This is a genomic window from Pedobacter heparinus DSM 2366, from assembly GCF_000023825.1.
Classification (GTDB): Bacteria; Bacteroidota; Bacteroidia; order Sphingobacteriales; family Sphingobacteriaceae; genus Pedobacter; species Pedobacter heparinus.
Map to the genome: position 1 here is coordinate 1,153,432 of NC_013061.1, position 57,671 is coordinate 1,211,102.

Consider the following 57,671-nt stretch of genomic DNA (forward strand, 5'->3'; position numbering starts at 1 on the left):
GGAAGAAGACTGAACTTCCCGGATAACTATTTTCAGTTAACACATGCGATCAATGTACAGCAATATATCCTGAACAATTATCCAGGGTTCCTGTTTAGTACAGGTACTTCATACAACCTTAACCTTACACAGGAACTGAGCAGGGACTCAAGGGATTCCCCGATTTTCCCGACAGGTGGTTCTTATTTTAAATTTACGGTACAGGCTACACCGCCTTATTCTTTACTGAATAACGTAAATTATGCAACAGCATCTGATAAACAACGTTATAAATTTACGGAGTACCACAAATGGAAATTTGAATCGCAGTGGTTCCAGCGGTTAGCTGGTAAGTTTGTTGTGAAAGCACAAGCCCAGTTTGGGTTCCTGGGTTCGTATAACAGTGCGGTTGGACAATCGGCTTTTGAAAGGTTTAAACTTGGTGGAGATGGTATGCAGGGATTTGATTTCCTTCAGGGATCGGAGCTGATCGCTATGCGCGGATATGCCAATAACTCCGTAATACCGGTAGGTGCCAATCCTAATATTGCACAACAATCGGGTAGCCCTATATTTACCAAATATGTAATGGAGTTAAGATACCCGGTAATTGCAAGTCAGCAGGCTACGGCATTTTTAACGGCATTTGCCGAAGGTGGAAATACCTGGAATAAGTTTGCCGACTTTAATCCGTTTAACGTAAGACGCTCTGCAGGTTTTGGTGCAAAAATATTTTTACCGATATTTGGATTGCTGGGAATAGATTGGGGATATGGATTTGATAAGATTCCGGGTTCACCAGATGCCAACAAAGGACAGTTCCACTTTAGTATAGCACAGCAGCTTGGCGGATTTAATTAATAAAACACACAATAAACCCGATACAAAATAAAATCATCGTACTAATGAAAAAGTATATTTTAATTTGCATCTTGCTGTTTACAGGGATGGGTGCATTTGCACAAAAGTTTGCTTATGTTGATACAGAATATATTCTGAAACATTTACCTGATTATAAATCGTCATTAAATCAGTTAAATGTTTTGTCGCAACAATGGCAAAGACAAGTGGACAACAACTTTACTGAGATAGATAAAATGTATAAAGCCTATCAGGCAGATCAGGTGTTGCTGACTGATGATATGCGCAAAAGGAGAGAGAATGACATTATAGAAAAAGAAAAGCAGGCAAAAGAATTTCAACGCAAAATATTTGGTCCGGAAGGTGAATTGTTTCAGGCCCGTGCCAAATTGTTACGCCCTATCCAGGATGGCGTAACAAAGGCGGTAGCAGAAGTAGCAAAGGCCAAGCTCCTTGACTTTATTTTTGACAAGAGCAGCGAGGCTACGATGATGATCTATGCCAGCAGTGGTTATGATGTAAGTAACGATGTGATTAAAAGATTAGGCTATAAGCCAGATTCGACGATTAAATAAATATATTAAACATAAATTAGAAACAATTATTAAGAAAAATAGGATGAGAAAGTTAATTAACGCATTTTTTTTAGCGGCAGGATTATTGTTTACTGCTAATATTGCAAATGCACAACAAAAATTGGCACATTTAAACTCTGCAACGATTATAGAGGCTATGCCAGAGGTTAAAACTGCACGTACTGCATTGGAAGCTTTTCAAAAAACAAAACAAGCCGATATCGAGAAAATGATCTCGGAATATCAGACTAAACTGAAAGCAGCACAGGACAAAGAGAAAACGATGAGTGAGGCTAACAAAGAAGCCATTACTAAAGAATTGCAGACGATGGGTGCTGAACTTCAGGATCTTGAAAAACGTATTGGCGATGCCAGACAAAAAGCACAGCAGGAACTGGAAACTAAAAATGCTGAGTTGTTTAACCCTATCCAGGTTAAGGCTGATGCAGCCATTAAAGCTGTTTCTAAAGAAAAAGGTTTTGCTTATGTATTTGATACAGCCAACCAGGCTTTAATTTACTGGGACGGCGGTGATGACATTACTGATCTTGTAAAAACTAAGTTAGGTATTGCTAAAACAACAGCACCTGCACCTAAAAAATAAAATAAACTTATTTGAAATATTTAAATTGCGGGATGGTTGATAAAAACCATCCCGTTTTTTTATAATGAACGATAATCAATCCATCGGTGTTTTTGATTCTGGCTATGGCGGCCTGACCGTGTTTAAGTCGATCGCCAGTAAGCTGCCCCAGTATAATTACATTTATTTTGGCGACAATGCGCGTACACCTTATGGAGACCACTCTTTCGAAACCATTTATCAGTATACCCTGGAATGTGTAGAATGGTTGTTTGCGCAGGGGTGCCCGCTGGTTATCCTGGCCTGTAATACCGCTTCGGCAAAGGCGTTGCGCAACATACAGCAAAATGTATTGCCTTTTAAATATCCGGACAGGAGGGTGCTGGGTGTAATCAGGCCAACAGCCGAGATTGTGGGTGATTTTACCCTGTCGAAGCATGTTGGGGTAATGGGTACAAGGGGTACAGTCAATTCCGAGTCTTACCTGATGGAGATCAATAAATTCTTTCCCGAGATATCAGTTTCCCAGCAAAGCTGTCCGATGTGGGTACCCCTGATAGAAAACAATGAACACATAGCCGCAGGTGCCGATTATTTTGTTAAAAAGTACATTGATGAATTATTGGCAAAGGACAATCAAATCGATTGTATTGTTTTGGCATGTACCCATTATCCGCTGCTGGTACCTAAAATAAAGACGATCCTTCCGGATCATATTAACTTGCTGGGACAGGATGATATTGTTGCCGATAGTTTGGCATTGTACCTGGAAAATCATCCCGAAATGACGGATAGAATTGCCAGGGAAAACAAAACCATTTTCTTTACATCTGGTGATGCTCAGGTTTTTGATACCCAGGCCTCTGTCTTTTTTGGTGAAAGGGTAGTTTCCAGGCATGTAGCGCTTAAGGCAAGCGCCCGGTAAATGCAGGTTTTTTGATAGGATTGATGTTTAAACAGCAATTATAATCTAAAAATAAACTTTCTATTTCTTTCTAGGTTCTCATTATTATTAACGGTAAATTTGCCGCTTAAAACAACACACACGAATGAGTGACTCGATAAAACATGAATGCGGAATTGCCTTTATCCGCCTTTTAAAACCGCTCTCATACTATCAGGAAAAATACGGTACTGCACTTTACGGATTGAACAAGCTTTATCTTTTGATGGAAAAGCAACACAACCGTGGACAGGATGGGGCCGGAATAGCAACCATCAAGCTGGATGTTAAACCAGGTCACCGTTACATCAGCAGGTACCGTTCCATGGCCCAGAATGCAGTTGCAGATATATTCGGCTATGTACAGCATAAATTTGTAGATATCCAGAATGAAACGCCTGAATTGATGCAGGATGCGGAGTGGTTAAAACAAAATGTGAGTTTTATTGGTGAGGTTTTACTGGGGCATTTAAGGTATGGCACGCATGGCAAGAACAGCATAGAAAACTGTCACCCATTTCTACGTCAGAATAACTGGATGACAAGGAACCTGGTTATTGCAGGTAATTTTAACATGACCAATGTAGATGAATTGCTGGAGCAGTTGTATGAACTTGGTCAGCATCCAAAAGAAAAGGCAGATACAGTTACAGTACTGGAAAAGATCGGACATTTTTTAGATGATGAAAACCAGGAACTGTTTGATGAATATAAAAAAGAAGGGCTAGACAATGTAGCCATCACACATAAAATCTCTGAAAACCTTGATATCGCTAAGATATTAAAACGCTCTGCAAAAAACTGGGATGGTGGTTATACCATTTCAGGTATTGTTGGTAATGGGGATGCTTTCATTCTGCGCGACCCTTCCGGCATCCGTCCGGCTTATTATTATGCCGATGATGAAATTGTAGTAGCAGCTTCAGAACGTCCAGCCATTCAGACGGCATTTAACATACAGTTTAAAAATGTAAAGGAAATAGAACCGGGCCATGCATTGATCGTTAAAAAAGACGGTACCGTAACACAGGAGATCTTCCGGGAACCTGAAGAAAAAAGGGCCTGTTCATTTGAACGCATCTATTTTTCAAGAGGAAGCGATGCTGAAATCTATAAAGAAAGAAAACATCTGGGTGCGTTGTTGTGCAAACAAATTCTGGATGCGGTAAGTGCCGACCTGAAAAATACAGTTTTTTCTTTTATCCCCAATACTGCCGAGGTTTCTTTCTACGGTATGGTTGATGGGCTGCACGCTTACATCAGGGAAGTACAGAAAGAAGCATTGTTGCGCCGTAAAGATACGCTGAGTGATGCAGAACTGGATGAGCTGCTGTCTATGCGCCCAAGAGTAGAGAAGCTGGCCATTAAAGATGTTAAGCTCCGGACTTTTATTACCCAGGATGCTGACAGGGGAGATATGGTAGCGCATGTATATGATACTACTTATGGGGTAATCAAAAATCATACAGATACACTTGTAGCTGTAGATGATTCTATTGTAAGGGGTACAACTTTAAAGCAGAGCATCATCAAAATAATTGACAGGCTGCATCCTAAAAAAATCATTATTGTTTCTTCTGCACCTCAGATACGTTATCCTGATTGTTATGGTATTGATATGTCTAAAATGGGGCAATTTGTTGCATTTGAAGCTGCCATACAATTGCTGAAAGCGCGCGGTATGGAAAATGTAATAGAAGAAGTATACCAAAAATGTAAGGCTTCGCTGCTGTTGCCTAAAGAAGAGATAGTAATCATGTGAAAGATATTTACAGACCTTTTAAACAGGAAGAAATTTCTGCACAGATTGCCAGGATCATTACACCAGCAAATACGGTAGCCGAAGTTGAAGTGATTTATCAGACATTGGATAATTTACACATCGCCTGTCCTAATCATAGTGGCGACTGGTATTTCTCTGGCAATTATCCAACGCCAGGTGGTAATAAGGTAGTAAATAAAGCATTTGTAAACTGGAAAGAAGGAAATAACCAAAGGGCCTATTAAAGGCGCAAAAAAGCTGTACTACTCGAAGGCTGGAACAAGTGATGCTGAAGGGCATCAATTATTCCTATGCCTTCTCCCAGCAAGCATTTTTGCTGTCAGGCGATTGTCTTAGGCAGCTGTATTAGCACTTTCATCTGCACAATGTTATTGATCTGCATTATGCTATTGAAAAAATATGCCTTCTGTGAACAGGCCTAGGCGCTGTTTGCTCCCCTTTAGGAGCCTAACAGATGCCAGACTGTGAACATAATGGCTTATTTACTTTTATTTGTAATGCTTTAAAACAACCTCAATAAACAACCTGATTGCAAATATCAGGATTACCGCACCGGCAATTCTGTTCAGGTTCTGTATAGTCTTTTCTTTGATCCTGTACCTTAACTTTGCTGCATAATAGGTTTTAAAGCCATCAACGGTCAGCTGGGTAGCCATGGCAATGATGAAAAAGATTATTTTTTCTGAAAGGTTATAATGGAGCTGTACGGAAATGATGCCTCCAACCATTATCCAAAACATCAATGTTGTTGGAGATAATAGGCACATTAAAAAGCCTTTCAATACATAACCCCGTTTTTTTACCTTGGCAATCTCAGCAATATCATAATTCACTTTAACGGTATTAAACAGATAATATAAACCTACTCCCAGTAAAAACAGGCCACCAACTATTCCTATGTATTCGAAATATTCAGATTTATAATCCACAAACTGCGAACTGAATATGGTTAAGCTGATAAAAATGATATCGCTTAGAATGACGCCGATTGCCAGCGCAAAGCCTGCCTTAAATCCCTTTTCAATGCTGGTCTTGATCATTGAAAAGAACACTGGTCCTGTTAAAAAAGAAAATAAAATACCCGCACCTATCCCTTGTAATATTGCTTCAAACATTCACCTAAAGTATATAATTGTGCTAATATGCAATTTTAAACATAAATTAGCCCAAAAAAAATCCATTAACAATAATTATAAATAAACGCCACTGAGCTATTTAAAGTATCAGGGCTATAAGCTTAGAATGACAGTAAAACCAAGTTTTAACCATATTTTTATGAATTTAGCATCCGACCTGGCAGGCCGTTCACATTGTGTGCGTGCGCAGGTAGGGGCTGTTTTAACAAAAGATACACGTATCATCTCGATCGGTTACAATGGCCCTCCGGCAGGGACACACAATTGTGATGAAGAATGGCCGGAAGCAGGTTGTGCCAGGGATTCCCGGGGAAGCTGCTCTCTGGCCCTGCATGCAGAAGAGAATGCCATATTGTATGGTATAAAGAACGGGTCTAAAATTGAAGGTTCAACATTATACACCACTTTATCGCCTTGCATTGCCTGTGCCCGCCTCATTTTATCTTCGGGCATAAGGGTGGTTCATTACCGGGATTCGTATGCAGCCTATAAAGGATTGCCCAGCGATGAAGGCGTTGATTTTTTGAAGAGATTTGGCGTGGAAGTGATTAAGTATTCTTAACTTTGGCCATGCTAGAAAAAATCATAATTCTCGATTTTGGTTCCCAATATACACAGTTAATTGCCCGTAGGGTGCGTGAGTTAAACGTTTATTGTGAAATTCACCCATTTAACAACATTCCTGAAATCGGTTCAGACGTTAAAGGTATCATCCTGTCAGGTAGCCCATATTCTGTCCGTCAGAAAGACGCCCCACAGGTAGATCTTAACAAATTTGACAAACATCCTATGCTGGCGGTTTGTTATGGTGCACAATACATCGCACAACATGCAGGCGGTGAAGTACAAGCCTCTTCTACACGTGAATATGGCAGGGCCCACCTGAATTTCGTTGCCGAAGGCAATAAATTATTTAAAAATATTACTGCAGGTTCGCAGGTATGGATGTCACATGGCGATACCATTACGAAAGTACCTGCAAACTTTGAACTGATAGCCAGTACAGATAGTGTAAAAGTTGCAGCTTACCAGGTTAAAGACACACAAACTTATGCCATACAGTTTCACCCTGAGGTTACACATAGCACCGATGGTAGACAATTGCTGGAGAATTTTCTTGTCGGCATTTGCGGATGTAAGCAGGAGTGGACGCCCGATGCTTTTGTAGAAACCACCATTGCTGATTTAAAAGAAAAACTGGGCAATGATAAAGTGGTACTGGCCCTTTCAGGAGGGGTAGACTCGAGTGTAGCTGCTATCTTATTGCATAAGGCCATAGGTAAAAACCTGCACTGTATATTTGTAGACAATGGCTTGTTAAGAAAAGATGAGTATGCTGCCGTACTGGAACAATATAAACACCTTGGTTTGAACATCAAAGGTGTAGATGCAAAAGATCGTTTCTTGAGCCAGCTTGCCGGAGTTTCTGATCCTGAGTTGAAACGTAAAGCCATTGGAAGGGTGTTTATTGAAGTGTTTGATGATGAAGCGCACCAGGTACAGGATGTGAAGTGGCTGGCACAGGGTACCATATATCCTGATATCATAGAATCCGTTTCTGTAAAAGGACCTTCAGCTACCATTAAATCGCACCATAACGTAGGTGGTTTGCCCGATTTCATGAAACTTAAAGTTGTGGAGCCCCTGAATACTTTGTTTAAGGACGAGGTGAGAAGGGTGGGGACTTCTTTGGGACTGGAGCACTTTATCATCGGACGTCACCCTTTTCCGGGACCTGGATTAGCGATAAGGATACTGGGCGAGGTTACTGCTGAAAAAGTAGCCATTCTTCAGGAAGCAGATGCCATTTATATCAATAACTTAAAAGAAGCAGGTTTATACGATAAGGTATGGCAGGCCGGAGCCATTTTCCTGCCGGTTCAATCGGTAGGGGTAATGGGAGATGAGCGTACTTACGAAAATGCAATAGCCCTTCGTGCTGTTGAATCTGTTGATGGCATGACTGCCGACTGGTGTCATCTGCCTTATAACGTACTCGCAAAAATTTCTAATGAAATAATTAACAAAGTAAAAGGAATTAACCGCGTTGTATATGACATTAGCTCAAAACCACCAGCTACTATTGAGTGGGAATAAATATTGGATCCTGATACTTTCAGTTCTTTTTTTATCGGCCTGCTCGCCAAAAATAAGAACTGAAAGTAAGCAGCCGGAAGTTCCAAAAGAAGTGCCGAAAACAGAAAAGCCCGCTGCAAAATTTGAGCAGGCCAGTATTTCGTTGCTTGCCCCCTTCAGATTAAATGAGATCCGGTTAAAAACTGCCACAAAAGCCGAGGTAGAGAGGGCTGCCATGGCCATCGATTTTTATCAGGGTTTTAAGTTGGGTATAGACTCTGCCGCTGCATCAGGTCAGAATTTTAAGCTGAAAGTATACGATACGCAGGACAACAATGCCCAGATAGGGGCACTGATTGACAATGGAGGGCTAATGGGCAGCAACCTGATTGTAGGGCCTGTTTTTCCGGAAGGATTAAAATACATTACCAATTATTCCATTTCCAGGAATATTCCGGTAGTAAATCCATTATCGGCAGCCCATCCGGACGAATTTACAAACCCCAACCTCATCTCAATTGTAAACAATGTTGATCAGCATGCAGCGAAAATTGGGAGTTACATCAGCAAAAATTATAATCCGGCAAATACCGTAGTTGTACTGATCAATCCAAAGGGTTCCAGTGATGAAGTAATGGCCAAACCTTTAAGAGCCTATTTTACTGAAAGGAATAAGTTCAGCTTTCAGGAATATGCTTCTGTTTTTACCATGGAGCCAAAAATTGTAAAAGGAAAACAATACGTAATTATTGTCAGTTCATCCGACAGGAAATTTGTTGTGCCCACACTGGATAAATTGATGAAAATCAGGAAGACAGGGTTAAATATCTCGGTTTTCGGGCATCCGGACTGGATCAAACAGAACTACAATACCGAGCAGCTGCAAGCTTTAAATACCATCATTTCCTCTTCATATAAAATTGACTATACCAGACCTGAAGTCAACACCTTCATCAGAAAGTACCGGGCCTCATTCAATTTTGAGCCTGGAGAGTATTCGTTTAAAGGCTTTGACATTGGTTTTTATTTTGGTAAGTTACTTTCCAGCTATGGTGTTGATTATTTAAAATACCTGACCAAAGAAAGATATAAAGGTCTGCACAATTCTTTTCGTTTTATGCACAACAATACATTGGGGTACATTAACACCAGTTTAATGCTGCTTAAATATAAAAACTTTGCTTTAAATATTGTTGAATGAGGGTAGAACACCAGTTAAGGGCATTTGAACAGATCTTTAAAAGTTATGATGGCGTATTGCCGCTGCATCGTTTTTTGTTTGCTTATTTTAAACGGAACAAGCAGATGGGTTCGTCAGACAGGCGATGGGCAAGCCGTTATCTGTATAATTTTTTCAGACTTGGGAAAGCTTTGATCAAAGAAGAGTATACCCTTCGTCTGGCCGTGGCCGACTTTCTATGTAGCCATACCTCAAGTCTGGTGATCGATACTTATTTGCCAGGTTTAAAGGATCAGGTAGTGCTTTCTCTTCCCGAAAAATTAGCACTGATCAAACAACAATACCCTTCATTTGAATTGGATGATGTTTTTAGTTTTCATCATAAGCTATCTGCAGGTATCGATCAGCAGGATTTTGTGCCCTCCTTTTTTATACAGCCGGACCTGTTTATCAGGGTTGATACCGGTTATATAGAGAAAGTTGCTGCTACACTGAGGCTGGAGGAGATCGATTTTGAAAAAATAAGTGAAACTACACTGGCATTGCCCAACGGAACAAAATTAGATTCCGTTTTAGCAGCGCATAAACAGTACCAGGTACAGGATCTTTCTTCACAGCAAACAGGCAGTTTCTTTAAACCGCAAGCCTGGGATAAATGGTGGGACTGTTGTGCGGCATCTGGTGGTAAATCGTTATTGTTATATGATCTGGAGCCAAAGGTTGAGTTGCTGGTGAGTGATGTAAGGGAAAGCAGTTTACATAACCTTGATGAGCGTTTTCAGCAGGCGGGTTTAAAAAAATATCAGAAAAAAGTATTGGATCTGCTGCAAAATAACGAACAGGACCTTCATCATTATGAGTTTGATGGCATCCTGTTGGATGCACCTTGTTCCGGATCGGGAACCTGGGGAAGAACTCCCGAAATGTTATATTATTTTGAAGACCATAAGATCAGTTATTTTTCGGGGCTGCAAAAAAAAATAGCAGCTAATGTGGTCAAATATCTGAAGGAGGGCAAACCCCTGATCTATATCACCTGTTCGGTATTTAAAGAAGAAAATGAGGATGTAGTAGCTTTCCTGTTAGAAAACTTACCTTTAAAACTGGAAAAAATGCAGGTAATTAAAGGTTATGCAGCTAAGGCTGATACCATGTTCGTTGCCCGTTTGATCAAACAGTAATGAATGTTATAAACCTGTATTGTTCCGGAACAGTTTAATGGCAATGGCCAGCAAGATAATTCCAAATGCTTTTCTAAGTACGTTTAAACCTGATTTACCAAATAACCTTTCCAACCGCTCTGTATTTTTTAATACAAAGTAAACAAACATCATATTGATGAGGATCCCCACTACAATGTTTTGAGTTGCATACTCTGTTTTTAAAGACAACAGGGTAGTCATGGTGCCTGCCCCTGCAATCAAAGGAAAGGCAAGTGGTACAATAGATACCGTTTCAGGTGCATCACCTTCTTTAAATATAGTAAGCCCCAATACCATCTCCATGGCAATAAAAAAGATTACCATAGAACCTGCTATAGCAAAAGAGGCAACATCCAATCCAATTACCTTTAATAAGGTTTCACCTGCAAATAAAAAAATGATCATCAATACTGTAGCAACAAGTGTGGCTTTCTCTGACTGGATATGTCCGGCCTTCTTTCTGAGTTCTATCACAATAGGAATGGCACCCAGGATATCAATGATGGCAAACAAGACCATCGATGTTGACAGGATTTGACTGAAGTTAAATTCCATAACAGGATTGATTTAGTATACAAAGTACGGAAAAAATAACCATTCTTTTCGGAGTCTGTATAATTGCGCTGAAAAAGCGCAAAGCTAGCAGGGCTCTTCTAAGAAGGTGATTTTTTATTCAAAACAGGTTGTATGCTGCTACAAACCGCCGGTACATATGAACCAATTGCCCTGTTTATGCGCTATAACTATAGGTAACTTAGTAGGAGTTAAAGCTAACCAAATTTTATTTTTTAACTGTATGAAACTAATCTTCAGAAACTGGATTGCGCTTGTCTTGTTGTTTTGTATTGCTGCTGTTGTACCTGCTTTTTCGCAGGAAAAGCTAGTGCGTGGGAAAGTAACGGATCAAAAAGATAAGGGTGTATTGCCCGGTGTAACTGTGGCGGTAAAAGGAACCACTAAACGTGCCGCTACAGACCCTAACGGTGACTATCAGATTAGTGCGGGGGCAAATGATGTTCTTATATTTAGTTTTATCGGTTATGGAACTAAAGAGGTAAATGTGAACACGGCAGCGGGCAGCGTACTAAACGTAGCGCTCTCGTCAGGCACAAACGAGCTTGACGAACTGGTGGTTGTGGGCTATGGTACACAAAAACGCAAAGATGTGACCGGGGCCGTTGCCTCAGTAGATAAGAGCAGACTTGACCAACTGCCTAATACTAATTTTGCCCAGGCCCTGCAAGGTGCCCTGCCAGGCGTAAGTGTTGATCAGAACAGTGGTGGTGCTGAGGGTAACAATAATTCCATAGTGATCAGAGGTAAGAATTCCATTACGGCCACCAATGATCCGCTTATTATATTGGATGGTATTCCCTATAATGGCAGCATATCTGACATTAACCCTCCTGATATCGAGTCTATTGATATTTTAAAGGATGCTTCAGCATCAGCCATATATGGTTCCAGAGGATCTAATGGTGTTATTCTGATCACCACAAAAAAGGGGAGTAAAGGTAAAGCCGTTATTTCCTATGATGGCTTTTACGGACTGCAGTCTTTTGCCAACCTGCCGGATATGCTGAGCCCTGAAGAATTTTATGCTTTTAAACGTACACGTGAACCTAATACTGCCATTACAACCTCAGAGCAGGCTGTATACGATTCAAAAGTTTTCCCCGACTGGGTTGATCTGGCAACCAGGATGGGTAGTCGTACCCAGCATACACTTGGTGTGAGCGGAGGAGGTGAAAATTCGAAGTATTACGTTTCTGCCACCTATTTAGGTGTTAAGGGTATTGCCCTAAATGACGATTTTAAAAGAATGTCTACCCGGGTAAACCTGGAAATGAATGTAACCAAGTGGCTTACCTATGGCACCAATACCCAATTGTCTTACAACAATAGAAGTGGGTTGGCGGCTTCCTTTACAGGAGACTATGGTGCATACCGCTTTAACCCGCTTACCACTGCATATGATGCCAGCGGAAACCTTACGGTTTATCCATGGCCGGATGATGTTTTCTTTGCCAACCCCCTGGCAACAACATTGGCAAGTAATGATGATGAAACCTATAAGGTAGTCAGCACCAATTACCTGAATGTACAATTGCCTTTTGTAAAAGGGCTTTCTTATCGGTTAAATACAGGCGTTGAATACACCAATCGTGATCAGCGTACTTATTATGGCAGAAATACACGGACAGGTTTGAAAGATAACGGCAACCTGAGTCTTGGGCAAACGCTGCAGAGAAACCTGCTCATAGAAAATATATTAAATTACAACAATACTTTTGGCAAACATTCCATTAGCTTCACCGGCTTATACAGCTATCAATATGACAACATAAAGGGCAATAGCTTAGACGCAACTGGTTTTCCTAATGATGTGTTAACCTATTACCAGGCTAATGTTGCCCTCTCTAAAACACCTGGTGCCTCTTATTCAAAGCAAACACTGGTATCTCAGATGGGCCGTATCAATTACACTTTCAATAACAAATACCTTTTAACGCTAACCGGTCGCAGGGATGGTTTTTCGGGTTTTGGGGCCAACAAAAAATATGGATTTTTCCCTTCAGTAGCGCTTGGCTGGAATTTATCAGAAGAACAATTTCTCAGGAATGTAGAGACCATCTCCAATCTCAAATTCAGACTTTCTTACGGCAGCAACGGAAACCAGGCTGTAGGTACTTATCGTACACTGGCAAAATTATCAGAAAGATCTTATGTAAATGGATCTGCAACAGCACCAGGTTATATTCCTACCAGTCTGGCCAATCCGGATCTTGGATGGGAAACAACCAATAGCCTTAATGCGGGTATTGATTTTGGCTTGTTCAAAGGCCGGTTAACAGGCTCAATTGATGCTTACCTATCTAAAACACATGACCTGCTGCTAAAGCGGCAAATCTCTCCTGTGCATGGTGTGGATACCATTACCCAAAATATTGGGAAAACAGCTAACAGAGGGATTGAACTAGGCCTTAACAGCATCAACATTAAGTCTGCAGATTTTAGCTGGACCACTACTGCCAATATTTCGCTTAACCGGAATAAAATAGAAGAACTATACGGCAATGGCAAAAATGACACTTTAAATACCTGGTTTCTTGGCAAGCCGATTGATGTGAACTTCGATTATATTTACGGGGGAGTCTGGCAGGTAGGGGAAGACTTTAGCAAGTCGCCCCAGCCCAATACCAAGGCCGGGTATGCCAAAGTAGTGGATTACAATAATGACGGTAAGATTGATGCAAGGGATAAGACCATTATTGGAAGCCGGCAGCCAGATTTCAGCTGGGGAATGGGTAATAATTTTACCTATAAGAACTTTTCACTCTATGTATTTGCACAGGGGGTAGTGGGTACAAACAGGAGAAATACTTTTTTGGCAGACAATGTAAATTCTGGTGTACGGTATAACACCATGCGTAAAAACTGGTGGACGCCCGACAACCCTACCAACGAATATTATGCAAACGACGTTAACGCGAACATATATGGTGTTCCCATTTTTCAAAGCGACAGCTATTTGAGGGTTAAAGACATTTCATTGTCCTATAACCTTTCTGCCAGGATGCTGGAGAGACTTAAGCTGGGCAGGTTTAAGGTGTATCTTAATATGCGGAACCTGTTTACGATAACCAAATGGACCGGCCTGGACCCAGAATTGAATACCCAGGATGCCATTCCGCTACAAAAAGAATTTATACTGGGTTTAAATATTGGCTTATAGCATTATAGATTTTATTATGAAAGCACTAACCATAACATTGCAGCTCGCATTAACCATTTCACTTATTTCAAGCTGCTCAAAAGATACACTCAATGAGTCCTCTCCAAATATATTACTGGCAGATAACTTATATAAAGATAAAGCCGGATTTGATGCAGGATTAAATGGCCTGTACGATGAAGCCCGTCGTTCAAGGTCTGGCAGTACGTATGGCGGTTCGACCAATTTAATGCTTGAACCAGCGTTTATAGGTGTCGACAATGCCTATGGAAATTATGAAGACACCTATGAAAAGGTATTTAACAGCTGGGGTGCCAATAATAATGCCTCGGTCATTCATTACCGTTATGTGTGGTCCTGGTTGTACGAAACGATCAATGCTGCAAATACCATTATCAACAGGGCCGGACAGCCGAACAGCCTAACCGAAACAGAGAAAAACCAGGTGCTTGCCGAAGCCAGGTTTTTCAGAGGCTGGGCTTACCGGCACCTCATTTATTTATGGGGAGATGTTCCGTTAACACTGGAAGAATCTTCTGGTACAAACATCCGGACTGACTGGCAAAGAACTCCGGTAGCAGAGGTTAGGGCAGCTATAGAAGCAGACTGGTTATTTGCAGAGCAGTTTCTTCCGGAACTTTCTGCTGCCAATCCCGGAAAGGTGTTAAAGGGGGCTGTGCAGCATTACCTGGCAGAACTATATCTTGCAGAAGGTAAAAATGATAAGGCCAGGGATTATGCTTTAAAAGTAACTACAAATCCCAACTATAAACTGGTTACCACGCGTTTTGGTGTAAATGCAGCTAAACCAGGTACAGCATTCACGGATCTTTTTGTTGATGGAAACGCCAATCGTTCAGCAGGAAATACAGAGGCCCTTTGGGTTTTACAGAACGAATTGAATGTAGCTGGAGGAGAAGGAAATAATATCATGCGCAGGTATTGGGTTAACCGGTATTATTCTATTGCAGTGAGTGGTACCGATGGCAAATCAAAGAACCCCTTTGCCGTAAGTGCCGATTATGGAGGTCGTGGCATTGGACGCTTGTCGCCAACAAAATTTGCACTTACTTTGTATGATGCCAATGACGATAGGGGCTCTGATTATGCCTGGCGGTTTTCGTATGCCATTAATAACCCTGCAGGCATACCTGTCGGGAAAAATCTTGGTGATGTCATCCAGTTGGATAGAACCTCTAACGAGAAAGTCACCAATCCGAATTGGCCAAGCACGAGAAAATGGGATTACGTAAGCCCACAGGATGTAACTGTAGATCGCCAGTATAACGATCAGATGATGGTCAGGTCTGCCGAAACCTTCCTGATACTTGCAGAAGCTTATCTGAAGTTAGGTGCAACAGATCTGGCAAAAGATGCAATTAATGCATTGAGGACCAGGGCCCATGCAGCACAGGTTAATGCAAGCCAGGTAACTCTTGATTTTATTCTGGATGAGCGGTCAAGAGAGCTTTTTTCAGAAGAAGAAAGACGATATACTTTGCTGCGGACCGGAAAATGGCTGGAAAGGGTAAAGCTTTACAATAAGATTGCCGGGCCGGTAGTTCAGGCCAGGGATCTTTTACTGCCCATTCCACAAAATGTGATTGATGCAAACCTGACCAGTAAGATGGCTCAGAATAAAGATTACTAAGGATTTGTTTACCGGCGTTTTTTTGTAGTTCACCGAATCTTTAACGCGGCCTGCCATTTTCTGCTTTCCGGTGTAGGTTTTATGACCCATCTTTATGCTATAATTTAAAAAGCAATGAACATGGTTATCTTTAAAACGTCAGTACAAAGCAGGATAGACCTGATAGCTGTAAAACCAATTTTTAATCTGTTGTTTGGAAAAAAGAACTGGTTGTTCACATTTGAAGATAAGCTACTTAGGATAGCTTCTTCAGTTCCCTGTGCAGATGTTGTGGAATTTATTCTTGCAGAAAACGGCGTTTTATGTGAAGAACTGACCTGAGTAGAAAGAGAAAGATAACATGCTTATAAAAAAAGCGGCCTGGAAACTCATGTACCAGGCCGCTTTTTTTATAAGCATATAAATTTATTGTTTAGCTTTCACCTGTCCGGAAGTAGCTGCCTTAACCACATAAAGGATTAAGTGTGCAGCAGCGAAAACCAATGAGAAATAATACAACCCTGTATCAGCCCCATCTGTAATGTGATGGTGTATAATGGCTACGATGATCAGCAGTATGGCCAATGCAAAACCTATATAAGAAACGGTTTTGGTGCTTTTAGCCAGTGTAAGCTGGTTGTTATCCGAAAGCAGGCTGTTTCTCATTCCATAAAAAAGATAAACATTAATACCGATGATCATCCATACCAATAAGCGTACCCAGGTATCAAGCGGTAAAAATACCATCATGCCCAAACAAACGGCTATACCCAATATAGGGATTAACGGAACCATAGGCACTTTAAATGCCCTTGGCAAATCCGGCATACGTTTCCTTAAGATAACTACACCAATGCATACCAGAATAAAGGCCAGCAGGGTACCTATACTGGTCATTTCACCAACTACAGTGGCAGGCACAAAGGCGGCAAATAAACTTACAAATACCATAAACAGTAAATTGCTTTTGGCAGGTGTGCTATATTTATGATGTACTTTAGAGAAAACTTTAGGTAACAGACCATCCTTGCTCATCGAGAAAAATACCCTCGATTGTCCAAGTAACATGACCAGGATTACTGAGGCGTAACCACCTAAAATGGCCAGAATGATCAGTTTGTTTAACCATGGATAGGCGGGTGTTACTATGCCGGCTGCATCTTTTGTCCCCATATTGTCAATAGCAACAGCAACAGGGGCAATTCCATCCTGACCTTTAAACATATCGTAATTGGCAACTCCTGTCATTACGTGTGCAAAAAGGATATACAATATGGTACAGATAAACAAAGAAACCAGAATGCCGATGGGCATATCTTTCTTGGGATTTTTAGCTTCCTGTGCAGCTGTAGAAACAGCATCAAAGCCTATGTAAGCAAAAAATACAATTCCTGCGGCCCGGATTACCCCTCCCCAGCCGTGTGTAAACACGCTTTCGTGGCCAGGCTTGTCGGCCGGAATAAAATATGGCGAATAATTATCCGCATTGATGTATTTCCAACCCAAAAAGATAAAGATGAAAACGATCACTACTTTAATGGCTACAATGAGGCCGTTCACAAATGCCGATTCACTGGTTCCCCTGATCAGTACGAAAGACATGATTACAATGATGAATACTGCAGGCAGGTTAAACATACCGGAAACTACGGTACCATCAAGCAGGGTGGCATGTTCAAAGGGCGACATAGTGACCTGTGCGGGCAGATGTATATCGTAATAAGCCAGAAACTTGACCAGATATCTGCTCCAGCTAATGGAAACAGTTGCGGCTCCCAGTGCATATTCCAGCACAAGATCCCAACCAATTACCCAGGCTACAAACTCGCCCATGGTGGCATAAGAATAGGTGTAGGCACTACCGGCTACCGGTATCATGGAAGCAAACTCTGCATAGCATAATCCTGCAAAGCCACATCCCAGGGCAGCAATAATGAATGAAATTGTGATGGCAGGGCCTGCATTGTTGGCTGCGGCAGAACCGGTGATGGAGAACAGTCCCGCACCAATAATAGCCCCAATACCTAGGGCAACCAGATTTACCGGCCCTAATGTTCTTTTTAGTGTTCCCTCACCGCTCTCAGCTGCTTCCTTAGTGAGTAAGTCAATCGACTTTCTAAAATTCATAGTTTGTGGTTTAGTTTAATAAGTTGTTTTTTTTATGCCGTTTAATTTTATTGTTCTTTATGATTGTCATAACCGTATCATAATCTTGTCAAACCTAAAGAAAATATATCTAAAAATAAAAGGGATTCTTTTCTGAATCCCTTTTGTAAGCTTATTACTAAACTAGAAATTTTTAATGGCTGCTTTTTTAATAGCTGTTACATTTTGCGTAACCCGGACAACTTTTAAACCGTTTGTCGGTTTAACGGACAGCTCGGTTGGTGTTACCGGTGCAGTTAGCTTTACCGTGGCCCCGGTACCGGTTACTGCAATATAAGGAGCAATCACCAGCGAGACGATCGACATCAGTTTGATCAGAATATTCATGGACGGGCCTGAAGTATCTTTAAAAGGGTCTCCAACGGTATCACCTGTTACTGAAGCTTTATGGGGTTCAGATTTTTTATAATGCATCTCACCATTGATCTCTACGCCTTTTTCGAATGATTTCTTGGCGTTGTCCCAGGCTCCGCCGGCATTAGACTGGAAAATACCCATTAAAACGCCAGAAACCGTAACGCCAGCCAGCAGGCCACCCAGTATTTCGGCTGAGCTTACTGATGGGAAAACTCCTTTAAAACCAAAACCAACCAGAATAGGTACCAATAGTGCGATTGCGCCCGGCAGCATCATTTCCCGGATAGAGGCTTTGGTTGAAATGGCTACACATTTTTCATATTCAGGTTTTGCCTTATATTCCATAATACCCGGAATTTCGCGGAATTGACGGCGTACTTCCTGTACCATATCCATCGCAGCTTTACCAACGGCTGCAATACATAAAGCCGAAAAGATGAAAGGGATCATTGCACCTACAAATAAACCGGCAAGTACAGGCGCTTTGTAAATGTCTATTGCCGAAATGCCTGCAACGCCCACAAATGCCGCGAATAAGGCCAGTGAAGTTAAGGCGGCAGAAGCGATGGCAAAACCTTTACCCGTAGCAGCCGTAGTATTACCCACAGCATCCAGGTTATCTGTACGTTCGCGTACTTCAGGTGGCAACTGGCTCATTTCGGCTATACCACCAGCATTATCTGCTATTGGCCCGAAAGCATCAATAGCCAGCTGCATGGCAGTGGTAGCCATCATACCGGCAGCTGCAATGGCAACCCCATATAAACCTGCAAAGGCATAAGAAAAAATGATACCACCGGCCAGAACAAGAATAGGGGCAACGGTAGATTTCATCCCTACAGACAGACCACCGATGATATTGGTGGCATGACCGGTACCCGACTGCTGGATAATTGAATTTACCGGCCCTTTGCCCATTGCCGTATAGTATTCGGTGATGATACTCATTAAAGTACCCACTACTAAGCCAACTATAATGGAATAAAATACATCCAGACTACTGAAATTAACACCACGCAGGTGCAGATGTTCAGGAAGCATGGCCGTAACTACAAAATAAGAAGCAATGGCTGTAATTACAATTGAGCCCCAGTTGCCTAAATTTAAGGCCGTTTGCACATTGGAGTCTTCACCTTTAATGCGCACAAACCAGGTACCTACTATAGAAAAAAGAATGCCTAAGCCACAGATGACCATTGGGAGCAGTACCGGTGAAAATCCGTTCAGGTTGTCAACTGCGATTCCATTTAATTTATCGACCACAATTTCCTGTCCCAACACCATCGTTGCCAGAATAGTAGCTACATACGAGCCGAACAGATCGGCACCCATACCAGCTACATCGCCTACGTTATCACCTACGTTATCCGCAATGGTAGCAGGGTTACGTACATCATCTTCCGGAATTCCGGCTTCAACTTTACCTACCAGATCGGCCCCAACATCAGCAGCTTTGGTATAAATACCGCCACCTACACGGGCAAATAGAGCAATAGATTCTGCCCCAAGTGAAAATCCTGTGAGTACTTCTATGGCAGTTTTCATTTCTGTGCTGTTGGGCTCAACTACATTAAATACCTTAAGAAAAACAATAAAGAGGCCGCCCAAACCCAGTATGGCCAAACCTGCTACACCAAGTCCCATTACGGTACCGCCTGTAAAAGATACTTTTAAAGCCTGCTTTAGGCTGGTCCTTGCTGCCTGGGTAGTACGGACATTAGCTTTTGTTGCGGCCTTCATTCCTATATATCCTGCCGTTGCAGAAAATACAGCACCAATAATAAATGCGATAGCAATGATCCAGCTGGAATGTAAGGCTACACCATTTACCTCGTGTATGGTTCCTGAATAGGCCAGCAATGCTGCAGTAAACACCACAAAAATGCTGAGTACCCTCCATTCAGCTTTTAAAAAAGCCATGGCGCCATCGGCTATATATCCGGCCAGCTCCTGCATGTTCTTATCACCCGCATCCTGTTTGTTCACCCAGGCGCTTTTAACTGCCATTACAAGAATGCCAATCAGCCCCATTGCAGGGATCAGATAAATTAAATTGTTTTGTAAAAACTCCATACTGTAATTCTTCTCGTTTAGGTTATTTAACTCGTTTTATTTTTTTGTTTGGTTTTCCTTTTCGTGATTTGCTGTGGTTCATATAAGCGTTTTGATCACAATCAGGGGACAGCAAAAATAACTGTGTAAACGTAATTAACAAATTTTTAATCAATTGATTGCAAACCTTTTTTTAAAATTTAAGACATAGTGCTTTTTTAGCGGTTTAGCGGCTGTTTTAATTTTAAACTGCGCTTCTTTTTCTTTGCAGATGAGCGCACTTAACACCTGGATATGCCTTAGTTATTACCTTGATCGTACTTTGGTCGTACCTTGTTCGTAAAAAGTACCTGTTTTGCAAACAAAGTACGACCAAAGTACGACCAAAGTATGCCTGAGGTTGAAGAGAGGCGCTAATTTACCGTAGTCATGAATGACTTAACAGCAGTTGCAGGTAGGAGCTGGAAAAAATAATAGCCGGCCTATGTGATACAACAGTGATTTTTAAATATATTCGCCTAAGTAAGGGCTTACTATGATCCGAGTTTTAAGCCATAAAGGCCCTGATGAACCAACCAAACCAAAACACAAAATGAAAGAAGAAATTCAAGACGGATCTTTTAAAAGAGAGCTTGGCCTGCTGGATGGTACAATGCTTGTTGTTGGATCGATGATCGGTTCAGGGATATTTATAGTAAGTGCTGATATTACCAGACAGGTTGGTTCGGCCGGATGGCTGATATTGATCTGGGTGCTTACCGCCCTGATCACCATTATCGCCGCAGTAAGTTATGGCGAGCTGAGTGCAATGTTCCCTAAAGCGGGCGGACAATATGTTTACCTGAAAGAAGCGTACAATAAACTCATTGCATTTTTGTATGGATGGAGTCTGTTTGCCGTAATACAAACTGGTACTATAGCTGCGGTAGGGGTGGCTTTCTCAAAGTTTGCTGCTTATCTGTTTGAACCTTTTAGTGAAAATAACATCCTGTGGCAAATCCAGACCGGGATCGGCGATAAAGGATTGCCCCAATATTACAGTATCAGTGCAGCACAGCTGGTCTCAATTGTAACTATTGTATTGCTTACTTATGTGAACAGCCGTGGGGTTAAGGACAGTAAGATCCTGCAAACGGTACTAACGATCATTAAAATTTTATCGCTTTTCGGACTTATCGTATTTGGTTTTACCCTTGCTGCTAAGGCCGAGGTATGGAATGCCAACTGGGCCAATGCTTTTGAGACCCGCTCTTTTAGTTTGGAAACTATGACCTGGACACCCATTAGCGGTAGTTTATTGCTTTCGGGTATTGCGGCAGCCATGGTAGGCTCTATTTTTTCGGCCGATGCCTGGGCCGGTGTTACTTTTATCGCCGGCGAAATTAAAAATCCGCAACGTAATGTGGGTTTGAGTTTATTTTTGGGTACGCTTATCGTAAGCATCATTTACGTACTGGCCAACCTGATGTATGTGGCCGTATTGCCCCTGGATGTGATTACCACCGCCAAATCAGATCGTGTAGCCGTAGTGGCCGCACAATATATTTTCGGACAGGCGGGTACCATTATCATCGCTGTAATGATCATGATCTCTACTTTTGCCTGTAACAATGGATTGATTATGGCGGGTGCCAGGGTATATTATACGATGGCCACCGACGGATTGTTCTTTAAAAAAGCAGCCAAATTGAACCGCTTTGATGTACCGGGCTGGGCTTTATGGGTACAGGGGCTATGGGCTTCGGCTTTATGTCTGACAGGAAGATACGGTGCCCTGCTTGATTTTGTGGTGATCATTGTACTGATCTTCTATATCCTTACCATTTACGGAATTTTTATTCTGAGAAGAAAGATGCCAGATGCGGAACGCCCATACCGGGCTTTTGGTTATCCGGTACTGCCTTTTCTGTACATAGTAGTGGCCTCAGCTTTGTGTATTGCCCTGCTCATCTATAAAACGGATACCTGTGGCTGGGGTGTGCTGATTATGCTGATCGGAATTCCTGTTTATTACATGACCAGACAAAAGGAATAGATTTATAATTGCCGTTATTTTCTGTTTGTTTTATGGAGCTGTGAGAGATCATAATGACCTGCCGATGTCAATTATTTCCTTAATAATAATTACTTTTGCTAAAAATAGTAGTATTACTGAGATTTAGCAGATGACCGTAACTGTACTCCCAATTATAGAACCCGATACCAAGCCGGCTGCACCCCTGGCAAAAGTGATGAACGAAAGACTTACCCGTTTTGCAAGAGCGCTGCAGGAAGTACACCTTAAAAGACTGGAATCTGCTGAGCCTTTGTTTGAAGATGTAGTGGTTTATATTAGCTACAACAGTAAATACAGCATCCGCTGGAAAATTGTGAATGATGTACCTGCAAATATTGAAGCAGAGGTTGCAAATGAATGTGCGAAATTGGGTTATATCAAATGGAGAACCACCGCATTTGGAGTGATCGATAAATCCTGAACCATAAATTTGGTATTCATCAGCACTATTTGTGTAAATAGTTCGTTTTAATTGAGTCTCTCCTTTAAAACCCGCTACATATTTTTTATTATTAAGGACACAAACACAAAAACAAATGAAATTTTTAAGAACCAGTTTATTCTTGGCAGTCATCGGCTTGCTTGCGATCTCGGTACAGTCCTGCAAAACAAAAAAAGTTATTGCCAAACCTGTACCTGTTGAAAAGCCTGCGCCAGTTGTTGAAGAGAAAAAGCCTGAACCGGCTCCGGAACCAAAACCAGAGCCTGTCCCGGTAGAAGAAAAGCCAAATTACAATTTTAGTAATGTTCAGTTTGAATTTAATTCTGGAGTGTTGAAAACAGCTTCTTTTGAAGTACTTGATAGGATTGCAGCAGAAATGAAAAAAGATCCTGCAGTAAAGTTTGTTTTAAATGGCCACTCCTCTATTGAAGGTTCTGCTGCACACAATATGTCTTTGTCGGTAGACAGGGCAAATTCTGTAAAGCTTTACCTGGTTAACGCAGGGGTAAGTGCGGCTAACCTTTCTATAAAAGGATACGGTGCCACACAGCCGGTTGCCAGCAACAGCACGGAAGAAGGCAAGGCCCAGAACCGCAGGGTTGAATTTAAAAAACTAAATTAAAATAGTTCAACAACACATTGAAAGGGGAAGCGTTACAAAAGGTGTCCCCTTTCAGTTTATTTAAAATTAAAAGCCGTACTTTTGCAAAAAAAAAGAACAGCATTGGGAACTCCGGTAGATTTAGGTATAAAAGGATATAACAATTACGGTACGCACCTTAAAGAGAAATACAAAGGACAGCGGGTATTTAAAGTAATTGTTGACGGTGGCTTTACCTGTCCCAATCGGGATGGCAGTAAAGGCTATGGTGGTTGTACCTATTGTAATGTAGATTCTTTTACACCCGAACTTTCCCGTAAACTCCCTACCGTTCGCGAACAGCTGGAACAAGGCATGGAGCGCGGAAAGAATTTTTATAAAGCCGATAAGTTTATTGTTTATTTTCAGCCAAATACCAATACTTATGCACCTGTACATTATTTAAAGATGATGTACGATGAAGCGCTTTCTATAAATACTGCAGATGTGGTTGGGTTTTCTGTTGGTACAAGGCCGGATTGCATCGACGCTGAAAAAGTGGCCTTACTGGAAAGTTATGCTGACCGTTTTGATGTAGACCTGGAAATGGGTATGGAATCTATATATGATGAAACTTTAAACCAGATCAACCGGGGCTGCAGTCACGGAGAATTTGTAGCTGCTGTTAAATTACTTGAAAATTCTAAACTTGATCTTTGTGTACATACCATTTTTGGTTTTCCCTGGGAAACCGAAGAAATGATGTTGGGTTATATTCATGAAATTAACCGCTTTCCGCAAATTAAATTCGTAAAATTCCACCATCTTCACATTGTTGAAGGCTCAATAATGGGTGTTAAATATAAAAAACAACCCTTTAAGCTGTTTTCACTAGAAGAATATACCGATCTGTTGTGTAAGCTGATCCCTTTGCTGCGTCCGGACATAGTCATACAACGGTTATTTGGCATTTCCGACTGGGATTTATTGATTGCGCCCAATTGGGGCATGAATAAGTCTGCCATACAGACTTATATTGATAAAGAAATAGAAAAAAGAGGAGTTGTTCAGGGAAGTGCTTATTTTCCTGTTGCTATATAAGCCCTAACAACAATTAACTAATCCTACATTATCCTTTCTCCCCGCTGGCCATGCAAAGCATTGGTCAATATTGTCATTTACTTTCGTTTCACCTTCTGTTTTCTTGAAACCTTACACATGTTAGGTGTTTTTTATGGTTTTTCTGTTTTTGATTGATATTTTTCGATTTTAATTCTTATTTGTTGTGATTTTTATCTGTTTTCATGTGATTTTTATTTTTTTATCAAAAAATAACCATGTTTTGGTGTATAATATTAGGAATATATAAAAAATAACCTTTGAAATTATTATTTTGTTATGTTTTTAATTGATTTTTAATGAATATTACAACGTTTTCGTGGAAAATGTTTGATTTAAAATGCTAATTGTTGGAATTTATTACTAGTTTTATAAAAAAAATCAAATAACTAATAATTATAACTAGTAAAATCTAACATTATGGCAAAAGTTTTATTTAAACAGTGGGGCCCCTTTGCAGTTTTATTAATAATTGCAATTCTTGCTCTATTTATTCCCTTACTTCCTAATTTTGATGAGGGAAAATACAATGCAGCTGACGTTGCATTCGTATTGGTTGCTGCAGCATTGGTATTTTTGATGACTCCAGGCCTTGCTTTCTTTTACGGAGGAATGGTGCATCGTAAAAATGTGCTTTCAACTATGATCAAAAGTGTGGTTGCTGCCGGAGTAATTACTGTATTGTGGGTGGTTGTAGGCTTTAGTCTTGCATTTGGAGATTCGATTGGTGGCTTTATTGGTAACCCTTCTACCTATCTCTTTTTTCAGGGTGTAAATTCAGGTCCGGCATGGGGAACAATCCCACTCTCGCTTTTTGCTGTTTTCCAGTTGATGTTCGCCATCATAACTCCGGGTTTGGTTGTAGGGGCAGTAGCAGAACGTATCCGTTTTACATCTTACATCCTGTTTATTGTAATGTTTGCTTTGTTTGTGTATTCTCCACTGGCGCATTGGACATGGCATCCGGAAGGCATGCTGTTTAAAATGGGTGTGCTTGATTTTGCAGGTGGTACAGTTGTACACATCTCTGCAGGTATGGCAGCTTTAGCAGGCGCCCTGGTGTTAAAAAGAAGAAAAAGTCACCTGGAACATAAAGAAGTTCCACCAGCAAATATTCCATATGTACTGATCGGTACAGGTTTACTCTGGTTCGGATGGTTCGGTTTCAACGCTGGCTCTGCGCTGGGTGCAAATGCTTTGGCTGTTTCTGCTTTCTTAACTACAAATATCGCTGCTGGTGCTGCTGGTTTATCCTGGATGTTCTTTGATGTTTCCAGAGGTAAAAAACCTTCGGTATTGGGCTTCTGTATTGGTGCTGTTGTTGGTTTGGTAGCCATTACACCTGGTGCCGGCTTTGTGAGTATTCCTTCCAGTATTTTCATTGGTGTAATTGCTGCGGTAATCTCTAACCTGGTTGTTTCATGGAAGCAAAAAACCTCATTGGATGATACTTTGGATGTGTTCCCTTGTCATGGTGTAGGTGGTATTGTGGGCATGTTGTTAACTGGTGTGTTCGCTACCAAAACGGTAAATCCGGCAGGTGTGGACGGATTGCTTTATGGCAATGTTGAGTTCTTCTTTACGCAGCTTAAAGGTGCCGTTATTGTGATCATATTTAGTTTTGTAATGTCATTCATCATCTTCAAACTGATTAACCTGGTGCAGCCAATCCGTGTTACTTCAGAAGAAGAAGAAGAAGGTCTGGATGCCTCTCAACATAACGAAAAATATACTCAGGGCACATTGATTGTTGCCGGTCAGGAAGTCGAAAATACCTTTTAATCAAAATTTTTAACCATCTAAATTCTCAACCTCAAACCGAAAAATTATGAAATTAAAATCCGTATTCACCTTAGCCTTACTCAGCCTGGCCTCTGCTACTTTTGCGCAAGAGACCGCAGAAGCACCTTTGCAAATTTCAGGATCAGTAGATACCTATTTTAAGTATGACTTTGCAAAAGCACCAAATATCAAAACTTATTTTGCAAACGAGCAGAATTCGGTTTCGATAGGTATGATCGATCTGGCTTTAAAAAAAACCACAGGTAAGGCATCATTTGTTGGAGAACTGTCTTTTGGACCACGGGGACAGGCCCAGTCAATTTTGCCTAGTGGGGATGGTGAGTCATTTCACATTCAGAACCTGTATGTAAACTATGCTTTTACCGATAAGTTTACAATGACTGCTGGTTATATGGGCACATTTATTGGTTATGAAGTGATATCTCCGGTAGCCAATTTCAATTATTCAACCTCTTATCTTTTTGGTGCCGGCCCTTTTCAGAATGCTGGTATTAAAGGTACTTATGCGTTCTCTGATAAAGTTAGCCTGATGCTGGGCTTGTTTAATGACTGGAATGCCTATCAGGACCTAAATGGCGTATCTTCTGTAGGGGCACAGCTAATGGTTTCTCCTGTTAAAGGCTGGACAGCTTATATCAATGTATTGAACGGATATCACTCAGCAGGCGGCTATGGATCGGGAACCATTGTTGACCTGACCACGACTTATCAGGTAACAGACAAATTTAAATTAGGTTTAAATGCGGCCGACTATTCTGCATCTAATGATAATGGTGGTTATACGGGTGCGGCTTTGTACCCACAATATGCATTTACACCGGCCGTTTCCCTGGGTTTAAGGGGCGAGTATTTTAACCTCAAAGGTGTTGCAGGTGCTGCTGATGCAGGGATCATTTCAGGAACATTATCTGCAAATATCAAAGCAGGTGGTTTAACTTTTATTCCTGAAGTTCGTTTTGATAATGATAAAGATTATACGCAGTCTTTCTTTAAAAGCGATGGTATTACACCTACAAAGTCGGCTTCACAATTCTCGCTGGCTGCGGTTTACGCATTCTAGTCTCAATTACGTTTATCTTAGGCCACCGGTATTCATCCGGTGGCTTTTTTATATCTTTATGTTATGAAAGTTCTTATGCTGACAATTTTATTTTTTTTTACCGCTTTAGTTTTCGGACAGGAAAAGCCATTGGCTAATGACGACAGGGGGAAGCTGATCTATTACGAAGTGGTGGAGTCAAAGGGACAGTCGGGCGACATTTTGAACAGCAGGGCAGCTGCTTTTTTTAAAAAGTCGGCCAAATCATTGAAAGTGAGATCTGCCACTACAGATTCATTGATCCGGGCTTCCGGAAAAATGATCATCAATAAAACAGCATTGGTTTTAAGCCGTCCTTCCGGTGAGGTACTTTACAATTTTTATGCAGAAACAAAAGATGGTAAATATCGGTTTTGGTTAACGGATTTTAATTTTATCCCTTATCAAAGGGATCGTTATGGAAATTTCGTGCCCTCAACCACAGTAGAAACCCCACTTGAAAATAAACCGGGTAAGTTAAATGCAGCCGAGTGGAATGCCTATATAAAAGCCACAACTAAAGAGGTGAATGCGATAGCGTTACGTTTTAAGGAGGATATGGCAAATAAGGCCGTTGTTCTGCCTGCAGTTAAGGCTGCACCAGTTAACCCTAATAAAAAATGGTAATCAGTGTACCATTTTATCAGCACAGGTTGAACTGGCGAAAGCTTCAGGTTTTGCCTTGAAGATGAAGCCCATGCTTAAAATATAACCCATGGCCTCGTTCAATGCTTTGTTTGATTTAAACACCGGATTGGTGTTGATATCGGCATGCACCTCAAGGTCTACATTGTACAGGTCCAGGAGGTCGCAGATCGAATAAGCAGTTTCAATTGATTTCTGTACTTCAACCAGCATTCTTTCTTTAATGCTCATTTTTTGAGCGGTTTTTTCCTGATGGATATACATGAAGCCCCCATGATGCTCTCTTAGCAAGACAATTACTGTAGCGAAATCGGTAAGAGGGCCTTTAACCTGCGAATCTGTACCGATGCATACTTTAAGCCGGTAACCGTTGTCACTTTCTCTGATGATGGCGTTTTCTACTTCTTCCAAGATGGACGAGTGAATGATCTCGCCACTAAATTTCTTCCAGGTCATACGTTATGGTGTTACAGTTTAAACAACCCGTATTCAGGTTTCCTAAAAATAAGTTGATAAAATTAAAAACGTGTTAATTTGCTATTGTTTAATTGCTAACAATTATCTAGTTGTCAACACTTTATTGCTATATTGAAACCCTTTTAAACAAGGATTGTCATAATAAGATAGATAGGTCTGCGTTTTATAAGTGAACCATAACTAAATATAAGCATTATGAAGACAGAATTGTTAAATGAATTTTATCTGTTACAACAAAGCCGGGCTCCGATGGCTTATCAAGAAATAATGGAAGAAAGGGTTTATACACCGCTTGAGCGGGTAAATAATAAAATGACTACCTGGATTTCGGAAAGAGGGCATATGCTGATGAACCTTGATGTGCGATTAAACAGCTCATTAAAGCACCTTAGAAAGAAGTATCTGAAATTTTAATCCCTTAATTCCGCTATCTTTGCACCATGATGGTAAACAAGGTACTGGAACGGTTAAAGATTGACAGGCTGAATCAAATGCAGCTGGAAACCCTGGCTGCAAGTAAAAAAGGGCAAGATGTACTGTTGCTTGCGCCTACAGGATCTGGTAAAACCCTAGGCTTTTTACTGCCCTTGTTAAATAATTTAGACCCAGCTATAGTAGGTGTACAGGCTTTAGTGCTTGTGCCTTCCCGTGAACTGGCTTTGCAGATAGAAATGGTATTCAGGCAAATGGGTACAGGCTTTAAAGTAAACTGCTGCTATGGTGGCCATCCTGTTAAAACAGAGCGGAACAATTTTGAACAGCCCCCTGCCGTACTTATTGGTACACCTGGAAGGATTGCCTATCATCTCCGTCACGAGAATTTTGACGAATCCGGAATTACAACACTGGTTTTGGATGAATTTGATAAGGCCCTGGAGTTTGGCTTTCAGGAGGACATGTCCTATATCATACGGAAATTACTTTCCTTAAAACAACGTTTATTGACCTCGGCAACTTCGATGGAGGAAATACCAGGTTTTACCGGGATTGATCAGCCTGTTGAGGTCAATTTTTTAAAGGATGTTGCAGCAGCACCCGATCTGGAGCTGAAAAAGGTAAATACTACAGCTGCCGATAAACTGGATACCCTGTTAAGGCTGATCTGTAAGATCGGTGATAAAAGAACATTGATCTTTTGTAACCACAGAGAAACGGTAGACCGGATCAGCGACCTGCTGATCGATCAGGATCTGGCACACGATATTTTTCATGGTGGTATGGAGCAGGATGAGCGGGAACGTGCATTACTGAAATTCAGGAATGGGAGCATTAAAATCCTGATCACTACAGATCTGGCTTCACGGGGGTTAGATATTCCCGAAGTAGAATGTATCATCCATTACCAGCTGCCTTATACAGAGGATGCATTTTTGCACCGTAATGGGCGTACAGCCCGTATGAATGCAAAGGGAACGGCTTACCTGGTCATAGCAGAGGACGAAAAATATCCTTTTCTGAAAACTGACATCAAAACAGAGGAACTCAAAGGTAATTTTCAGCTTCCTAAAGACAGTGAGTGGCAAACCCTTTATATTGCTGCAGGCAAAAAAGATAAGGTGAACAAGATAGATATTGTTGGCCTGTTGCTAAAAAAAGGGGGGCTGCAGAAGGACGAGGTGGGTTTGATAGAGGTGAAAGACCAGGTATCTTATGTTGCTGTAAAACGCAGTCTGGTTAACCCTGTGTTAAGGGCGCTGGCAAACGAAAAAATAAAGAATAAAAAGGTAAAGATTGAAATAGCAATGTAATATGAGTAATAACGATATTTTTAAAAAGCTGCGCGTGGCGCTGGCGCTTACCAACGATGACATCATTAAAATAATGGAGCTGGTAAATTTTAAGGTAGGTAAAAGTGAGCTGGGGGATATTTTCAGGAACAATGACCATCCTAATTTTAAACCTTGCGGGGATCAGATCCTTCGTAATTTTTTAAATGGCCTTGTGATCTATAAACGAGGACCGAGGCCACCCAAGCAGGAGCAGGAGAAAACGAAAGCTTAAAATTTTCTGTCGAGTTCCTTGGCGTGCAGATTGATCTTTTTTACTATAATATCCAGTTCGCTGGCCGAAACACTCAGCAGGTCTACCAGTCTGGGGTCCAAAGGCTCCATAGGGTCGCATGTTTTTATCAGTTCCGCCAATCCCAAAATATTGCTGACAGGCTTTCTGATCTCGTGAGAATTGGTCCAGGCTATTTCACGTAACCTTTTTTCATTCCTGATGTTCTGGTCAATATCTATGGCAATAACCGCGTAGGCCTCTTGAGCCTGGAATTTCACAGAGTGGTGGGAGATGAGTACATAAAATAAGTCCCCATTTTTTTTCTGATGTAACCAGATGCCCGTGTCATGTCCTTCATCATGGGCTGAATACAAATAGTCTTTTAACTTTTTACGCTCCACTTCGGGCCGTATATCCAGGGCCGACATTTTGAGCAGCTCTTCACGGCTGTATCCATATTTTCTCACCATCACGTCGTTTACAGCCAAAAACCTGAATCCGGATTTCTCCATAACATATACAGCGCCCGGTGAGCCTTCAAATAATTTATAATAATTGTCTTCAATGGTTGAGAGATCTTTATAATGTATGCCAAGTAATATATATAATGCCACTGCAGTAATCAGGATGAACAAGATATACTTATAATGGTGCAGAAAGCGAAAATCTGTTTCCGGATGCTTGCTGTCGAAAACATTGATCAATACGCTTGCTACAAACAGTAAGGTAAAACCAATCAGCAGGTAGAGCAGGACAATCTTTTTTTTAATACGGATATGATTAGCTAAAAGAGGTTGAGTGCGGGTTTTCATAGGTTAAGGATGTATGCTTAAAAATAGTGAAATAACATGAATGTGGTGATAAAAATCTCAAGTATATATTACCTTTCATCAGATTGTTAATGCAAACGTTTGCAGTTTGCGATGTTTTAGACTTCCTTTTATTTTTAATCTATCTTCTTGTTAATGATGAAATCTGAAATTGAAAAAAAATATTCATGAAAACTTTGTTTTTATATTATTAATATATTGGTAATTAAATGATTATGATTTTTTTTGGATGGATAGCTCAAGAATCTGTTATTTAAGTAGGATAAAATTCATTAAAAAATCACTTAATTTGCAAACGTTTGCATATACTATGAAAATGAAACAACAGCAGGTAACAATTAAAGATATAGCTTTGGAAGTAGGAATGTCGACTTCTACTGTCTCCAGGGCCCTTAGTGATCATGAGCATATTAGTGAAGAGACTAAAGCAAGAGTTAATGAGGCCGTACAAAAGCTTGGTTACCGGTATAACGCACTGGCAGCTGCTTTAAGGAACAGCAAATCCAATACCATTGGTTTGATAGTACCCAGGATTTCCATGTTTTTTCAGGCTGCTGTTATTACTGCAATTCAGAATACCCTTCATAAATATGGTTACAGTGTAATTATCTGTCAGTCTAATGAAGATCCTGAACAGGAAAAGAAGCTGGTTAGTTTGTTGCATGCTTCAAGAGTAGAAGGAATAATCGTATCCTGTAGTATAAAGACTGAAGATTTTTCACATTTTGACGATTCGGTAGGGAGTGAAATCCCGATCATTTTTTATGATCGTGTACCTAACAATTATCCTGCTCATAAGATAAAAGGGGACGAGTATCATGGGGCTTATCTATCAACAGTGCACCTGATAGAGCAGGGTTGCAAACATATCGCGCACATCGGAGGGCCACTTTCCTGTAACCAGTACCAGGAACGCTTTGATGGTTATAAGGATGCTTTAAAAAAGCATAATATGCCATTTGATAGTTCTATGACGTTTTTTCATGAGTTGAACAAAGAGAATGCAATGAATACCTGTGACTTGATATTTAAGCGAGACCAGGTTCCGGATGGTATATTTGCAAGTAATGATACCACGGCGCTTGCCATCATAGAATTTGCTAAAAAAAATAACCTGGCCATACCTGGAGCATTGAAAATTGTCGGTTATTCCAATGACAACCGGACTGATATATCTTATCCGACAGTAACTTCGGTAGAACAGTTTCCTCATGAAATGGGAGAACAGGCTGCCAACCTGATGATGGACCTTATCCAGAAAAGAGTGAACCCTGGCCGGAGTTTCATTTCTTTAACTACTCCAGTTGAATTGGTGAAAAGGGCTTCCAGTGCTGTAAAATAAGCATTTTGATGTCTATTTTATAGCTTTATTCAAGTATTTTCTTAAATGCTACTGTATCTTTTTTTAAAATTTAATGCTTAAATATTTTGGTTTCTAATAAATAATGTATAAATATGCATACTGCAATCGTTTGCAGTCGTAACCATTTCTAACCAAAATGGTCGTTAACAACCAAGTATAAATTAAACTAACCGGGCATCATGAAATTTGGATTATTACCTAAAATTCTACTTATTGTCAAATATGGCTATGTTTTGCTGCTTATTTATGGCAGTTTGGCTATAATTGGACACACCGAAGCTTTCTGTCAGAAGCATGAAGGCATTACCATCAATGGGAAAGTTTCCGATGAAAAGGGTGAGACTTTACCCGGAGTAACGGTAAAAGTAAAAGGAACAGCCGTTGGCACAACAACAGATGCGGATGGAAATTATACCGTTAAGGCCCCAAAAGGGGCCATGCTTACTTTCAAAAGCATTGGCTACCTACTGAAAGAGATTGAAGTGAAAGACCAGGTCGGGATCAATGTGGTTTTACAAACTGATACTAAAACATTAGAGGAACTCATCGTAGTTGGTTACGGAACCCAGAAGAAAAGTGATGTAACAGGTGCTGTAGCATCCATCTCTAAAGAAAGATTAGACAACATGGTAAGAACAGATGTGGTACAGCTGATACAGGGGGCAGCAGCCGGACTAAATGTGTCTACTACTGCAGCCGGGGCAGATCCTGAAAGTGGTGCTGTGCTGTTGATCCGTGGCCGTAAATCTATCAGTGCCAGTAACGATCCATTGATCATTCTTGACGGGATCCCTTATAATGGCATCTTATCTGATATCAATTCCAATGATATTGAAAGCCTGGATATTTTAAAAGATGCTTCTGCAGTTGCAATTTATGGTTCCAGGGCTTCAAATGGTGTAATTCTGATCCAAACGAAACAAGGTACCAAAGGAAAGGCAGCCATTAAATATGATTTTTTGTACGGGTTACAGAATGTGGCCAATTTCCCACACCTGATGAACGGTCAGGAGTATTACGATTTTAAAAAGGGAGTTACCAATCCTGATGATGATACCGAAGCTGCAATTACCCCATCAGAACTGGAAGTATACAATTCAGGTTCCTACAATTCATTTACCTGGAAAGACCTGATCCTGAGAAGGGGGAACAGTCAGCAGCATAATCTATCTGTATCTGGCGGTGCGGAAAAAACGACTTACAATGTAAGTATGTCTTACCTGGGTACAAAGGGTATTGTCATTAATGACCAGTACAAACGCATCAATACCAGGATAAATGTTACTTCAAATATCAAAAGCTGGTTAACACTGGGCAGCAGCAGTATGGCTGGGTATATCAACAACAGCGGAGCCAAGCCCTCGTTTATCGACCTGTTTAATAAATCGCCTCTGGCGGTCCCTTTCAACCCTGACGGTTCTGTAAACATTACACCGATTGCCGATGACCCAAGGAAGATCAATCCGATTGAAAACCTTTTGTATGACGATTTAAAAAGGAAGTATTCCGTTTCCAGCAATAACTACTTAAATGTTAACCTTCCTTTTGTAAAGGGACTTTCTTACCGGCTGAATACAGGTGTGCAGTATGAATCAGCTGAGAAAAACTGGTACCAGGGCACCAATACAGGTAAAAGCGGAGCCCTGAAAGGGGAGAGTGAAACCAATTTGGGGGTTAAATATTCTTATACCATTGAAAGTATCTTTTCCTACAAAAGAGATATCGGAAAACACAATATTTTCCTTACCGGCCTGTTAAGTGTTGAAGAAAAGGAAAATAAGAACAGCATTTTAAACGGACAGGGTTTTGCCAACGACTTTTTATCTTATTACGGCATTACACAGGCCAGCAAAATTGTTCCTTCCTATAACTATTTTAAAACTAACCTCTTGTCGCAGATGTTCAGGGCAAATTATGCTTACGACAACAGGTACCTGTTCACGTTTACCGTGCGCAGGGATGGCTTCTCGGGTTTTGGTGCAAACAGAAAATACGGAGTTTTCCCTTCAGTGGCCCTGGGCTGGAATATTGCCAATGAAAAATTCCTCAGTGGCGTGAAAGAAACGCTTAGTACATTGAAACTGCGTGCATCTTACGGCCTTAGCGGAAACCAGGCCATTAGTCCTTATCAAACCCTTTCGCAGCTTACTGAAGGTGATTATATTGACGGAACAGTACCTGCACCCGGTTACATTCCTTCCACGCTGGGAACTGCCGGCCTGGGCTGGGAATCTACACGGGCATTTAATATTGGTTTAGATTTTGGCCTGTTTAATTCCAGAATTACCGGTGATGTTAATGTGTATAAAAATAAAACGAATGATTTGCTCCTTAAACGTGCTATTTCTGCAGTACACGGGGTAAACAGTGTATTTCAGAATATTGGTAAAACCATCAATGAAGGGATAGAGGTCAGCATTAACAGCAGGAACATTACCAAATCTAAATTCACCTGGGACTCAAACATTAACTTCTCATTCATCAATACAGAAATATTGGATCTATACGGGGACGGGAAAAATGACATTGCCAATAACTGGTTTTTAGGAGAGCAGATCAAGGTAAATTACGATTACAGATTTATTGGGGTCTGGCAGGAAGAAGATACGGAGCTGGCAGCTAAATATGGTGCAAAACCCGGATATGCAAGGTATGAGGATCTAAATAATAATGGAGTTTATGATCCTGACGACCGTCAGCTCATCGGTTCGCCAGAGCCTAACTTTACCTGGGGCCTTACCAATAATTTCAAGTATAAAAACTTCGGTTTATCGGTATTTATGTACGGTAAGATGGGCACACTGAAGGCCAACCCCTATAAAGACAGAAATTATTTAATTGCCAGGACCTACTGGACACCGGAGAACAGAAATAATGAGTTCTGGGCCAATTCCAGTCAGGCTAACCGTTATCTGGGAAAAGGGATAACACCTAGTGTCTACGACAATGCAGATTTTATCAGAATTAAAGATATCACGCTAAGTTATTCCTTTGCACCAAAATTACTTTCAACAGCAGGCCTGAACAGGCTTAATGTATTTTTTAGTGGGAAAAACCTCTTCACCATCACAAAATGGGGCGCGCTCGATCCGGAGCTGGATGCGCAACGGGCTATCCCTTTACAGCGCGAATATATCATGGGTTTAAATCTTAGTTTCTAATAAATATAAATGTTAAAAGACATGAAAAAGATTAAGAACGTTTTTGTTGCCATTGTATCGGTAACCTGTTTAATAAGCTGCTCAAAGGAACGGCTGGTAGAAAGTCCGCCAAACTTTATAACTGCCGATGTATTATATACCACTGTTGAAGGTTTTGATGCCGGCCTTAATGGCTTATATGCGTCGGTAAGGGATGAAAGAAATGGATTGAATTATACCAGCGGATTTGGCACCATAGATCTGAGGGCAGCCATCATGATTACCGGTACAGATAATATTGGTGCCGGAAGTAATACCGGGGGATTGTCGACCATTACTGCCGACTGGACCAAAAATACGCCGGCCGACCCCAATATTGACAAATTGTTTTTATGGTTGTATAAAGTAGTGAGTGCGGCCAATACCATCATTACCAGAGCAGAAAATCCGGTGATAAAATGGGGTGCCGGTAATAAAGAAAGGGTATTGGGCGAAGCCAGGACGGTAAGGGCCTGGGCATACCGTCACCTTACCTACTTATGGGGCGATGTACCTTTATTAACGGAAGAGGTATCAGGCGAGAATATCAGAACAGACCTTGTACGTGAAAAAGTAGCTACCATCAGAAGGGTGATGATTGAAGATTTTAAATATGGAGCCGAAAACCTTCCCTGGTCGCCCACCAAAGCAGGCCGCTTAACCAGGGGAGTGGCGCAAACCTACCTTTCAGAAATCTACCTTGCTGTGGGAAAACCGGATTCTGCATTGTTCTGGGCAAATGAATGTATCACCAAAGGACCTTATAGTTTGGTTAAGACCAGGTATGGTGCTGGTTCCGACCAGCCTGGTGTAGCTTTTATGGATATGTTCAATCCGGGCAAAACAAATATTTCAGATGGAAATACGGAAGCCCTTTGGGTAATGCAGTGGGAAAGGAACGCGATTGGGGGAGGTGAGAACCTGATGCGCCATGAAACAACAATGAGGTATCCGAATGCGAGGTATGTGAACCGTGTAGGTTTTCTTACGGCAACAGATGCCCGCGGTGGCCGGGGCTGGAGCCGTCAGACCATTACCAAACAGGCTTTATTGTGGTACACCGCTTCGAGTGACGTTCCGGCAGGTAAGGTTGACCAGAGAAGTTCTGAATTTGCACTGCGTAAATATTTTATCCTGGGGGCCGATGATAATTTTGCAGGTCTGACCAATACGGCGACCAAAGCACCATGGAAATTAGGGGATACCGTATGGCTGGCAACCGGGATATCAAGAAGTATAATTGCTGATCCTGGTATGAAATCTAAAAGTGGTGCGGTTAATTTTTCCTTACTGCCGGATGGTACTGCCAATAACAACGACTGGCCATACAGTTTGAAATTTGCTTATAATGATGCCGGCTTTGCCAATACAACAGAGTCTCACCAGGACCAGATCTATATGCGTCTGGCAGAGACCATTTTGTTAAGGGCAGAGGCTAAAGGCCGTTTGGGTAACTTACCTGGAGCTGCAGATGACATTAACCTGCTGCGTGACCGTGCGAATGCCAAACGGGTTATTGTGTCCAACTTTGGTGCAACATTAACTACTTTCCTGGATTATATCCTGGACGAGCGCTCCCGGGAATTGCTGGTGGAAGAACACCGCAGGTATACCTTATTGCGTATGGGTGGGGCCAGTTTTTTCTACAGGAGAACCAATACCTTCAATACCATCAGTAAAAACCTTGCACTAAGGGATACATTGTTGCCTATTCCGCAATCGGTAATTGATGCAAACCTGACTTTAAAAATGCCTCAAAATCCTGGATTTAACTAAATATCACCTATTAAAACAATAAGACCGAAGATGAAACGGACCACAAGTATTTTAAAAATGACAATGCTGTTGCTGCTGACTGCATTTACCACTTATGCTCAGCAGATTGGTAAGGACAATCCTTTACTGGGCGACTGGAAGACCAGCGATAATAAATATTATCTGCAGGTATTTCTGACCAAGGAAGGTGCCTGTAAGGCCAATCTGATCAATAAGCTAAATTCGCCTGAAGCGCCGCTTGCAGTGCTTTCTGCTGAACTTGCAGGAACTGCCCTTAACTTTAACGGGGATGGCTGGAGCGGAAAAGCAGAAAAGGGTAAGTTAAACCTGGTTAAAGGAACAGAGAAACTTGTGTTCAATCATTATGTCCGTACTTCCCCAACCATGGGAGCAGCGGCACCTAAGGATGCAATTGTATTGTTTAATGGTAAAGGCCTGGATGAATGGGGCAAATTGGCCCCTAAAGAATGGTTAAAACCAGATGGCCCTGTTGATGGCTGGAAAATTTTACCCGGTGGGATTCTTGAAGTTACCCCAGGTACAGGTTCCATCGTTACCAAAAAAGTGTTTGGAGATTTAAAACTTCATTTTGAATGTCGTTTATTGGGCGAAGTGACCAATGGTGGTGTATATTTCATGTCCAGATATGAAATAAATATCAAAGATTCTTATGGCCAGATCGGAGGTTCTCCATCCGGCGCTTTTGGAAACATTTCCAAACCGGCTGATTTTTATCCCAGTGTAAATATGGCGTATCCGCCTATGGTATGGCAAACATTTGATATCGAGTTCAGGGCACCCCGTTTCGATGCTTCGGGTACTAAAAAGATAGAAAGTGCCCGCATTTCAATTGTGCACAATGGGGTGCAAACTTATAAAGATGCCCCTATGGAAGAAGTTAAAGGCGCAACAGGAATTTTGGGCGAAGCAGGTGTAGGTCCGATTTATTTACAGGAGCACGGTACAGCTTATCAGTTCAGAAATATCTGGGTGGTAGATAAAACAGTTAAGGGTACAGAAAATGCGCATACGCCCGTAGTGGCATCTGCTGATGGCGCTGTGAAGAAAGGCGGTGGCGGTAAAAAAGGCGGTGGTGGCAAAAAGAATGGCACAGGTAAAAAGCCTGGTGCAGAAGGCGATACGGCTGCTGCCGGTGAGCAACCTGCCAAAAAGAAAGGCGGAAGTAGTAAAAAGAATGCCACTGCAGATTATGAAGGTGAAAAGAACCCGGCTTATGCCGCGGTAACCGTAATGATCACACCAGATTTAAGTGGAAAGCCGGCAAAACCTGTTGGTTTTAACCATCCCGGCGTATTGGTAAACCGTGCACAGCTGGACGAAATTAAGAAAAGGGTAGCTGCGGGAACCGAGCCACAGAAGTCGGCTTTTGAAGCCTTAAAAGAGAGTCCCCTGGGTGCTTTGGGTTATACCCCTCAGCCAAGGGATACCGTTTCCTGTGGTCCTTATTCTAAACCCAACCTGGGCTGTAAAGATGAACAGAATGATTGTGCAGCAGCCTATACACAGGCTTTGTTATGGTTCATTACCGGCAATAAAACCTATGCTGAAAGTGCCATCAAAATTATGAATGCCTGGTCAACAAATCTCGTAGGTGGGCATAATTATGCCAATGGCCCTGTACAGGCAGCCTGGTGCGGTTCGGTATGGCCAAGAGCTGCTGAAATTATCAGGTACACTTATAAAGGTTGGTCTGATGCGGATGTGCTAAAATTTCAAAACATGCTCAGGGTACAATATCTGCCATCTATTATTCATGGCGATTGTGAGAACGGCAATAAGGAACTGGCCATGGCCGAAGCAATTATCAATATTGGCGTGTTTAATGATGACCGTACAGTGTTTGACCTGGGTTTAAAAATGTGGAGGGGGCGAACTCCTGCTTATATCTATTTGAAAACGGATGGGCCAAAACCAATAGACCCTCCGGGCTGCGGACCGGCAATATGGAGCAATAAAGGCTATATGCCAGAACTTGTTGATGGTTTGATGCAGGAAACGGCAAGAGACTCCCATCACCCATGGATGGCTTTTGCTTCGATGGCAAATGCTGCCGAAACGGCCAGGCAACAAGGGGTCGACCTATACGCCGAAGAAGGTAAAAGGATGGTGGCTGCTTTGGAATTCCAGGCACAATACTTAAAACCGAATAAAGCTACACCACCTGCAGAATTACAATTTGCATTGCAGCCAACCTGGGAGATCGCCTACAATCATTTTCACAACAGAATGGGTATGAATTTGCCAAATATGAAACTGGTTCTACCTACCAACAGGCCAACCAAAGGCGATCACCATATGCTGTGGGAAACCCTTACGCATGCTGAAATGGGGAAAATAGGTGTTCCTGAACAGGTTAAAAAAGCAAAATAATAAACTATGATTTTTAAAAAACTGATCCCTGTAATGTTGCTGTTGTGCATAAGTACACAGTTAATGGCCCAGAAAACCAGAGCAGGTATTCCCGTAAAAATTGCACTGCAAGCTTATTCATTTAGTAAATTACTGAATGACAATGCCAAAGGCCGTGGTGCCGGAATGTCTTTGCCAGATTTGCTTGATTTTAGTGCTGAAAATAATTTTGATGCGGTTGACCTTACCGGCTATTTTTTTCCGGGTTACCCCAACGTTCCTTCCGATGAATACATCAACAACGTTAAAAGAAAAGCATTTCAACTGGGCCTCGACATTTGCGGAACAGGGGTGAAAAATGATTTCGCCAATCCGGACCCTGAAAAACGGGCAGCAGATGTAAAACATGTTAAAGAGTGGATCGATGTGGCCGTAAAACTGGGAGCACCTGTAATACGGATCTTTTCGGGCAACATTCCAGAAGGCTATGAAAAGCGATGGGACGAGATTGCCAGATACATGGCTGCCAGCATTAAAGAATGTGCCGACTATGGTAAAAAGCGAGGAGTAATGGTAGGTGTCCAAAATCATGGAGATTTTTTGAAAACAGGTGACGAAACCATCAGGCTCGTTAAAATGGTAAATTCCGAATGGTTTGGGGTAATTGTAGATTCAGGTTATTTTTTAACGGAAGACCCTTATGCCGACATGGCAAAGGTAATGCCTTATGCAGTTAATTTTTTGTTAAAGGAAAGCCCCATACCTGGTGGCAGTGATGTACGCATTGATCTTCCGAAAGTGATGAAGATCCTTAAAGACAGTAAGTACATCGGGTATCTTCCCATAGAAACGCTTTCGGCTAAAGGACCTGGAAAGGAAGGAAATAAATCAGCAGTAAAGAAACCGGCCTATGATCCTTATCAGGTAGTGCCTGTTTTCCTTAAGGAGGTAAAAGCTGCAGTTAAAGAAGCTTATAAAAATTAATATATCCGGTATGAAAAAATATACAATAGCCCTATGCCTGTTCAGTTCGGCGCTGTTTGCCCAAAATGCAAAACAGCCGGGTTCGGCAGTTAAAACAAGCTTAAATGCCTATTCATTTAATAAGAATATGACTGTCAGCAAGTCGATGACCCTTTTCCAGCTGCTGGATTATGCTGCGGAACAGAATTTTGATGCCATCGACATTACGGCTTATTTCTTCCCCGGATATCCAAACGTTCCCAGTGATGAGGTAATCAATAATGTGAAGAGGAAGGCTTTCCAGCTGGGCCTTGACATTAGTGGTACAGGTGTAAAAAATGACTTTGCCAATCCAGATCCTGCAAAACGCGCAGCAGATGTAAAGCACGTTAAGGAATGGATAGATGTAGCTGTAAAGCTGGGTGCCCCGGTAATCAGGGTTTTTGCAGGCCCTGTTCCAAGTGGTTACGAGGGTAAGTGGGATGAAGTGGCTAAATACATGGCCCAAAGTTTAAAGGAATGTGCCGATTACGGCCGGCAAAAAGGAGTGCTGGTTGGCGTACAAAACCATGGCGATTTCTTAAAAACAGCCGATGAAGCGATAAAGATCGTTAAGATGGTCAATTCTGAATGGTTTGGTGTAATTGTAGATACCGGTTATTTCATTACAAAAGATCCCTATGCAGATATTGAAAAGATAATGCCTTATGCGGTCAATTTTCAGATTAAGGAAAGCCCTTTTGGCCCGCGCAGTACCATAAAAACCGATTTGCCAAGGCTCATGAAAATCATCAATAAGAGTGGTTACAGGGGATACCTGCCCATAGAGACCTTAGAGATCAAAGGAGAACCACGCCCGGTACCGGACATTCCGTACAACCCCTTCGTTTTGGTGCCTGCTTTTTTGAAGGACTTAAAAGCAGCTATCCATTCTGAATATAAAAGAGAGCATTAAGTATAAATCAGAACAACAATGAATATTAGAAAAAAAAGAATGATGCGAAATGTATCCGCTGCAATTTTAACAGCTGGTATACTTTTATGCGGGGAGGCATTATTTGCCCAGGATAACCTGCAGATACAGAGAAAGGGGAAGGCTAGTGTTAAGATCAGTTTAAATGCTTATTCCTTTACAAAACCGCTTTTAGATAAAGTACGGGGCCGTGGAGCAGGAATGTCCTTATTTGAATTAATGGACTGGTCGGCCAAAAACGGTTTTGATGCGGTAGACCTTACCGGCTATTTTTTTCCGGGTTACCCGGCAGTACCCAGTGATGAGTTTATCAATGAGATAAAAAAACATGCTTTTAAACTGGGGCTTGACATCAGTGGTACAGGGGTACGCAATGATTTTGCTGATCCTGATCCTGTAAAAAGGGCGGCTGACGTAAAACATGTAAAAGAATGGATAGATGTGGCTGTAAAATTAGGCGCGCCTGTGATCAGGATCTTCGCCGGGCCAATTCCGGCTGGTTATGAAAATAAACGTGCTGAAATTGAAGCTTATATGGCTGCAAGTATGAAGGAATGTGCCGATTATGGAAAATTAAGGGGCGTACTGATTGGTGTGCAGAACCACGGCGATTTTCTTAAGACAGCCGACGAAACGATCAGCCTGGTAAAACGTGTCAACTCCGATTGGTTTGGTGTAATTGTAGATTCGGGGTATTTCATTACTGAAGACCCCTATGTAGATATAGAAAAAACTATGCCTTATGCCGTTAATTTTCAATTGAAACTAAGCGCTTTTGGCGCAGCAAGCCCTATAAAAATAGATTTGCCAAGAATCATGAAAATTGTTGAAAAAACAGGATATCGCGGTTATCTGCCTATAGAAACACTATCGCCTCAGGGCGGTAACAAAAACAAGAAAAATACACCAAACGCTGCAGACAAGGCCGCTTATGACCCTTATACGGTGGTGCCGGCATTTTTAAAAGAAGTTAAGGCTGCACAGCTGGCACAGTTTGGAGATTAGATTTTTACAACAGACATGACCAATGAAAAGATATAAACTATTGATACTGGCCTTTTTTGGTTCAGTTTGCGGTATAGCAAATGCCCAGGATAACATTAAATGGGAAAACCTTTTTGATGGAAAAACTTTAAATGGCTGGGAACAGGTGCAGGGTAGCGCCAGGTATGAAGCTAGGGATAGGATGATCATAGGTACAACTACTTTGAACTCGCCAAACAGTTTTCTGGCTACAAAAAAAAACTATGGAAACTTTATCCTTGAGCTGGACTTTAAAGTTGATGCGGGCCTGAATTCCGGAATACAGTTCCGGAGTCAAAAGGACAAAAACTACAAAGATGGAATTGTTCATGGCTACCAGGTAGAAATTGATCCCTCGGAAAGGAGCTGGACTGGGGGGATTTATGACGAAAAACGCAGGGGCTGGCTGGCCGATCTGAGTAAGAACGAAGAGGCAAGAAAAGCTTTTAAACCGGGCGAATGGAACCATTTCAGGATTGAAGCTTCTGCCTACCGGATGTATACCTGGATCAATGGGGTACTGGCCTCATCCTTAGTGGACGATATGTCCTCATCCGGATTTATCGGTCTGCAGGTACATGCCACCAAAGAGAGTAAACCCATGAAGGTTTACTGGAAAAATATCAAAATACAGAACCTGGATATGAACAGCGCCAGTCTGAACAAAGCTGCACAGGATTTGAAAAAGAAAGCCACAAAATCTGCTGTCAAGACCAGCCTAAATGCCTTCTCTTTTGCCAAAAAACTGAATGACAAATCGATGTCGCTTTTTGACCTGATCGACTATTCGGCCGCGCAGGGCTTTGATGCGGTCGACTTAACCGGATATTATTTCCCGGGTTATCCGGCCATACCCAGTGACGAATACCTGAACAACCTCAAAAGGCATGCTTTTAAAATGGGTATTGATATCAGCGGAACTGCCGTAAGGAACAACTTTGCCGATCCTGATCCGGCAAAAAGGGCAGCCGATGTAAAGCATGTAAAAGAATGGATAGATGTAGCCGTAAAATTAGGTGCCCCGGTTGTACGTGTATTTGCCGGCCCGGTACCTGCAGGATATGAAAACAAGTGGGACGAGGTAGCGAAATACATGGCCGCAAGTTTAAAGGAATGTGTAGCCTATGGAAAAGCGAAGGGAGTGTTAATAGGCATCCAAAACCATGGTGATTTCCTGAAAACAGCCGATGAAACCATTAAACTGGTAAAAATGGTAGATTCAGACTGGTTTGGTGTAATTGTAGATACCGGTTACTTTATCCAGGATGATCCTTATATCGATATAGAAAAGGTAATGCCTTATGCCGTAAATTTTCAGGTTAAGGAAAGCCCGTTTGGCGTATTGAGCCGCATACGGATAGACATGCCAAGGTTGATGCGTATCGTCAACAACAGCGGCTACCGTGGCTACCTCCCCATTGAAACACTAGGCGATAAAGTGATGAAGGGCCAGCCTAAACCAGCATTTCCCTTTCGGCCTTATGAACCAGATAAACTGGTGCCAGCACTTTTAAAAGAACTTAAAACTGCCATTGCAAACGAATATCAATAATCAAAACATTTCAATAGATCAGCTGAAGGAACATTTCCTTCAGTTAAGTAAAATACAATATGGACAAGAAAATTATACGTGCCGGAATAGTAGGATCTGGCTTTGCCGCAAGGTTTCATTACGATGCCTTACAACGCGTGTTTAGTACCAAAGTAGAAATAGCAGGTGTGTATTCTGTAGCCGAAGCAGAGCTGGAAGAATATACCCGGTTAAGAAAATTAAAAGCTTACCACAACCTGGATGAACTGATAGCAAATTGCGATCTGATCCATGTATGTACACCTCCTGTTACCCACGAACCTATTGTTATTGCTGCACTCAAACAAAACAAACATGTAATTGTAGAAAAACCTTTCACCGGCTATTTCGGGGATGGCAGTGCAGATTTTAACGGTGATACTTTTTCGAGGGAACTGGGCCTTGAACATACCCTGGCCAGCATCAAAAGAATGCTGGATGCCGAGCAGGAAAGTGAAGGCCGCATCATGTATGCCGAAAACTGGGTTTATGCGCCGGCAATTCAAAAAGAAAGGGAAATACTGGAAAAAACAGGGGCGCAAATTATCTGGATGCATGGCGAGCAATCCCATTCCGGTTCCCACTCTCTGGCTTACGGGCAGTGGAAATATTCCGGTGGTGGCTCTATGATCGGTAAAGGCTGTCATCCGCTTACTGCGGCCATCTATTTAAAGCATGTTGAGGGACGGGTACGTAATGGTGCCCCTATACGTCCGGTAACCGTATCTTCCCGTACACATGCCATTACACGCATGCCCGGCTTTAAGGATGAAGGACATTTACAGACCACCTTTAAAGACATTGAAGATTTTGCCATGCTGCACATTGTATTTGAAGACGGTACAATTGCCGATCTGTTTGCCAGCGAGCTGGTATTGGGTGGGGTAAACAATAAGCTTGAAGTAAATACGAGCAACCACCGCACCATTTGTAACATAGGGCCAAACGATGCCATGCAGGCATATACCCCAAATGAAGAAAAATTTAAGGATATTTATGTGGTAGAAAAAACAGAAACCAAGCAGGGCTGGTCTTCCATCTCTCCTGATGAAGGCTGGTTTAATGGATATCAGCATGAAATGGATGCTTTTTACAGGTCGGCCGCTTTTGGCGATCCTATAGAAAGCAACAGCAGCCTGGCTGCCGATGTGATGGCAACCATTTATGCCGGCTATGTTTCTGCAGAACGTAAAGGTACTGAAGTAACAATTACTAATTTATAGCTTTATTCCTTCGGGAATAATTAAACCGATAAAATTGATACATGGAAACGACTAAAATTGGTAATTATCGCTGGATTGTTTGCGGACTGCTCTTCTTTGCAACAACCATTAATTATATAGACCGGCAGGTGATCGGGTTGTTAAAACCCACGCTGGAAAAAGAGTTTCACTGGACAGAGGTCGATTACGGCTATATCGTGATGGCCTTTGCCGGTATGTATGCACTGGGCTATGTGGTTTTTGGTAGTTTTATTGATAAAGTTGGTACCAAGATCGGTTATAGCATATCTGTTATAGTGTGGAGCATCGCTGCCATGCTGCATGCTGTAGTTAAAGGCACAGTAGGTTTTGGTATGGCCAGGGGATTACTGGGGCTATCAGAGGCCGGTAATTTCCCTGCGGGTGTTAAAGCTGTGGCAGAATGGTTCCCTAAAAAAGAACGGGCCCTGGCTACAGGAATATTTAATTCTGGTACCAGCATCGGTGCAGTGGTGGCCCCAATTCTGGTACCCTGGATTTTGGGTATCTACGGATGGCAGGAAGCCTTCTGGATTACGGGCGCGCTGGGCTTTATCTGGCTCATATTCTGGTGGATCTTTTATGAAATCCCATCCAAACAAAAGCGGCTTAAAAAGGCCGAGTATGATTTTATACACAGCGATCCAGATGATGAGCTGCAGGAAAAGCCGGTAAAATTGAAATGGATCCAACTGCTTGGTTTACGCCAAACCTGGGTATTCATTGTAGGTAAGGTACTTACCGATCCGATCTGGTGGTTTTTCCTGTTCTGGTTACCGGCCTATTTTGCAGATACTTTTGCCTTAGACCTTAAAAAACCCAGCCTGCACCTTGCCGTAGTTTACGCAGCCACAACGTTTGGCAGCATTGGCGGGGGCTACCTGTCGTCTTATTTTATCAAACGCGGATGGCCGGTACTTAAAGCCAGAAAAACCACCCTGCTCATCGTGGCCATTGCAGTGGTGCCTATATTTTTTGCCCAGTTTGCTCCCAATATCTGGGTAGCGGTGGCCATCATCAGCATTGCAACCGCTGCGCATCAGGCATGGAGTGCCAATATTTTTACCATCGTTTCAGATATTGTGCCTAAACAAGCCGTAAGTTCTGTGGTAGGTATCGGTGGTATGTCGGGTTCCATTGCTTCAACTTTATTTCCGCTGCTGGTGGGTTCACTGCTTGCCTATTATAAAAATATTGGTAACATTGGTGCTGCTTACAATATTTTGTTCATCATCTGTGGCTGTGCTTATTTCCTGGCATGGTTCATTATACAAATGCTTACCAAAAAAATGAAACCTGTTGATTTTAGTAACCTATAACAATGAAATACGCTAAATTTAATTACCTCATGGTATTTTTGTTCGCCCTTTCCTGCAAATCTCCTTCTACGGAAAACGATGCAAAAATTAAACTGATTACACTGGATCCTGGTCATTTCCATGCAGCCCTTGTACAAAAATCCATGTATCCTGATGTAGATTCAACAGTTTACGTTTATGCAGCAGCGGGGAAGGACCTTGATCAGCACCTCGAAAAAATCGAAGGATATAACCATGCTGCTGAAAACCCCACTCATTGGAAAGAAGAAGTTTACAGGGGAAAGGACTTCCTGCAACGTATGATTGCCGATAAAAAGGGCAATGTAGTGGTAATAGCTGGAAATAACCATTTTAAAACTGCCTATATTGATGCTGCAGTGAAAGGAGGCTTCAATGTGCTGGCCGATAAACCAATGGCTATTGATGCAGCAAATTTTGAGCTGCTTAAAACTGCTTTTTCGATGGCTGCTGATAAAAAACTGCTGTTGTACGACATCATGACCGAGCGGTCTGAAATTACCAATATCCTGCAGCGCGAGCTGGCCGCCATACCGGAAATTTTCGGCAGCCTTCAGAAAGGTAGTCCGCAACAACCTGCGGTAGAGATGGAAAGTATACATTATTTTTATAAATACGTGTCCGGTAAAATCCTGACCAGGCCATCCTGGTTTATGGATACCAGTCAGCAGGGCGAAGGCATAGCCGATGTGGCCGTTCACCTTGTCGACCTGGTGCAATGGGCCTGTTTCCCCGATCAGGTTATCCGTTACGAAAAGGACATTCAGTTAAACAGCGCCAGTCGCTGGCCCACTGCAATTACTTTAAGCCAGTTCAATGCCATCACAAAAAGCAATGGTTTCCCCGATTACTTAAAGAAAGATGTAAAAGATACCCTGTTAAATGTGTTTGCCAATGGCGAGATCAATTATAAACTACGGGATGTATATGTAAAGGTAAGGGCCCTATGGGATTACAAAGCAAAAGCCGGTGGCGATTCACACTATGCTGTTTTCAGGGGCACAAAAGCCGATCTGGTCATCAGGCAGGGAGCAGATCAGGATTTTAAACCCAGCTTGTATATTTTGCCATCTGTTTCACCGGCAAATCTGTTTGCTTACGAACAAGCGCTTAATGATAAGATAAATGTTGTTAAAGCCAGGTATCCTGGTATAGAACTGAAAAAAATAGATAAAGGCTGGGAAGTACTTATTCCTGAGCAATATAAAAATGGGCATGAGGCACATTTTGCACAGGTAACCACCAGGTTTTTAGCTTATTTAAAAAATGGAAATATGCCAGCCTGGGAAGTTCCGAATATGCTGGCCAAATATTATACCACTACGCAAGCCTTATCATTGGCCATTAAAGAAGGAGAACTGAAGAAAAATGGGAAATAAAGTTAAATGGGGCATACTGGGCAATGCTAAAATTGGCAGGGAAAAAGTGATCCCTGCTTTGCAAAAAAGTCCTTACTGTAAAGTGGTGGCTATTGCTTCAAGGGATAAAGTACAGGTTAAAAAAACAGCCAGGTTATTAAAGATTGGAAAAGCTTATGGCAGTTACGAGGAACTGTTAAATGATAAGGACATTGAAGCGGTATACATTCCCCTGCCCAATCATTTGCATGTAGACTGGGCAATTAAATGCATTGCAGCAGGTAAGCATGTACTGTGCGAAAAACCAATTGGCTTGTCCTATACTGATGCGCTCCGTTTGATGGAAGCCTCGGCAGCGCACCCAAAAATTAAAGTGATGGAAGGCTTTATGTACCGTTTCCATCCGCAATGGATACAGGTTAAACGGCTGATCAATTTAAACAGGATCGGAGAACTTAAAATGGTACAGTCATTCTTTTCTTATTACAATGCCGATCCGAGTAACATTCGTAACAAGGTTGACGTTGGTGGCGGGGCATTGATGGATATAGGCTGTTATGGTATATCTCTGTCCAGGTTTTTATTTGGAGAAGAACCCGATAGTGTAATGGGTTCAATAGAACGTGACCCCGAAATGCATACGGACAAGATAACTTCCGGTATGCTGGAATTTCCTAAAGGCAGGGCCATTTTTACCTGTGCTACCCAGCTTATGCCCTACCAGCGTGTAAATGTGATGGGTACTGCTGGCCGGATTGAAATTGAAATGCCGTTTAACCCGCTTCCCGATCAGCAAACAAAAATAACCCTCTATACAAAAGAGGGCCAGGAGGACATGATCTTTGAAGCCGCAGATCAGTATACCCTTCAGGCCAGCGCATTTTCAAAGGCAATTGTAAATGATGAAGCTGTACCATATCCTATTCAGGATGCGTTAAATAACATGAAGGTAATTGATGCCATTTTAGAAAGTGCCCGGGTTAAAAGGGAGGTAAATTTTCCTGCTACAGGTGATAAAAGATAAAAAACGTGATATGAGTGAGTTAATTAAAAGTCAGAATTTTCAGCAGGGGGACAATATACCCTGGGAATATGCATCTCCGGGAATTCAACGGCAGATCTATGGATACGACAACCGTGTAATGCTGGTAAAGGTAAAGTTTGAAAAAGGTGCGGTAGGAACAGTTCATGAACACCCTCATACGCAGGTAAGTTATGTAGAAAGTGGCGTTTTTGAGCTGACCATTGACGGGGAGGCACAGATATTAAAAACCGGTGATGGTTTTTATGTTCCACCCAATACCTTACACGGATCAGTTTGTCTGGAAGCCGGTGTATTGATCGATGTGTTTAGTCCGCACCGTGAAGATTTTTTACCGCATGATGAAAAAGCATAAAGAATTAAGGGCCATGATTGATAAGATCATTGATGGCGTATCCGATCTGGTTCCCCTGTATCTGGAAAACGAGGAAGACCGGGCTAAAAGCAATGGAAATCTGGCCATCTGCCTGATCGATGCAGAAGGTATGGTGCATGGAAAAGTTTTCGGAACCGATAAGATCAGGGGCCGAGAAGCTTTTAGAGTAGCCTGGGTCAAAGCCAGCCAGGTTTGGATCACAGGTTTCAAAACCGGGGAGTATGAAAGGCTGGTCTTTAATAAAGAGATTGAAGAAGACAGGTTTGGGATCAGAAAACCCGACTATATAGGTTGGGAAGGGGGGCAGCCCATTACTTTGCCAGGAGGTAGCATCGTATCCGTTGGTGTCAGTGGCTTACGCAGTGTATCCGATCTTGAGATCGTGCTCCGCGCCCTTGACAGAATTCCAGGAGCAGTTATAAACAATGAGTTAAACAATATTTATCAAACCATCTAACAGAAAAAAAATGAAAAAAATTATTTTATCCATCTGCATCATACTTGCAGCAGTAACATTTGCATCCGCACAAGGCGGGGCCGCCAAACGTAAAGCAGAAATTACCCAGGGACTTAAAGAAGAGGTAAAACTTACCGATGCCCAGATTGCTTCAGTTTTAGCCATTGAAGCCGAATTTAAGCCTAAAATGAGTGCCATTAAAGCCGACCAGACTTTAGATGAAGTGGGCAAAAAGGAAAAAACAAAGGCAGTAAGGTTAGAAAAAACGAAAAAGATGGAAGCTGAACTGGGTAATGAAACTGCAAAAAAGGTAGAAGATTTTTATTCAAAACTGAAAAAGAAAAAACCTGCCGATGAGAAAAAAGAAAAATAATATACATTTTTCTGCAACTCAGCTCAGGGAATTCAGTACCCGGACGTTTACCTATTTTGGTGTGCCTTATGATGAGGCCGTACTGGCAGCAGATGTGCTGGCCTATAGTGATGAACACGGGATAGACTCGCACGGCATTGCCCGGTTAAAAACCTATTTTGATCTGCTGCGGGCAAAAAAGATCAATCCCAGACCGGAACTGAGGATGCTGAGAGAAAGGGCAAGTGTGGCCACCATTGATGGTGATAACGGTCTGGGCCTGGTTGTAGGTCCAAAATGTATGGAAATTGCCATTCAAAAGGCAAGGTTACATGGTTCAGGCTGGGTTAGTGTGTGTAACACCAACCATTATGGGGCCGCAGGCTATTATCCGGTAATGGCATTAAAAGATGACATCATTGGCCTGTCAATGACCAATACCACAAAAGGGGTTGCCCCCTTTAATGGTGCAGAAAAAATGCTTGGGACCAATCCCATTGCCATTGCCTTTCCCGGACTTAAAGAGCCGCCTGTGGTTATTGACTTTGCTTCCAGTGCCGTAGCTTACGGCAAAGTTGAAATTGCCGGAAGAATGGCAGAAGAAATGCCCTTGGGCTGGTGTATTGATAAACAGGGAAATCCCACTACATCACCAACCGACATGATGCAGGGCGGGGCCCTCTTGCCACTCGGTGCCGATAAAAATGGAAGCGGGCATAAAGGGTATTGTCTGGCAGCTATGGTCGATATGCTTTCCGCAGTTTTAAGCGGGGCCAACTGGGGCCCTTTCACTGTCCCGTTTGCTATTGATTCTGCACCAACAGAGCGGCAGGTAGGTAAAGGTATCGGACATTTCTTTGGTGCAATGGATATTGACGGGTTCAGGGATGTCAACGAGTTCAAAAGCAATATTGACGACTGGATCCATACTATGAGAAATACTGCTCCAATCCCAGGCACTGGAGGTGTTTTAATTCCTGGGGATCCGGAAAGAGAGGCTTACACACTAAGGATGAAAGAGGGAATTCCATTGCATCCCGAAGTTGTCAGCTCATTAAAAACTATTGAAGAATATACCGGGATTAAGTTTGATTAGTCGCCACAGCTAAAAGGGGTGTGGCAGCCAATACCTTAAAACCCCGAAAGCGTGAAATGTTATTATTTACCACTAACTTTAGACCTGTAAAAGGCATCAAAGATTATTACTGTTTTTCACGATGCATTGAGTTAGCATGGATTTATTTAATACAGGTACAGGAGCAGATCTAAACTTATTGCCACATGGGGGCATTGTAAATTATTATGGCAAACTTATGTCCCCGGCAACAGCAAACCATTACCTGCAGGTGTTGTTAAATACCATTGAATGGAAAAGTGACGAGGCCATCATTCTTGGAAAACATATTTTTACCAAACGTAAGGTAGCCTGGTATGGCGACCGAGAATTTGAGTACACCTATTCTAATACCACTAAAAAAGCTTTAGCCTGGACTGCTGAGCTGCTAGAATTAAAAGCAATGGCCGAACAAAAAACCGGAGAGACTTTTAATTCATGTCTGCTTAACCTTTACCATAGCGGCGAAGAGGGCATGGCCTGGCACAGCGATGGAGAAAAGGACCTGAAAAAGAACGGCGCCATTGGCTCAATGAGCTTTGGAGCTGAACGGAAATTCTCATTTAAACACAAGCAAAGCAAGGAAACTGTTTCCCTGATTCTGGAGCATGGCAGCCTGCTCGTGATGAAAGATACTACGCAAAGCAATTGGCTGCACCGCCTGCCACCTACAAAAATGGTGCACAAAGCCAGGGTAAACCTGACTTTCCGTACCATTACCACTTAAAACTTCCAGATTTCCCAAATCATTCCCGGTTGGATACCTTGTCGGGCACATTTTATTGATTTCTTTGTAGCATCATCTATCTGCATTTCAAAAATGATAAATAATGCAATCACAAATCAAATTACATCTGGCTGCCATACCATCAGGGGGCCAGACGGATGATCCGTTCTACAGTTGCAGCGCCATGCCCTTACGGATGGCGCAGGTTCAGAAATTTGGTATGAACCAAGGCTGTCTACTTGTTCAGTCGGCCAGTCATTACCTGGCCCATATTGAATTGTTCGAGTATAAGCTTGAACAACAGGCAAATATTCATTTCTCTGTAAATGAACCTTCTTTTTTTATGTATGCCAATCTGAATCAGAATTCCTGCTGGCTGTGTTACCGACCGGCCGGTAAATACCAAGAAACCATTGCTTCGGGGGCTCATCAGCTGCTGCTGATCACCTTCAGGCCCGACTGGCTAATCTATAAATGTCATAAAATGGAAGAACTGAAACCCTTTACGGCATTTTATCGCAACGCGGAAAGCGCATACAACAGGCTGCCATCCTTTGATATCGCTGCAAACCTGTTCAACGCTTTACAAAAAATGGATGCCAAGGGCAGCGATTTAATAGCCGATGCAGATGGTTATATTTTTATTAACCACTGCCTCAATAAATATTACAGGAAGCTTGCCGGACAAAATCCTACACACAACTATCACTTAGAGAAAGCAGCTGCCATTGCCCGTTTTGTAAAGGAAAATTATGCCTCAGCAATGGTAGATGACCTGCCAAAGATTGCTGATAGGTTTATGGTTTCAGAGCGGAGCCTGGCGCGTCTGGCCAGACTGGCTTTTGGTATTCCCTTACACGAGCAGGTAATCAATTTGCGCATGGCTTCGGCTTTTTCCCTGCTTTCTACTACCAACAAACCCATCTATGAAATTGCTCAGCTTAATGGTTACAATGATCCGCATTATTTTAGTAAGGCCTTTAAAAAATACTATGGCATATTGCCAAAAAGTGTTGAAAAAACATCTAAAAAATTAAGTGTTCAAGAAAAAATAACAGGCTAATATCATAAAAAAAATGGGGGTACAATCCTGCCATTCAAACCAATAGTTTTTTTGGCAGAATTGTACATTTTTTTTAAAAAAAATGTAAAGCAATTTTGAAACAGCAAAACGATAAAAAATACCCATTATGCAAATTACACTGAACAAAGAACCCAAATTGCAGTTGTCTGATAAAACAAGGGCAATTATTACAGACATCGCCATTTATCTGTTTGTCATACTTTTTATGTATACAGCAGCAAGTAAATTGTTGACCATAAAATCTTTTGCGAGTACCCTTGCCAAGTCGCCCTTAATCGGGAGTTACAGTCTGATTGTGGCCTGGGCCATACCGATCATTGAAATGGTGATCAGTATTTTGCTGATCATTCCGCAAGTTAAAAAATGGGGACTCTACGCATCATTTTTTCTGATGATCACCTTTACGGCATACCTGATGTACATGGTTTTTTCCGGCAGCAAGCTTCCTTGTCATTGCGGAGGGGTAATCAGTGAAATGACCTGGCAGCAGCACATCTGGTTTAACTTGGGTTTTGTGGCGCTGGCTATTACAGGATTGGTTCTAAACTATAAAAAGAAATAAAGATTTACGCGTAAAAACAGGGAGTTGCCGTAACCTGTATAAATAATGTACAGCAGGGAAAAATCATAAATAATTAATTACAAGCACATGAACAAGTTTAAAAAAGTAGCATTTGGCGTGCTCATCGCCGGTTTAGCGTTTGGGTTTAGCGCCTTTACAACAGTTAACAAAAGAGGAATAGTGGTGTATTATAAAATAGATATGACCAACCCATTGCCCAACAACCCTAATGGTTATTATTACTTTTCTGAAGACAGGTGTGAAGCAGGTGGGGATATATGTACCGCGCAATGGAATATAGGGGGCAATCCTATACCTACCCAGGATGGAGATGCATTACCTAGTACAGGCGTCACTTTCCAGCCAGGTTCGGTCAGATCAGGACATTTCGAATAATATAAATGGAGAGGTGAATTTTAAAAGGTTCACCTCTTCTAGTAAAAAATTAACGCTCATTTTGCTGGATGCCACTTAAGCGAAGCTCTTCCTCATCAATCGGAAAGACATAGCGCTTATCATTCGGTAACAGGGTATAGGTCTGGCCATTCAATACCCTGGTTAAGGTTACTGCAAACCTGCTGTCCCTGTTTAACCTTCTCAAATCGCTCCACCGGATGCCTCTAAAAATCAGCTCTTTTCTTCTTTCTGTCAAAATAAGTCTTAAAACCAAATCCGGATCATTACTTACCATATCTGTATATACGCCCTTCCACCTGCTTTTCAAAAGATGGTTCAGGTCTGCTAAAGCAGAGGGCAAATCTCCGTTTCTTGCTTTACTTTCTGCCCTGATTAGATACAGTTCATCTGTAGCCAGGCCGCCAAAAAAGTTTTTGTCGCCACTGTAATTCCCTCGGTAGGTTACACCAGCAGCTACACTTTTGAAGAATAATTGTTTACGATAGTCATCCGCTGCATACAATTCAAACAAACCGGGCTCTACAATCAAACGCGTAGCATTAAAAATTCCATAACTAAAAGTACTGTGAAAAATAACTTCAGTATTAAACCTTTCTACAGGGTAACTGGCATTGTTGTTCAGTTTAGAAAAGTCGAGTAATTCCGATTGGATCTTTAAGGCAGCATCTGCCTTTATTCCGGCTTGGTCATAGTTTTCCATCGCTAAGTAAACCCGTGCCAGCAAAGCATAGACAGCCTGCTTGGAAGGTCTGGTTTTATAAGTTGGATGACTACCCAGTAAATCTACAGCCAGGTCAAGATCTTTAATAATCTGATCATAGGTTTGCTGAAGCGTACTGCGTTTAACCTGAATGTTTACATTGTATTCCAGCCTTAGCGGTAAGCCCATTTCTGTAATTGCTGTAGATGCTACATAACTTTTGCAATACTCCTGCGCCAGGTGAAAAAAATCAAAAGCCCGTAAGAATAAAGCACTTCCCTTTACATTGTTCCATTCCTGTTGCTCGTTGGCAGCGGGTTTTATCTTTTCAATGCCTTCTAAAATCACATTGGCATTCAAAATGCGTTTGTATGACTCTACCCAATCCGTACTCGCTTCCCCGTTATAAAATTTTGACGTTTGTTCCCAGATATAGGCTGATTTTTCCTGGATAGAAAACAGATTTAGCCATGAGGTATTCGTTATATAGAAATCACCAGCTGCCATTTCCGCTAAACCAGAAGCCTGAAAAATGTTAAAAGTAGTGGAAGTGTTATCCAATAAAGCCTGATAATCTTTTATGGTATTGGGCACAACCAACGATTTATCCGGTTTAGCTTCCAGCCAGGTATTTCTGCAGGATGAGGAAAACATCAGTGGAAACATTAATAACCATATGAAATATCTTGTGCCTTTATTCATCATCATGATTAAAGTTAAAAATTTGCCTTTAATCCAAAAGCAAAACTTTTGGATAGGGGATTGGACAATCTTTCCTTAATAAGCGGAATCACATCCGGGTCTAATCCGAAATCATTTGCCTTCCAGATCATTCCCAGATTACTGGCATAACAGTAAAGCTGAACTTTTTTAAAAGGTATCCTTTTCCAGTTGGTTTGATCAAGGTCATAGCTCAAGCTCACATCCTGCAAACGGATATGATCTCCTTTGGCAACTGTAACAGAAGAATTGTTATAAAAAATATCCCTGAAACTGTCTGTTGCATAACTGGCCATAGATGGTACATTGGTAATCAGTTCATCCCCGGTTTTTTGCCAGCGGTTCTCATAATCCCTATTCATAAAGAATCCCATATTGCCAGTATATAAGTTTGTATAATTTATACTAGGTTTTCTGAAATAATAGCCTAGTTTATAGCTGATGTTAAAACCCAAAGTAAACTTACGATAAGAAAAAATATTGTTTAAGCCACCGAATACAGTTGGTCTTGCCGGCCCGTTGTATTCCAGATCATTTACAGAAGTGGTATTGACAATTGTACTGTAATTTTTGCTGACCTCATCATTTAAATAACCACGCGGATCACCATTTTCCGGATCAAGCCCCGCCCATTTGTAGCTATAAATTCCATATACTGGCCTTCCCAATACAGGTTTGGTGCTATAAGTCCCCACATAATAAGCACTTCTTGGCTCTATCACATCGTAAGAAGTCACTTTATCGTGTACAAATGAAAACAAAAAGTTAGTAGTCCATTTCAGTTCACCTCTTAAATTTTGTGAAATTAAAGAAACATCCATGCCATTGGCCTTCATTTTCGAATAATTTCCTCTTAAGGTTTTGATCCCTGTACTCGAAGCAAAAGCCTTATCGCCTAAAATATCCGTTCCGTTTTTAAAATAGTATTCCAGTTTTCCTGTAACAATCTGATCTTTCAGGCCAAAATCAATCCCGAAATTGGCAATACCAATTTTCTCCCAGCGCAGCTCGGGATTCCCAATATTAAGGATTCCCGCGTTGGGCAGCCCGGTGTAAAGCGCGCCTATTCCATTGTACCGGAAAGTAGTAATTCCGGTATTCGATTTATCCAGGTTTCCATTGTAACCATAAGAAGCCCTTAATTTTAAAATGGGTAACCAGTTTAGCTGATAAAAAGTTTCCCTGTCTACGTTCCATAAAGCACCGGCCGACCAGAGCGGGACATTTTTCTGATTGGTTTTTACCCCAAAATAATTCGATCCATCAATCCTGGCACTAGCCGATAATACGTATTTGTTGTTAAAACTGTAAGCTAGATTGGCAAACACAGACCTGATCCTGTCCAGCTTTCCAAAAGGCGCAACTCCGGTATTGATTTTACCCGTACCTGAAGGGTTTAAATTAAAGGTACTTGTAGAGTCAACAGGTATGGATGTACCTGTTTTCTGATCATAACCATAATCAAAATGGTCACTGATATCAGAAGAAAATTCTGACAATTCATAACCCAATATAGCCGAAACTGCAGAATTTTGTAGATCTCTCTGATAAGCCAGCTGAGCCCGAAAATTATTGGAAACAGCTTTGCCATTTGCACTATAAAGAATTCCGCCCAATGGAATATGATACCCGCTTACCCTGTCTGAAGTCAAAACAGAATATTGATTGATCAGGTTC

At 41.7% G+C, this 57,671-nt stretch carries 49 protein-coding genes and 1 pseudogene (2 of these 50 only partly in view); 42 read left to right on the plus strand and 8 right to left on the minus strand.

What is annotated here, in order from left to right:
- From bamA to PHEP_RS04960, 5 genes and pseudogenes are all read left to right on the plus strand, one after another.
- Positions 1-840: the end of an outer membrane protein assembly factor BamA gene (bamA, locus tag PHEP_RS04940; RefSeq protein WP_036675184.1), read on the plus strand. 1,728 nt of this gene lie to the left of the window's left edge; only the last 840 of its 2,568 coding nucleotides appear in the window; the start codon falls outside the window, past its left edge; it ends in the stop codon at positions 838-840.
- Between the two features lie 44 nt (positions 841-884).
- Positions 885-1,415 (plus strand): OmpH/Skp family outer membrane protein, encoded by a 531-nt coding sequence (locus PHEP_RS04945; protein ID WP_012781153.1) that lies wholly within the window; start codon positions 885-887, stop codon positions 1,413-1,415.
- Between the two features lie 43 nt (positions 1,416-1,458).
- Positions 1,459-2,019: an OmpH/Skp family outer membrane protein gene (locus PHEP_RS04950; RefSeq protein ID WP_012781154.1), complete on the plus strand. Its 561-nt coding sequence runs from the start codon at positions 1,459-1,461 to the stop codon at positions 2,017-2,019.
- 64 nt (positions 2,020-2,083) lie between these two features.
- A complete protein-coding gene (murI, locus tag PHEP_RS04955; protein WP_012781155.1) occupies positions 2,084-2,923 on the plus strand; it encodes a glutamate racemase in 840 nt (279 codons plus the stop codon).
- 124 nt (positions 2,924-3,047) lie between these two features.
- Positions 3,048-4,948 (plus strand): annotated as a pseudogene (locus PHEP_RS04960) (amidophosphoribosyltransferase).
- Between the two features lie 264 nt (positions 4,949-5,212).
- Here the strand turns inward: PHEP_RS04960 and PHEP_RS04965 are convergent.
- A complete protein-coding gene (locus tag PHEP_RS04965) occupies positions 5,213-5,839 on the minus strand; it encodes a LysE family translocator (protein WP_012781156.1) in 627 nt (208 codons plus the stop codon).
- Positions 5,840-5,999: 160 nt separating this feature from the next.
- Here PHEP_RS04965 and PHEP_RS04970 point away from each other — a divergent pair, with 160 nt between their 5' ends.
- Genes PHEP_RS04970 through PHEP_RS04985 form a run of 4 tightly spaced genes read left to right on the plus strand, consistent with a single transcriptional unit; the run spans position 6,000 to position 10,297 of the window.
- Positions 6,000-6,422, plus strand: a complete 423-nt coding sequence (locus PHEP_RS04970) for a deoxycytidylate deaminase (RefSeq protein WP_036675538.1) — start codon at positions 6,000-6,002, stop codon at positions 6,420-6,422.
- Between the two features lie 8 nt (positions 6,423-6,430).
- On the plus strand, positions 6,431-7,957 hold the full coding sequence (gene guaA, locus PHEP_RS04975; protein WP_012781158.1) for a glutamine-hydrolyzing GMP synthase: 1,527 nt from the start codon (positions 6,431-6,433) through the stop codon (positions 7,955-7,957).
- Complete coding sequence (locus PHEP_RS04980) at positions 7,914-9,137, plus strand: ABC transporter substrate-binding protein (protein WP_012781159.1); 1,224 nt, start codon at positions 7,914-7,916, stop codon at positions 9,135-9,137. Before guaA ends, PHEP_RS04980 begins: the two co-directional genes overlap by 44 nt.
- Entirely contained in the window at positions 9,134-10,297 is a 1,164-nt protein-coding gene (locus PHEP_RS04985; protein ID WP_012781160.1) for an RsmB/NOP family class I SAM-dependent RNA methyltransferase, read from the plus strand. Before PHEP_RS04980 ends, PHEP_RS04985 begins: the two co-directional genes overlap by 4 nt.
- A gap of 6 nt (positions 10,298-10,303) precedes the next feature.
- Here PHEP_RS04985 and PHEP_RS04990 read toward each other — a convergent pair whose 3' ends face one another.
- Positions 10,304-10,873 (minus strand): MarC family protein, encoded by a 570-nt coding sequence (locus tag PHEP_RS04990; protein ID WP_012781161.1) that lies wholly within the window; start codon positions 10,871-10,873, stop codon positions 10,304-10,306.
- A 241-nt stretch (positions 10,874-11,114) separates the two neighbouring features.
- Between PHEP_RS04990 and PHEP_RS04995 the strand changes: the two genes are divergently transcribed.
- The 3 genes from PHEP_RS04995 (at position 11,115) to PHEP_RS05005 (ending at position 16,026) form a co-directional block, all read left to right on the plus strand.
- Positions 11,115-14,054, plus strand: a complete 2,940-nt coding sequence (locus tag PHEP_RS04995) for a SusC/RagA family TonB-linked outer membrane protein (protein WP_012781162.1) — start codon at positions 11,115-11,117, stop codon at positions 14,052-14,054.
- A 16-nt stretch (positions 14,055-14,070) separates the two neighbouring features.
- Positions 14,071-15,705 (plus strand): RagB/SusD family nutrient uptake outer membrane protein, encoded by a 1,635-nt coding sequence (locus PHEP_RS05000; protein WP_012781163.1) that lies wholly within the window; start codon positions 14,071-14,073, stop codon positions 15,703-15,705.
- Between the two features lie 114 nt (positions 15,706-15,819).
- Complete coding sequence (locus PHEP_RS05005) at positions 15,820-16,026, plus strand: hypothetical protein (protein WP_012781164.1); 207 nt, start codon at positions 15,820-15,822, stop codon at positions 16,024-16,026.
- An 84-nt stretch (positions 16,027-16,110) separates the two neighbouring features.
- Here the strand turns inward: PHEP_RS05005 and PHEP_RS05010 are convergent, their stop codons facing one another.
- Positions 16,111-17,811: an amino acid permease gene (locus PHEP_RS05010; RefSeq protein WP_012781165.1), complete on the minus strand. Its 1,701-nt coding sequence runs from the start codon at positions 17,809-17,811 to the stop codon at positions 16,111-16,113.
- A gap of 162 nt (positions 17,812-17,973) precedes the next feature.
- Complete coding sequence (locus PHEP_RS05015; protein WP_012781166.1) at positions 17,974-20,280, minus strand: sodium-translocating pyrophosphatase; 2,307 nt, start codon at positions 20,278-20,280, stop codon at positions 17,974-17,976.
- 571 nt (positions 20,281-20,851) lie between these two features.
- Here PHEP_RS05015 and PHEP_RS05020 point away from each other — a divergent pair.
- The 7 genes from PHEP_RS05020 (at position 20,852) to PHEP_RS05050 (ending at position 27,964) form a co-directional block, all read left to right on the plus strand.
- The gene (locus PHEP_RS05020; RefSeq protein ID WP_036675541.1) at positions 20,852-22,294 is read left to right on the plus strand and encodes an APC family permease; all 1,443 of its coding nucleotides are present in this window, start codon (positions 20,852-20,854) and stop codon (positions 22,292-22,294) included.
- 130 nt (positions 22,295-22,424) lie between these two features.
- On the plus strand, positions 22,425-22,736 hold the full coding sequence (locus PHEP_RS05025) for a hypothetical protein (protein WP_012781168.1): 312 nt from the start codon (positions 22,425-22,427) through the stop codon (positions 22,734-22,736).
- 115 nt (positions 22,737-22,851) lie between these two features.
- A complete protein-coding gene (locus tag PHEP_RS05030) occupies positions 22,852-23,379 on the plus strand; it encodes an OmpA family protein (protein ID WP_012781169.1) in 528 nt (175 codons plus the stop codon).
- A 102-nt stretch (positions 23,380-23,481) separates the two neighbouring features.
- Positions 23,482-24,438, plus strand: a complete 957-nt coding sequence (gene mnmL, locus PHEP_RS05035; protein WP_036675189.1) for a tRNA modification radical SAM protein MnmL/YtqA — start codon at positions 23,482-23,484, stop codon at positions 24,436-24,438.
- A 438-nt stretch (positions 24,439-24,876) separates the two neighbouring features.
- Positions 24,877-26,238, plus strand: coding sequence for an ammonium transporter (locus PHEP_RS05040; RefSeq protein WP_012781171.1), 1,362 nt, complete (start codon positions 24,877-24,879; stop codon positions 26,236-26,238).
- 46 nt (positions 26,239-26,284) lie between these two features.
- A complete protein-coding gene (locus tag PHEP_RS05045; RefSeq protein WP_012781172.1) occupies positions 26,285-27,319 on the plus strand; it encodes a porin in 1,035 nt (344 codons plus the stop codon).
- 75 nt (positions 27,320-27,394) lie between these two features.
- Positions 27,395-27,964, plus strand: coding sequence for a DUF4468 domain-containing protein (locus PHEP_RS05050; protein ID WP_012781173.1), 570 nt, complete (start codon positions 27,395-27,397; stop codon positions 27,962-27,964).
- Here PHEP_RS05050 and PHEP_RS05055 read toward each other — a convergent pair whose 3' ends face one another.
- Complete coding sequence (locus PHEP_RS05055; RefSeq protein WP_012781174.1) at positions 27,965-28,438, minus strand: ribonuclease H-like YkuK family protein; 474 nt, start codon at positions 28,436-28,438, stop codon at positions 27,965-27,967.
- Positions 28,439-28,654: 216 nt separating this feature from the next.
- Between PHEP_RS05055 and PHEP_RS05060 the strand changes: the two genes are divergently transcribed.
- The 3 genes from PHEP_RS05060 to PHEP_RS05070 are packed head-to-tail and all read left to right on the plus strand — an operon-like array spanning position 28,655 to position 30,460.
- The gene (locus PHEP_RS05060) at positions 28,655-28,873 is read left to right on the plus strand and encodes a hypothetical protein (RefSeq protein ID WP_012781175.1); all 219 of its coding nucleotides are present in this window, start codon (positions 28,655-28,657) and stop codon (positions 28,871-28,873) included.
- Positions 28,874-28,899: 26 nt separating this feature from the next.
- Positions 28,900-30,207 carry a DEAD/DEAH box helicase gene (locus PHEP_RS05065; protein ID WP_012781176.1) on the plus strand — a complete coding sequence of 436 codons (1,308 nt, stop codon included), beginning with the start codon at positions 28,900-28,902 and terminating at the stop codon, positions 30,205-30,207.
- Position 30,208: 1 nt separating this feature from the next.
- Complete coding sequence (locus PHEP_RS05070) at positions 30,209-30,460, plus strand: DUF1456 family protein (RefSeq protein WP_012781177.1); 252 nt, start codon at positions 30,209-30,211, stop codon at positions 30,458-30,460.
- Here the strand turns inward: PHEP_RS05070 and PHEP_RS05075 are convergent.
- Positions 30,457-31,272 (minus strand): PAS domain S-box protein, encoded by an 816-nt coding sequence (locus tag PHEP_RS05075; protein ID WP_012781178.1) that lies wholly within the window; start codon positions 31,270-31,272, stop codon positions 30,457-30,459. The two genes, PHEP_RS05070 and PHEP_RS05075, sit on opposite strands and share 4 nt — an antisense overlap.
- A 334-nt stretch (positions 31,273-31,606) precedes the next feature.
- On the opposite strand from PHEP_RS05075, the gene PHEP_RS05080 reads away from it, so the two are divergent.
- The 20 genes from PHEP_RS05080 (at position 31,607) to PHEP_RS05175 (ending at position 54,553) form a co-directional block, all read left to right on the plus strand.
- Positions 31,607-32,632, plus strand: coding sequence for a LacI family DNA-binding transcriptional regulator (locus PHEP_RS05080; protein WP_012781179.1), 1,026 nt, complete (start codon positions 31,607-31,609; stop codon positions 32,630-32,632).
- Positions 32,633-32,832: 200 nt separating this feature from the next.
- Positions 32,833-35,814, plus strand: coding sequence for a SusC/RagA family TonB-linked outer membrane protein (locus PHEP_RS05085; protein ID WP_012781180.1), 2,982 nt, complete (start codon positions 32,833-32,835; stop codon positions 35,812-35,814).
- Positions 35,815-35,835: 21 nt separating this feature from the next.
- Positions 35,836-37,608 (plus strand): RagB/SusD family nutrient uptake outer membrane protein, encoded by a 1,773-nt coding sequence (locus PHEP_RS05090; RefSeq protein WP_143715696.1) that lies wholly within the window; start codon positions 35,836-35,838, stop codon positions 37,606-37,608.
- 30 nt (positions 37,609-37,638) lie between these two features.
- Positions 37,639-39,999 (plus strand): 3-keto-alpha-glucoside-1,2-lyase-like domain-containing protein, encoded by a 2,361-nt coding sequence (locus PHEP_RS05095; protein WP_012781182.1) that lies wholly within the window; start codon positions 37,639-37,641, stop codon positions 39,997-39,999.
- Positions 40,000-40,005: 6 nt separating this feature from the next.
- Positions 40,006-40,962, plus strand: a complete 957-nt coding sequence (locus tag PHEP_RS05100; protein WP_012781183.1) for a sugar phosphate isomerase/epimerase family protein — start codon at positions 40,006-40,008, stop codon at positions 40,960-40,962.
- Between the two features lie 10 nt (positions 40,963-40,972).
- Positions 40,973-41,896: a sugar phosphate isomerase/epimerase family protein gene (locus PHEP_RS05105; RefSeq protein ID WP_012781184.1), complete on the plus strand. Its 924-nt coding sequence runs from the start codon at positions 40,973-40,975 to the stop codon at positions 41,894-41,896.
- Positions 41,897-41,914: 18 nt separating this feature from the next.
- A complete protein-coding gene (locus tag PHEP_RS05110; RefSeq protein ID WP_012781185.1) occupies positions 41,915-42,919 on the plus strand; it encodes a sugar phosphate isomerase/epimerase family protein in 1,005 nt (334 codons plus the stop codon).
- Between the two features lie 22 nt (positions 42,920-42,941).
- The gene (locus PHEP_RS05115; RefSeq protein ID WP_012781186.1) at positions 42,942-44,489 is read left to right on the plus strand and encodes a 3-keto-alpha-glucoside-1,2-lyase-like domain-containing protein; all 1,548 of its coding nucleotides are present in this window, start codon (positions 42,942-42,944) and stop codon (positions 44,487-44,489) included.
- Between the two features lie 59 nt (positions 44,490-44,548).
- Positions 44,549-45,730 carry a Gfo/Idh/MocA family protein gene (locus PHEP_RS05120; protein ID WP_012781187.1) on the plus strand — a complete coding sequence of 394 codons (1,182 nt, stop codon included), beginning with the start codon at positions 44,549-44,551 and terminating at the stop codon, positions 45,728-45,730.
- A gap of 41 nt (positions 45,731-45,771) precedes the next feature.
- On the plus strand, positions 45,772-47,067 hold the full coding sequence (locus PHEP_RS05125; RefSeq protein ID WP_012781188.1) for an MFS transporter: 1,296 nt from the start codon (positions 45,772-45,774) through the stop codon (positions 47,065-47,067).
- Positions 47,068-47,069: 2 nt separating this feature from the next.
- Complete coding sequence (locus PHEP_RS05130) at positions 47,070-48,464, plus strand: putative oxidoreductase C-terminal domain-containing protein (protein ID WP_012781189.1); 1,395 nt, start codon at positions 47,070-47,072, stop codon at positions 48,462-48,464.
- On the plus strand, positions 48,454-49,467 hold the full coding sequence (locus PHEP_RS05135) for a Gfo/Idh/MocA family protein (protein ID WP_012781190.1): 1,014 nt from the start codon (positions 48,454-48,456) through the stop codon (positions 49,465-49,467). The genes PHEP_RS05130 and PHEP_RS05135 overlap by 11 nt, the downstream gene beginning before the upstream one ends.
- 10 nt (positions 49,468-49,477) lie before the next feature.
- Positions 49,478-49,840: a cupin domain-containing protein gene (locus tag PHEP_RS05140; RefSeq protein WP_012781191.1), complete on the plus strand. Its 363-nt coding sequence runs from the start codon at positions 49,478-49,480 to the stop codon at positions 49,838-49,840.
- The gene (locus tag PHEP_RS05145) at positions 49,824-50,318 is read left to right on the plus strand and encodes a GlcG/HbpS family heme-binding protein (protein ID WP_238326542.1); all 495 of its coding nucleotides are present in this window, start codon (positions 49,824-49,826) and stop codon (positions 50,316-50,318) included. Before PHEP_RS05140 ends, PHEP_RS05145 begins: the two co-directional genes overlap by 17 nt.
- A gap of 10 nt (positions 50,319-50,328) precedes the next feature.
- Positions 50,329-50,691 carry a hypothetical protein gene (locus tag PHEP_RS05150; RefSeq protein WP_012781193.1) on the plus strand — a complete coding sequence of 121 codons (363 nt, stop codon included), beginning with the start codon at positions 50,329-50,331 and terminating at the stop codon, positions 50,689-50,691.
- Positions 50,672-51,766 carry an Ldh family oxidoreductase gene (locus PHEP_RS05155; RefSeq protein WP_012781194.1) on the plus strand — a complete coding sequence of 365 codons (1,095 nt, stop codon included), beginning with the start codon at positions 50,672-50,674 and terminating at the stop codon, positions 51,764-51,766. Before PHEP_RS05150 ends, PHEP_RS05155 begins: the two co-directional genes overlap by 20 nt.
- 136 nt (positions 51,767-51,902) lie before the next feature.
- The gene (locus tag PHEP_RS05160; RefSeq protein WP_012781195.1) at positions 51,903-52,511 is read left to right on the plus strand and encodes an alpha-ketoglutarate-dependent dioxygenase AlkB family protein; all 609 of its coding nucleotides are present in this window, start codon (positions 51,903-51,905) and stop codon (positions 52,509-52,511) included.
- Between the two features lie 103 nt (positions 52,512-52,614).
- Positions 52,615-53,574 carry a helix-turn-helix transcriptional regulator gene (locus PHEP_RS05165; protein WP_036675192.1) on the plus strand — a complete coding sequence of 320 codons (960 nt, stop codon included), beginning with the start codon at positions 52,615-52,617 and terminating at the stop codon, positions 53,572-53,574.
- A 127-nt stretch (positions 53,575-53,701) separates the two neighbouring features.
- A complete protein-coding gene (locus PHEP_RS05170; RefSeq protein ID WP_012781197.1) occupies positions 53,702-54,157 on the plus strand; it encodes a MauE/DoxX family redox-associated membrane protein in 456 nt (151 codons plus the stop codon).
- A gap of 87 nt (positions 54,158-54,244) precedes the next feature.
- Positions 54,245-54,553 carry a MerR family transcriptional regulator gene (locus tag PHEP_RS05175; RefSeq protein ID WP_012781198.1) on the plus strand — a complete coding sequence of 103 codons (309 nt, stop codon included), beginning with the start codon at positions 54,245-54,247 and terminating at the stop codon, positions 54,551-54,553.
- A 49-nt stretch (positions 54,554-54,602) separates the two neighbouring features.
- Here PHEP_RS05175 and PHEP_RS05180 read toward each other — a convergent pair whose 3' ends face one another.
- Entirely contained in the window at positions 54,603-55,982 is a 1,380-nt protein-coding gene (locus tag PHEP_RS05180) for a RagB/SusD family nutrient uptake outer membrane protein (protein WP_012781199.1), read from the minus strand.
- Between the two features lie 8 nt (positions 55,983-55,990).
- Positions 55,991-57,671, minus strand: the 3' portion of a protein-coding gene (locus PHEP_RS05185) for a SusC/RagA family TonB-linked outer membrane protein (protein WP_012781200.1). The gene runs 1,610 nt beyond the window's last position; only the last 1,681 of its 3,291 coding nucleotides appear in the window; the start codon falls outside the window, past its right edge — the gene reads right to left on this strand; its stop codon occupies positions 55,991-55,993.

Coding starts and splice junctions, on each gene's coding strand:
- PHEP_RS05080 (WP_012781179.1), top strand. CDS start 31,607: ATGAAACAACAGCAGGTAACAATTAAAGATATAGCTTTGGAAGTAGGA.
- PHEP_RS05175 (WP_012781198.1), top strand. CDS start 54,245: ATGAACAAGTTTAAAAAAGTAGCATTTGGCGTGCTCATCGCCGGTTTA.
- PHEP_RS05025 (WP_012781168.1), top strand. CDS start 22,425: ATGACCGTAACTGTACTCCCAATTATAGAACCCGATACCAAGCCGGCT.
- PHEP_RS05105 (WP_012781184.1), top strand. CDS start 40,973: ATGAAAAAATATACAATAGCCCTATGCCTGTTCAGTTCGGCGCTGTTT.
- PHEP_RS05045 (WP_012781172.1), top strand. CDS start 26,285: ATGAAATTAAAATCCGTATTCACCTTAGCCTTACTCAGCCTGGCCTCT.
- PHEP_RS05125 (WP_012781188.1), top strand. CDS start 45,772: ATGGAAACGACTAAAATTGGTAATTATCGCTGGATTGTTTGCGGACTG.
- PHEP_RS05055 (WP_012781174.1), bottom strand. CDS start 28,438: ATGACCTGGAAGAAATTTAGTGGCGAGATCATTCACTCGTCCATCTTG.
- PHEP_RS05115 (WP_012781186.1), top strand. CDS start 42,942: ATGAAAAGATATAAACTATTGATACTGGCCTTTTTTGGTTCAGTTTGC.
- PHEP_RS05050 (WP_012781173.1), top strand. CDS start 27,395: ATGCTGACAATTTTATTTTTTTTTACCGCTTTAGTTTTCGGACAGGAA.
- PHEP_RS05020 (WP_036675541.1), top strand. CDS start 20,852: ATGAAAGAAGAAATTCAAGACGGATCTTTTAAAAGAGAGCTTGGCCTG.
- PHEP_RS05090 (WP_143715696.1), top strand. CDS start 35,836: ATGAAAAAGATTAAGAACGTTTTTGTTGCCATTGTATCGGTAACCTGT.
- PHEP_RS05160 (WP_012781195.1), top strand. CDS start 51,903: ATGGATTTATTTAATACAGGTACAGGAGCAGATCTAAACTTATTGCCA.
- PHEP_RS05075 (WP_012781178.1), bottom strand. CDS start 31,272: ATGAAAACCCGCACTCAACCTCTTTTAGCTAATCATATCCGTATTAAA.
- PHEP_RS05130 (WP_012781189.1), top strand. CDS start 47,070: ATGAAATACGCTAAATTTAATTACCTCATGGTATTTTTGTTCGCCCTT.
- PHEP_RS05065 (WP_012781176.1), top strand. CDS start 28,900: ATGATGGTAAACAAGGTACTGGAACGGTTAAAGATTGACAGGCTGAAT.
- PHEP_RS05070 (WP_012781177.1), top strand. CDS start 30,209: ATGAGTAATAACGATATTTTTAAAAAGCTGCGCGTGGCGCTGGCGCTT.
- PHEP_RS05010 (WP_012781165.1), bottom strand. CDS start 17,811: ATGAATTTTAGAAAGTCGATTGACTTACTCACTAAGGAAGCAGCTGAG.
- PHEP_RS05040 (WP_012781171.1), top strand. CDS start 24,877: ATGGCAAAAGTTTTATTTAAACAGTGGGGCCCCTTTGCAGTTTTATTA.
- PHEP_RS05085 (WP_012781180.1), top strand. CDS start 32,833: ATGAAATTTGGATTATTACCTAAAATTCTACTTATTGTCAAATATGGC.
- PHEP_RS04990 (WP_012781161.1), bottom strand. CDS start 10,873: ATGGAATTTAACTTCAGTCAAATCCTGTCAACATCGATGGTCTTGTTT.
- PHEP_RS05150 (WP_012781193.1), top strand. CDS start 50,329: ATGAAAAAAATTATTTTATCCATCTGCATCATACTTGCAGCAGTAACA.
- PHEP_RS05165 (WP_036675192.1), top strand. CDS start 52,615: ATGCAATCACAAATCAAATTACATCTGGCTGCCATACCATCAGGGGGC.
- PHEP_RS04980 (WP_012781159.1), top strand. CDS start 7,914: ATGACATTAGCTCAAAACCACCAGCTACTATTGAGTGGGAATAAATAT.
- guaA (WP_012781158.1), top strand. CDS start 6,431: ATGCTAGAAAAAATCATAATTCTCGATTTTGGTTCCCAATATACACAG.
- PHEP_RS04950 (WP_012781154.1), top strand. CDS start 1,459: ATGAGAAAGTTAATTAACGCATTTTTTTTAGCGGCAGGATTATTGTTT.
- PHEP_RS05100 (WP_012781183.1), top strand. CDS start 40,006: ATGATTTTTAAAAAACTGATCCCTGTAATGTTGCTGTTGTGCATAAGT.
- PHEP_RS04965 (WP_012781156.1), bottom strand. CDS start 5,839: ATGTTTGAAGCAATATTACAAGGGATAGGTGCGGGTATTTTATTTTCT.
- PHEP_RS05030 (WP_012781169.1), top strand. CDS start 22,852: ATGAAATTTTTAAGAACCAGTTTATTCTTGGCAGTCATCGGCTTGCTT.
- PHEP_RS05060 (WP_012781175.1), top strand. CDS start 28,655: ATGAAGACAGAATTGTTAAATGAATTTTATCTGTTACAACAAAGCCGG.
- PHEP_RS05135 (WP_012781190.1), top strand. CDS start 48,454: ATGGGAAATAAAGTTAAATGGGGCATACTGGGCAATGCTAAAATTGGC.
- PHEP_RS05170 (WP_012781197.1), top strand. CDS start 53,702: ATGCAAATTACACTGAACAAAGAACCCAAATTGCAGTTGTCTGATAAA.
- PHEP_RS05000 (WP_012781163.1), top strand. CDS start 14,071: ATGAAAGCACTAACCATAACATTGCAGCTCGCATTAACCATTTCACTT.
- PHEP_RS05120 (WP_012781187.1), top strand. CDS start 44,549: ATGGACAAGAAAATTATACGTGCCGGAATAGTAGGATCTGGCTTTGCC.
- PHEP_RS05140 (WP_012781191.1), top strand. CDS start 49,478: ATGAGTGAGTTAATTAAAAGTCAGAATTTTCAGCAGGGGGACAATATA.
- PHEP_RS05180 (WP_012781199.1), bottom strand. CDS start 55,982: ATGATGATGAATAAAGGCACAAGATATTTCATATGGTTATTAATGTTT.
- PHEP_RS04985 (WP_012781160.1), top strand. CDS start 9,134: ATGAGGGTAGAACACCAGTTAAGGGCATTTGAACAGATCTTTAAAAGT.
- PHEP_RS04970 (WP_036675538.1), top strand. CDS start 6,000: ATGAATTTAGCATCCGACCTGGCAGGCCGTTCACATTGTGTGCGTGCG.
- PHEP_RS04945 (WP_012781153.1), top strand. CDS start 885: ATGAAAAAGTATATTTTAATTTGCATCTTGCTGTTTACAGGGATGGGT.
- PHEP_RS05005 (WP_012781164.1), top strand. CDS start 15,820: ATGAACATGGTTATCTTTAAAACGTCAGTACAAAGCAGGATAGACCTG.
- PHEP_RS05155 (WP_012781194.1), top strand. CDS start 50,672: ATGAGAAAAAAGAAAAATAATATACATTTTTCTGCAACTCAGCTCAGG.
- murI (WP_012781155.1), top strand. CDS start 2,084: ATGAACGATAATCAATCCATCGGTGTTTTTGATTCTGGCTATGGCGGC.
- PHEP_RS05145 (WP_238326542.1), top strand. CDS start 49,824: ATGATGAAAAAGCATAAAGAATTAAGGGCCATGATTGATAAGATCATT.
- PHEP_RS05015 (WP_012781166.1), bottom strand. CDS start 20,280: ATGGAGTTTTTACAAAACAATTTAATTTATCTGATCCCTGCAATGGGG.
- PHEP_RS05110 (WP_012781185.1), top strand. CDS start 41,915: ATGAATATTAGAAAAAAAAGAATGATGCGAAATGTATCCGCTGCAATT.
- PHEP_RS04995 (WP_012781162.1), top strand. CDS start 11,115: ATGAAACTAATCTTCAGAAACTGGATTGCGCTTGTCTTGTTGTTTTGT.
- PHEP_RS05095 (WP_012781182.1), top strand. CDS start 37,639: ATGAAACGGACCACAAGTATTTTAAAAATGACAATGCTGTTGCTGCTG.